General features: G+C 70.8%; 52 protein-coding genes (1 of these 52 cut by a window edge). 33 read left to right on the top strand and 19 right to left on the bottom strand.

What is annotated here, in order from left to right:
• Together ACIRON_RS12040 and ACIRON_RS12035 are read left to right on the top strand one after the other, a co-directional pair.
• Nucleotides 1–724, top strand: partial view of an MOSC domain-containing protein gene (locus ACIRON_RS12040; RefSeq protein ID WP_402992531.1) — the 3' portion only. It extends 38 nt beyond the left edge of the window; only the last 724 of its 762 coding nucleotides appear in the window; its start codon lies beyond the left edge, outside the window; its stop codon occupies nt 722–724.
• An 85-nt stretch (nt 725–809) separates the two neighbouring features.
• Nucleotides 810–1,784, top strand: a complete 975-nt coding sequence (locus ACIRON_RS12035) for a lipid kinase (protein ID WP_402992558.1) — start codon at nt 810–812, stop codon at nt 1,782–1,784.
• Nucleotides 1,785–1,792: 8 nt separating this feature from the next.
• Here ACIRON_RS12035 and ACIRON_RS12030 read toward each other — a convergent pair whose 3' ends face one another.
• The 8 genes from ACIRON_RS12030 to ACIRON_RS11995 all read right to left on the bottom strand — a co-directional run bounded on the left by ACIRON_RS12030 (nt 1,793) and on the right by ACIRON_RS11995 (nt 10,777).
• Nucleotides 1,793–2,686, bottom strand: a complete 894-nt coding sequence (locus ACIRON_RS12030; RefSeq protein ID WP_402992530.1) for an SMP-30/gluconolactonase/LRE family protein — start codon at nt 2,684–2,686, stop codon at nt 1,793–1,795.
• 152 nt (nt 2,687–2,838) lie between these two features.
• Nucleotides 2,839–4,014 (bottom strand): ABC transporter permease, encoded by a 1,176-nt coding sequence (locus ACIRON_RS12025; RefSeq protein WP_402992529.1) that lies wholly within the window; start codon nt 4,012–4,014, stop codon nt 2,839–2,841.
• A complete protein-coding gene (locus ACIRON_RS12020; protein ID WP_402992528.1) occupies nt 4,011–4,892 on the bottom strand; it encodes an ABC transporter ATP-binding protein in 882 nt (293 codons plus the stop codon). Before ACIRON_RS12020 ends, ACIRON_RS12025 begins: the two co-directional genes overlap by 4 nt.
• 86 nt (nt 4,893–4,978) lie before the next feature.
• Nucleotides 4,979–5,650 carry a response regulator gene (locus ACIRON_RS12015; protein ID WP_402992527.1) on the bottom strand — a complete coding sequence of 224 codons (672 nt, stop codon included), beginning with the start codon at nt 5,648–5,650 and terminating at the stop codon, nt 4,979–4,981.
• Nucleotides 5,647–7,002 (bottom strand): sensor histidine kinase, encoded by a 1,356-nt coding sequence (locus ACIRON_RS12010; protein WP_402992526.1) that lies wholly within the window; start codon nt 7,000–7,002, stop codon nt 5,647–5,649. Before ACIRON_RS12010 ends, ACIRON_RS12015 begins: the two co-directional genes overlap by 4 nt.
• A 138-nt stretch (nt 7,003–7,140) precedes the next feature.
• Nucleotides 7,141–8,439, bottom strand: coding sequence for a DEAD/DEAH box helicase (locus ACIRON_RS12005; RefSeq protein ID WP_402992525.1), 1,299 nt, complete (start codon nt 8,437–8,439; stop codon nt 7,141–7,143).
• A 95-nt stretch (nt 8,440–8,534) separates the two neighbouring features.
• Nucleotides 8,535–9,542 carry a hypothetical protein gene (locus ACIRON_RS12000; protein ID WP_402992524.1) on the bottom strand — a complete coding sequence of 336 codons (1,008 nt, stop codon included), beginning with the start codon at nt 9,540–9,542 and terminating at the stop codon, nt 8,535–8,537.
• Between the two features lie 80 nt (nt 9,543–9,622).
• On the bottom strand, nt 9,623–10,777 hold the full coding sequence (locus ACIRON_RS11995; protein ID WP_402992523.1) for a zinc-binding dehydrogenase: 1,155 nt from the start codon (nt 10,775–10,777) through the stop codon (nt 9,623–9,625).
• A gap of 117 nt (nt 10,778–10,894) precedes the next feature.
• Here ACIRON_RS11995 and thrS point away from each other — a divergent pair, with 117 nt between their 5' ends.
• The 5 genes from thrS to ACIRON_RS11970 all read left to right on the top strand — a co-directional run bounded on the left by thrS (nt 10,895) and on the right by ACIRON_RS11970 (nt 17,736).
• Nucleotides 10,895–12,883, top strand: coding sequence for a threonine--tRNA ligase (gene thrS / locus ACIRON_RS11990; protein WP_402992522.1), 1,989 nt, complete (start codon nt 10,895–10,897; stop codon nt 12,881–12,883).
• A gap of 280 nt (nt 12,884–13,163) precedes the next feature.
• Nucleotides 13,164–14,159, top strand: a complete 996-nt coding sequence (locus ACIRON_RS11985) for a diiron oxygenase (RefSeq protein WP_402992521.1) — start codon at nt 13,164–13,166, stop codon at nt 14,157–14,159.
• A 35-nt stretch (nt 14,160–14,194) separates the two neighbouring features.
• On the top strand, nt 14,195–15,877 hold the full coding sequence (locus tag ACIRON_RS11980; RefSeq protein WP_402992520.1) for an FAD-dependent oxidoreductase: 1,683 nt from the start codon (nt 14,195–14,197) through the stop codon (nt 15,875–15,877).
• 41 nt (nt 15,878–15,918) lie between these two features.
• Nucleotides 15,919–16,626, top strand: coding sequence for a TetR/AcrR family transcriptional regulator (locus ACIRON_RS11975; RefSeq protein WP_402992519.1), 708 nt, complete (start codon nt 15,919–15,921; stop codon nt 16,624–16,626).
• Nucleotides 16,627–16,683: 57 nt separating this feature from the next.
• Nucleotides 16,684–17,736, top strand: a complete 1,053-nt coding sequence (locus ACIRON_RS11970) for a M36 family metallopeptidase (protein WP_402992518.1) — start codon at nt 16,684–16,686, stop codon at nt 17,734–17,736.
• Between the two features lie 17 nt (nt 17,737–17,753).
• Here the strand turns inward: ACIRON_RS11970 and ACIRON_RS11965 are convergent, their stop codons facing one another.
• From ACIRON_RS11965 to ACIRON_RS11950, 4 genes are all read right to left on the bottom strand, one after another.
• Nucleotides 17,754–19,196, bottom strand: a complete 1,443-nt coding sequence (locus ACIRON_RS11965) for a hypothetical protein (protein ID WP_402992517.1) — start codon at nt 19,194–19,196, stop codon at nt 17,754–17,756.
• A 223-nt stretch (nt 19,197–19,419) separates the two neighbouring features.
• The gene (locus tag ACIRON_RS11960) at nt 19,420–19,815 is read right to left on the bottom strand and encodes a hypothetical protein (RefSeq protein ID WP_402992516.1); all 396 of its coding nucleotides are present in this window, start codon (nt 19,813–19,815) and stop codon (nt 19,420–19,422) included.
• 48 nt (nt 19,816–19,863) lie between these two features.
• The gene (locus tag ACIRON_RS11955) at nt 19,864–20,529 is read right to left on the bottom strand and encodes a response regulator (protein ID WP_402992515.1); all 666 of its coding nucleotides are present in this window, start codon (nt 20,527–20,529) and stop codon (nt 19,864–19,866) included.
• Nucleotides 20,508–21,782 carry a sensor histidine kinase gene (locus ACIRON_RS11950; RefSeq protein ID WP_402992514.1) on the bottom strand — a complete coding sequence of 425 codons (1,275 nt, stop codon included), beginning with the start codon at nt 21,780–21,782 and terminating at the stop codon, nt 20,508–20,510. The genes ACIRON_RS11955 and ACIRON_RS11950 overlap by 22 nt, the downstream gene beginning before the upstream one ends.
• A gap of 109 nt (nt 21,783–21,891) precedes the next feature.
• Between ACIRON_RS11950 and ACIRON_RS11945 the strand changes: the two genes are divergently transcribed.
• The 3 genes from ACIRON_RS11945 to ACIRON_RS11935 are packed head-to-tail and all read left to right on the top strand — an operon-like array spanning nt 21,892 to nt 25,139.
• A complete protein-coding gene (locus tag ACIRON_RS11945; protein ID WP_402992513.1) occupies nt 21,892–22,662 on the top strand; it encodes an ABC transporter ATP-binding protein in 771 nt (256 codons plus the stop codon).
• Complete coding sequence (locus ACIRON_RS11940) at nt 22,659–24,542, top strand: FtsX-like permease family protein (RefSeq protein WP_402992512.1); 1,884 nt, start codon at nt 22,659–22,661, stop codon at nt 24,540–24,542. Before ACIRON_RS11945 ends, ACIRON_RS11940 begins: the two co-directional genes overlap by 4 nt.
• Before the next feature lie 54 nt (nt 24,543–24,596).
• Nucleotides 24,597–25,139, top strand: coding sequence for an HIT domain-containing protein (locus tag ACIRON_RS11935; protein WP_091041199.1), 543 nt, complete (start codon nt 24,597–24,599; stop codon nt 25,137–25,139).
• Between the two features lie 16 nt (nt 25,140–25,155).
• On the opposite strand, the gene ACIRON_RS11930 is transcribed toward ACIRON_RS11935, so the two are convergent.
• Genes ACIRON_RS11930 through ACIRON_RS11915 form a run of 4 tightly spaced genes read right to left on the bottom strand, consistent with a single transcriptional unit; the run spans nt 25,156 to nt 30,182 of the window.
• Entirely contained in the window at nt 25,156–26,550 is a 1,395-nt protein-coding gene (locus ACIRON_RS11930; protein ID WP_402992511.1) for a GntP family permease, read from the bottom strand.
• Nucleotides 26,551–26,584: 34 nt separating this feature from the next.
• The gene (locus ACIRON_RS11925) at nt 26,585–27,223 is read right to left on the bottom strand and encodes a bifunctional 4-hydroxy-2-oxoglutarate aldolase/2-dehydro-3-deoxy-phosphogluconate aldolase (RefSeq protein WP_402992510.1); all 639 of its coding nucleotides are present in this window, start codon (nt 27,221–27,223) and stop codon (nt 26,585–26,587) included.
• A complete protein-coding gene (locus tag ACIRON_RS11920) occupies nt 27,220–28,830 on the bottom strand; it encodes an amidohydrolase family protein (RefSeq protein WP_402992509.1) in 1,611 nt (536 codons plus the stop codon). Before ACIRON_RS11920 ends, ACIRON_RS11925 begins: the two co-directional genes overlap by 4 nt.
• Nucleotides 28,831–28,850: 20 nt before the next feature.
• Nucleotides 28,851–30,182 carry an amino acid deaminase gene (locus tag ACIRON_RS11915; RefSeq protein WP_402992508.1) on the bottom strand — a complete coding sequence of 444 codons (1,332 nt, stop codon included), beginning with the start codon at nt 30,180–30,182 and terminating at the stop codon, nt 28,851–28,853.
• Between the two features lie 125 nt (nt 30,183–30,307).
• Here ACIRON_RS11915 and ACIRON_RS11910 point away from each other — a divergent pair, with 125 nt between their 5' ends.
• Genes ACIRON_RS11910 through ACIRON_RS11900 form a run of 3 tightly spaced genes read left to right on the top strand, consistent with a single transcriptional unit; the run spans nt 30,308 to nt 32,504 of the window.
• Nucleotides 30,308–31,333 (top strand): sugar kinase, encoded by a 1,026-nt coding sequence (locus ACIRON_RS11910; RefSeq protein WP_402992507.1) that lies wholly within the window; start codon nt 30,308–30,310, stop codon nt 31,331–31,333.
• Nucleotides 31,330–32,079 carry an IclR family transcriptional regulator gene (locus tag ACIRON_RS11905; RefSeq protein WP_402992506.1) on the top strand — a complete coding sequence of 250 codons (750 nt, stop codon included), beginning with the start codon at nt 31,330–31,332 and terminating at the stop codon, nt 32,077–32,079. The genes ACIRON_RS11910 and ACIRON_RS11905 overlap by 4 nt, the downstream gene beginning before the upstream one ends.
• Before the next feature lie 20 nt (nt 32,080–32,099).
• Complete coding sequence (locus ACIRON_RS11900) at nt 32,100–32,504, top strand: RidA family protein (protein ID WP_402992505.1); 405 nt, start codon at nt 32,100–32,102, stop codon at nt 32,502–32,504.
• Here the strand turns inward: ACIRON_RS11900 and ACIRON_RS11895 are convergent.
• Nucleotides 32,501–34,675, bottom strand: coding sequence for an acyltransferase family protein (locus ACIRON_RS11895; RefSeq protein ID WP_402992504.1), 2,175 nt, complete (start codon nt 34,673–34,675; stop codon nt 32,501–32,503). The genes ACIRON_RS11900 and ACIRON_RS11895 overlap by 4 nt on opposite strands.
• A gap of 191 nt (nt 34,676–34,866) precedes the next feature.
• Here ACIRON_RS11895 and ACIRON_RS11890 point away from each other — a divergent pair, with 191 nt between their 5' ends.
• From ACIRON_RS11890 to ACIRON_RS11880, 3 genes are read left to right on the top strand one after another with little or no spacing between them, the layout of a single operon-like run.
• Nucleotides 34,867–35,985, top strand: a complete 1,119-nt coding sequence (locus ACIRON_RS11890; RefSeq protein WP_402992503.1) for a sugar ABC transporter substrate-binding protein — start codon at nt 34,867–34,869, stop codon at nt 35,983–35,985.
• Nucleotides 35,982–36,731 (top strand): ATP-binding cassette domain-containing protein, encoded by a 750-nt coding sequence (locus tag ACIRON_RS11885; protein ID WP_091041212.1) that lies wholly within the window; start codon nt 35,982–35,984, stop codon nt 36,729–36,731. Before ACIRON_RS11890 ends, ACIRON_RS11885 begins: the two co-directional genes overlap by 4 nt.
• Nucleotides 36,728–37,996, top strand: coding sequence for a sugar ABC transporter permease (locus tag ACIRON_RS11880; protein WP_402992502.1), 1,269 nt, complete (start codon nt 36,728–36,730; stop codon nt 37,994–37,996). Before ACIRON_RS11885 ends, ACIRON_RS11880 begins: the two co-directional genes overlap by 4 nt.
• 122 nt (nt 37,997–38,118) lie before the next feature.
• Here ACIRON_RS11880 and ACIRON_RS11875 read toward each other — a convergent pair whose 3' ends face one another.
• On the bottom strand, nt 38,119–39,147 hold the full coding sequence (locus tag ACIRON_RS11875; protein ID WP_402992501.1) for a LacI family DNA-binding transcriptional regulator: 1,029 nt from the start codon (nt 39,145–39,147) through the stop codon (nt 38,119–38,121).
• Between the two features lie 162 nt (nt 39,148–39,309).
• Here ACIRON_RS11875 and ACIRON_RS11870 point away from each other — a divergent pair, with 162 nt between their 5' ends.
• From ACIRON_RS11870 to ACIRON_RS11855, 4 genes are read left to right on the top strand one after another with little or no spacing between them, the layout of a single operon-like run.
• Nucleotides 39,310–40,602 (top strand): ABC transporter substrate-binding protein, encoded by a 1,293-nt coding sequence (locus ACIRON_RS11870; RefSeq protein WP_402992500.1) that lies wholly within the window; start codon nt 39,310–39,312, stop codon nt 40,600–40,602.
• 9 nt (nt 40,603–40,611) lie between these two features.
• On the top strand, nt 40,612–41,652 hold the full coding sequence (locus ACIRON_RS11865) for a carbohydrate ABC transporter permease (protein ID WP_402992499.1): 1,041 nt from the start codon (nt 40,612–40,614) through the stop codon (nt 41,650–41,652).
• Nucleotides 41,652–42,476: a carbohydrate ABC transporter permease gene (locus tag ACIRON_RS11860; protein ID WP_402992498.1), complete on the top strand. Its 825-nt coding sequence runs from the start codon at nt 41,652–41,654 to the stop codon at nt 42,474–42,476. Before ACIRON_RS11865 ends, ACIRON_RS11860 begins: the two co-directional genes overlap by 1 nt.
• A 14-nt stretch (nt 42,477–42,490) precedes the next feature.
• Nucleotides 42,491–44,884 carry a glycoside hydrolase family 3 N-terminal domain-containing protein gene (locus tag ACIRON_RS11855; protein ID WP_402992497.1) on the top strand — a complete coding sequence of 798 codons (2,394 nt, stop codon included), beginning with the start codon at nt 42,491–42,493 and terminating at the stop codon, nt 44,882–44,884.
• Between the two features lie 126 nt (nt 44,885–45,010).
• Here ACIRON_RS11855 and ACIRON_RS11850 read toward each other — a convergent pair whose 3' ends face one another.
• Nucleotides 45,011–46,213: an ROK family protein gene (locus ACIRON_RS11850; RefSeq protein ID WP_402992496.1), complete on the bottom strand. Its 1,203-nt coding sequence runs from the start codon at nt 46,211–46,213 to the stop codon at nt 45,011–45,013.
• A 133-nt stretch (nt 46,214–46,346) separates the two neighbouring features.
• On the opposite strand from ACIRON_RS11850, the gene xylA reads away from it, so the two are divergent.
• The 13 genes from xylA (at nt 46,347) to ACIRON_RS11785 (ending at nt 56,915) form a co-directional block, all read left to right on the top strand.
• Nucleotides 46,347–47,501, top strand: coding sequence for a xylose isomerase (gene xylA, locus ACIRON_RS11845; RefSeq protein WP_402992495.1), 1,155 nt, complete (start codon nt 46,347–46,349; stop codon nt 47,499–47,501).
• Nucleotides 47,502–47,503: 2 nt separating this feature from the next.
• Nucleotides 47,504–48,910, top strand: a complete 1,407-nt coding sequence (gene xylB, locus ACIRON_RS11840; RefSeq protein ID WP_402992494.1) for a xylulokinase — start codon at nt 47,504–47,506, stop codon at nt 48,908–48,910.
• 26 nt (nt 48,911–48,936) lie between these two features.
• Nucleotides 48,937–49,203 (top strand): hypothetical protein, encoded by a 267-nt coding sequence (locus ACIRON_RS11835; protein WP_402992493.1) that lies wholly within the window; start codon nt 48,937–48,939, stop codon nt 49,201–49,203.
• A gap of 54 nt (nt 49,204–49,257) precedes the next feature.
• On the top strand, nt 49,258–49,878 hold the full coding sequence (pgsA, locus tag ACIRON_RS11830; RefSeq protein WP_378868125.1) for a phosphatidylinositol phosphate synthase: 621 nt from the start codon (nt 49,258–49,260) through the stop codon (nt 49,876–49,878).
• Nucleotides 49,875–50,648, top strand: coding sequence for an inositol monophosphatase family protein (locus ACIRON_RS11825; protein ID WP_402992492.1), 774 nt, complete (start codon nt 49,875–49,877; stop codon nt 50,646–50,648). The genes pgsA and ACIRON_RS11825 overlap by 4 nt, the downstream gene beginning before the upstream one ends.
• Before the next feature lie 92 nt (nt 50,649–50,740).
• On the top strand, nt 50,741–51,637 hold the full coding sequence (gene pdxS, locus ACIRON_RS11820) for a pyridoxal 5'-phosphate synthase lyase subunit PdxS (RefSeq protein ID WP_091041231.1): 897 nt from the start codon (nt 50,741–50,743) through the stop codon (nt 51,635–51,637).
• Nucleotides 51,638–51,864: 227 nt separating this feature from the next.
• The gene (locus ACIRON_RS11815) at nt 51,865–52,419 is read left to right on the top strand and encodes an alternate-type signal peptide domain-containing protein (protein WP_402992491.1); all 555 of its coding nucleotides are present in this window, start codon (nt 51,865–51,867) and stop codon (nt 52,417–52,419) included.
• 34 nt (nt 52,420–52,453) lie between these two features.
• Nucleotides 52,454–53,074 (top strand): signal peptidase I, encoded by a 621-nt coding sequence (locus ACIRON_RS11810; RefSeq protein WP_402992490.1) that lies wholly within the window; start codon nt 52,454–52,456, stop codon nt 53,072–53,074.
• Nucleotides 53,071–53,724 (top strand): hypothetical protein, encoded by a 654-nt coding sequence (locus tag ACIRON_RS11805; RefSeq protein WP_402992489.1) that lies wholly within the window; start codon nt 53,071–53,073, stop codon nt 53,722–53,724. The genes ACIRON_RS11810 and ACIRON_RS11805 overlap by 4 nt, the downstream gene beginning before the upstream one ends.
• Before the next feature lie 41 nt (nt 53,725–53,765).
• Nucleotides 53,766–54,314, top strand: coding sequence for a SipW-dependent-type signal peptide-containing protein (locus tag ACIRON_RS11800; protein WP_402992488.1), 549 nt, complete (start codon nt 53,766–53,768; stop codon nt 54,312–54,314).
• On the top strand, nt 54,311–55,423 hold the full coding sequence (locus ACIRON_RS11795; protein WP_402992487.1) for a signal peptidase I: 1,113 nt from the start codon (nt 54,311–54,313) through the stop codon (nt 55,421–55,423). The genes ACIRON_RS11800 and ACIRON_RS11795 overlap by 4 nt, the downstream gene beginning before the upstream one ends.
• Before the next feature lie 42 nt (nt 55,424–55,465).
• Nucleotides 55,466–56,044: a pyridoxal 5'-phosphate synthase glutaminase subunit PdxT gene (gene pdxT, locus ACIRON_RS11790; protein ID WP_402992486.1), complete on the top strand. Its 579-nt coding sequence runs from the start codon at nt 55,466–55,468 to the stop codon at nt 56,042–56,044.
• Between the two features lie 103 nt (nt 56,045–56,147).
• Complete coding sequence (locus ACIRON_RS11785) at nt 56,148–56,915, top strand: YebC/PmpR family DNA-binding transcriptional regulator (protein ID WP_091041241.1); 768 nt, start codon at nt 56,148–56,150, stop codon at nt 56,913–56,915.
• Nucleotides 56,916–57,085: the final 170 nt, after the last annotated feature.

Raw genomic sequence — 57,085 nt, 5'->3', positions numbered from 1 at the left:
GCCGATCAAGGGGACCAGGCACCTGCCCCACGACCGAGTGGTGCTCGACGCCCAGGGGGCCGTGGGGGACCGGGGCTTCGCGCTGGTGTCGGTCGAGGAGACCGACCCTGCTCGCGGACGGGTGCTGCGGACCGTCCAGAACCCGTCGCTGGTCGCGGTGCGCGCCGAGTTGGTCGAGGACCGGCTCGAGGTCGAGCTGCCCGACGGGGAGTCCGTGTCCGCCGAGCCGGTCGTGACAGGGGAGAGCCTCACCTGCGACTACTGGGGCCGCGACGTCGATCTGGAGCTGGTCGACGGCCCCTACACCGCGCTGTTCTCGCGGTGGCTCGACCGGCCGGTGCGCCTGGCCCGTGCTCGGCGAGGCGACGTCATCTTCGCGGGTGCGGTCACGGTCGTCACCACGGCGTCGCTGCGCGACCTCGCTGGGCAGGCCGGCGACGAGCCCGTGGACGCCGCGCGGTTCCGGCCGACGCTCGTGGTCGAGACCGACGAGCCCTATGTGGAGGAGTCCTGGCTCGGGCGCGAGGTCCGGGTCGGCGGGGCGACGCTGCGGATCGGCGTGCCCATCCCGCGCTGCGCCGTGATCGACGTCCATCCGGAGACGGGGGAGCGGGACGTACGGCTGCTGAAGACCCTCGCCTCGCACCGCCCGCTCAACCGGGCCGGCGAGCCGGCGTTCGGGGTCTTCGCCGAGGTGGTCACACCCGGCGCCGTCGGCCGGTAGCCGGCCGGTCGCGGGCCGCACAGGCGATGCACAGGAACACGCCAGCGCGGACTCAGGTCGAGTGCGTACCCTCCTGAGGGTGGATATGCAATCGCTGTTGTCGCGCGACTCCGTGAAGGTCGCCCTCGTCGTCAACGCCGGCTCCCGCCGGGGAGAGGACGCACTGGATTCCTTGGAGGAGAAGGTTCGGTCCGCCGGGATCGAGGACGTCCGCTCCTACGCAGTCCACTCGGGGGAGGAGCTGGAGGCCGCGCTGGACGAGGTGGCCGCCGAGAAGCCGGACCTGTTGGTCATCGGCGGTGGCGACGGGTCGGTGAGCGCTGCCGCTGGCCGCGTCGCCAACACCGACGTCGTGCTCGCCGTCGTCCCGCTCGGCACAGCCAACGACTTCGCCCGCACGCTGGAGCTGGAGCTCGAGCCAGAGGCCGCGATCCAGCAGCTGCTCGAGGGCAAGGTCATCAACGTCGATGTCGGCAGGGCCAACGGCCACGCCTATCTCAACGTGGCCTCCTTCGGTCTGTCCGTCGCGGTGACCGAGGCGCTGAGCCCGGGGATGAAGAAGCTGATCGGGCCCGCGGCCTACCCGGTGGCGACGCTGAAGGCCTACCGCGATCACACACCCTTCACCGCACGGCTGGAGTTCCCGGAGGGCGACCACGAGACGGTCGAGTTCGAGGACCTTCTCCAGGTCGCCGTGGGCAACGGCCGCCACTACGGCGGCGGCAACACCGTCTCGCCCAACGCCTCGGTCGACGACGATCTCCTCGACGTCTACGCGATCGTGCGAGGCAAGCTGAGCGACCACGTCTCCATCGCCCGGCTGCTGAAGAGCGGCCATTTCGTCGAGCACGAGCAGGTGCACCACACCACCACCCGCGCCGTACGGATCACCACCGAGGAGCCGATGCCGGTCAACCTCGACGGCGAGATCGTCACCAAGACGCCGGCCGACTTCGCGCTCGAGAGCAACGCCCTCCACGTCGCCGTGCCGATGCGCAGTCGCGCCGGCCGTCTCGACGGCCCGCCGCCGGACGCCAGTGATGAGCGGACCGAGGCGTAGACCAGACCCTAGGGGCGCCCGGCCCTCGGCACGTCGACCCGGATGGCCAGCAGCCGGGCCTCGGTGTTGGCCTTGCGGGGCTCCTCGAAGAAGTCGGGCGCGGCGCAGACGTACAGCGTCCTGCCGTCGCTCCCGCCCAGCATGCACGCGAAGACGCCGCCGCCCGGCTCGATCTGCTCAAGGATCTCGCCGCCCTCGGCGACCCTGACCACCCGGCCGAAGACCGCGTCGGCCGTCCACACGGCGCCCTCGGCGTCCAGGCAGCAGCCGTCGGGCGCGAGCACGGCATCGCCCATCGCCTCCGCGAAGGCGGTGTGCGTGCTGAGCTCACCGAACTTCGCCCACGTACGCCGGTTGCTCAGCGACCCGTCCTCCGCGATGTCGAAGGCGCTGATCCGGTTGCCGCAGGTCTCGTCGACGATGAGGGTGCCGTCCGCGGTGATCACGCTGCCGTTGGGGAACCACATGTCGTCGGCGACCTCGGTCACCGTCCCGTCCGGGTCGACGCGCAGCAACACCGTCGGCGCCACGTCGGCGCCGGCCATGATGTCGAAGCCGAAGTTCCCGACGTACGCCCTGCCCTGCTCGTCCACCACCATGTCGTTGAGGTGGTGGACGACGTGGCCGCTGAGGTCGGCATGGGTCACCAGTGATCCGTCCGTCTCGCGTCGCAGGATCCGGCGATCGCGCATCGAGACGACCAGGAGGTGGCCGTCGGGGAGCCAGCCCAGTCCCGACGGCTGCCCCGGCACCTCCGCCTCGACCCGGAGATCGGACCCGTCCTCCTGGGCCGAGTAGACCTTGTGGGAGTAGAAGTCCACGAACCAGATCCGGTCCTCGTGCCACCGCGGGCACTCCAGATAGTGCAGGTCCTCCACAACGGTGGTGATCTCTCGGGCCATGTCTGTGCTCCTCGGGTCGCCGTCGACTGCCCCCATCATGCCGAGAAGTCAGGTACGTCGGGCGAGAAGTCACTGAGGCGGATCGAGATGGCACCGAGGTGCCATCTCGACCGACCGGAGTGACGTCTCGGCCGACGCGGGTGACGGCTCGGCTACTCCTCGAGGCGCCAGGCAGCCTTGAGGGAGAGCTGGCCGCCGGTCTGGAGGAGGGCACGGCTGTAGAGACGCTCGGCGAGGCGTACGAGGGCGACGCCGAAGGCGAGGAGCAGGACCACGGCGATGATCGGCTCCCACCAGGCCGCGGTGCCTTCGACCAGACGCATCGGCATGAGGACCGCGGAGAGCGGTGGGACGTACGAGCCGATGACCTCGCCGATGCCGTCGAGGTAGAGGGCGCCGAAGAACATCACCATGAGCAGCATCGTGATCGGGGTGGAGGAGGACTGCAGGTCCTCGGTGCGGGAGGCGAGCGCGCCCGCGACCGCCCACAGGGTCGAGAGCACCACGAAACCGATCAGGAAGAAGACCACGAACCAGCCGATCGCGCCGGACAGTGCCGGTAGGGCGAAGCTGAAGTCGGTCAGGCTCAGGCCGACGAGCCCGACGGCCACATAGATGAGCATCTGTCCGACGGCGATCACGGCGTTGCCGATGATCTTGCCGGCGAGCAGCTGCCGCAGCGGTACGGCGGCGGCGATCATCTCCACGATCCGAGACTGCTTCTCCTCCACGACGCTGTTGGCCAGCGTCATCCCGAACATGATCGAGGCGAAGTAGAAGACGATCGCGAGGGCGTACCCGACGATCCAACGGATGGCGCTCAGCTCGCTGTCGCCCTCGATCTGGTCGAACGCGACCTGCGATCCTTCGGTGAGCACGGCCGCCGAGGTGCCCGCCTCCTGGGCGTTGCCGGCGAGGACGATCTCCTGGATCGCCTGATCGACCACGTCGCGAAGGTCGGAGTCGGCCTCCTTCAGGCTGACCAGGGTCCACCCGTCAGAGGTCGCCCGCAGGTACGCGTCGGCCTGCTCCTCCTCGAGCGCCTGCCGGGCGGCGTCCCCGTCGGCGACCTCGACCGGCTCGATGCTCACCTTCTCGTCGATGTCGGAGGCGCGCTCGGCGATGCCCTCGACCATCGCCTGCGAGGCCGTGGCGGAGTAGGCGAGGTCGTAGGTCTTCTCGCGGCTCTCGCTCCACGCGGTGAAGCCGAGCACGCCCACGATGACCGCGAGCATGACCGCGGTGCCGATCAGGGTCGACTTGTCGGTGGCCCGGACCGCGATCTCGCGGCGGGCGACGATCTGCCACACGGGCTGGTTGCGAGTCATGCGGTGACCTCCCGGTAGATCTCGGACAGGCGGGGTACGACGCGGTGGAAGTCGAGCACGTTCCCGCGGCTGGTGGCCTCGGTGAGCAGCTTCTGCTCGGCGCCGGGGGAGACGACCTCGATCTCGGCCTCGGGACCGGAGACGTCGCGGACGTGGAGGCCCGGCAGGTCGCGTACCCAACCGGCGTCGCCGTCGAGGACGAGCCGGTAGCGGAGCGCGCTGTCGGCGCGCAGCTCCTCGCCCGTCCCCTGGGTGACCACCCGGCCGCGGGCCATCACCACCAGCCGGTCGCACAGCCGGTCGACGAGGTCGAGCTGGTGGGAGGAGAAGACGACGGGTACGCCGTCGCGAGCATGCTCGCGCAGCAGGTCGGCCATCGCGTCGATGGCATCGGGATCGAGCCCGGAGAAGGGCTCGTCGAGGATCAGCGCCATCGGCGCGGGGACGAGGGCGGCGATGATCTGGACCCGCTGCTGGTTGCCCAGGGACAGCTTCTCCAGCGGATCCTTCATGCGGCCGCCGAGGCCGAACCGCTCCAGCAGCGCGGAGATCTCCCGGCGCGCGTCGGCGGTGGACATGCCGCGCAGCCGCGCCAGGTAGACCAGCTGGTCCAGGATCGGCTGCTTCGGGTAGAGGCCGCGCTCCTCGGGCATGTAGCCGAACCGGCGACGGTCCTCACGGGTGACCTCGTGGCCCTGCCAGGACACCGTCCCGGCGTGCGCGGCCAGCACCCCCATGATCATCCGCATGGTGGTGGTCTTCCCGGCACCGTTGCCGCCCACGAACCCGGTGAGCCCACCGGACGGGACCGGGAAGGACACGTCGTCGACGGCGACCATCTCGCCGAACCGACGGGTCAACCCGCTGACCTCGAGCATCGAATCTCCTCTGCGTTGGGAACGAACGGGACCCACGCTATTTCAGCGCCGCGCCCGGCGGATCCGTCGCGAGGATGAACTCGCCCTCACCCGTTGGGCGGGCCGGCCGGAAGGAGGCCGTGGCGGTGGATGAAGACCACCGTCTGCACCCGGTCGCGCAGCTGCAGCTTGGCCAGGCAGGCCGAGACGTGGGTCTTCACGGTCGCCTCGGTGAGGAACAGCCGACGGGCGATCTCGTTGTTGCTCAGCCCCTCGCCGATGAGCAGCAGCACCTCGCGCTCGCGGGCGGTGAGCAGGTCGAGCTCCTTGGGCGGCTTCGGGCCGGGGGCCGAGGGGGCGTTGTCGCCGGTCACCCGGCCGATCACGCGCATCGTGACCTCCGGGGCGAGCAGCGCGTGGCCGTCGGCGGCGGCCCGCACCGCCTCGGCCAGCGAGTCGGGGTCGGCGTTCTTGAGCAGGAAGCCGCTCGCGCCCGCGGCGAGCGCGTCGAAGAGGTAGTCGTCGCGGTCGAAGGTGGTCAGGATGATCACCTTCGCGTGCCCCTCGGCCACCACCGTACGCGTCGCCTCGATGCCGTCGGTGCCGGGCATCTGCACGTCCATCAGCACCACGTCGGGCCGCAGCTCGCGCGCCTTGGTGATCGCGTCGGCGCCGTCGGAGGCCTCACCGACCACCGAGATGTCGTCCTCCAACGAGAGGATGAGTCGGAATCCCGAGCGCACCAGCTGCTGGTCGTCGGCGAGCAGCACCCGGATCACGCCGGCACCTCCGTCTCGATCGGGAACCGCACCCGCACCCGGAACCCCTGCACCGCCCTGGGTCCTATGTCGACCTCCGCCTTCCGGATGGCCGCCCGCTCGCGTACGCCGAGCAGACCCAGTCCGCTGCCGGAGGTGCCGTGCCGGGGCCGGCCGTTGTCGGTGATCTCGACCTCGGCGTACGGTGCGGCGTTCGCCCTGTCGACGCGGAGGACGACCTGGGCGCGGTCGGCGGTGGAGTGGCGGCGTACGTTGGCCAGCGCCTCCTGGACGATCCGGTAGACCGAGTGCGCCAGCGGCACCGGGAGGTCCTCGACCGGCCCGACTGCCTGGTAGTCGACCCACAGCCCGCTCTCGCGTGCCCCGTCCAGAAGCGCGGGCAGGTCCTCGAGCCGCGGCTCCGGGCGGCGTACGCGTTCGGCCCCTGCCTCCGCGTCGCCGGCAGGGTCGCGCAGGGTGCCGAGCAGCGAGCGCATCTGGGTGACGCCCTCGCGCGCGGAGGCCTCGACGTTGCCGAGCGCCTCGGCGGCGCCCTCGATGTCACCGGGACGGCCGCGTTCGAGCAGCTTGCGCCCGGCGGCGGCCTGGACGCCGACGACCGCGACGTGATGGGCGACCACGTCGTGCAGCTCGCGGGCGATGCGCAGGCGCTCGTCGATCACCGCGCGCCGCTGGAGCTGCCCGGACTGGGCGGCGATGGTCGCGGCCTGCTCGGCCAGCTCGGCCTTCTGCCGGGCGCCCCGCCAGGCGACCTGGCCGCCGACGATCGCCCCGGCGAAGTAGAGCAGGTTCATCATGGTGGTGAGCAGCACGTAGGCGGTCACCGGGCCGATGAGCGAGGAGCCTTCCGCGTCGGCGGTCGCCTCGCGGATCTCGTCGATACCGCTGCCGACCGCGAACTGCCAGGAGAGCCAGGCGAACATGAACAGGGTGATCAGCCCCATCACGACCACCATGTCCCGCCGGCGACGTGCCCAGGCGGCTCCGGCGAAGAAGGCCACGAAGTAGATGATCTGCATCGGCAGCAGCCCCATCACGGTCGGGAGCCACACGCCGGTGACGAACATGTGCAGCCCGGCCAGGAGCGCGATCGTGAGCGGGAAGCGCCGCCTGAAGACCAGCAGCGCCGCGCCGACGACCACGGCCGACCACTCGACCCAGGTCGGTGCGTCGCTGGAGTCGAGCGTCCCGACTCCCCGGATCAGCTCCAGGGTCGCCAGGCTCGCGACCAGCACGATCGCACCGACCAGCCAGTCGCCGAGCGTGATCGAGCCTTCCCGCTCCCAGTCGTCGTCGGTCGCGAAGAACGTCGCCAGCCGGCCCGGGGAGCCGGAGGTGTCATGCACAGTCACCCGGCCACCCTAGTTCGGCAGAGGGGTGGGGTCCTCAGTCTCGAGTCGGAGTCTGGCGGGTGGTTGGCGGGGTAGTCCGGTAGCGAACTGCCTAAATACTGGCCGGTAATAGGCAGTTCGCTACCGGACTACCCGATTTCAGCGCGAGCCAGCAGCCCGCTGGCGCTTGCGGGCACGCGAGCCGGGGCGGCTCTTTCGGTTGCCGGTGCCTTCGCCGGCGGGGCGGCGCGGGGGCTGGGTGACGACCGGGACGAACGGGCCCGGGCGGCTGCGCTCGCCCGGAGCCAGCTCGACCAGGATGGGGTGCGAGGGTCCGTCGAGGCGGGTGGTGGTCGGCTTGATCCCGGCGGCCCGGGTCAGGGTGCGGACGTCCTTGACCTGGTCGGGGAGCATCAGGGTGACCACGGTGCCGGAGGCACCGGCGCGGGCCGTACGTCCGGAGCGGTGCAGGTAGGCCTTGTGCTCGGCGGGCGGGTCGGCGTGGACGACGAGGGTGACGTCGTCGACGTGGATCCCGCGGGCCGCGATGTCGGTGGCCACCAGGGTGGTCGCCCGACCGGAGTGGAACGCCTCCAGGTTGCGCACGCGGGCGTTCTGGGAGAGGTCGCCGTGGAGCTCGACGGCCGGGATGCCGGCGCGGCCGAGTTGGCGGGCGACGCCCTTGGCGCCGTGCTTGGTGCGGGTGAAGACGACGGTGCGGCCCGGAGCGGCGGCGAGGTCGGCGAGCACAGGGATGCGGTGCTCGCGGGCGGAGAGGTGGAGCACGTGGTGCTCCATCTCGGCCACCGGCGACTGCGCCGAGTCGGCCTCGTGGACGACCGGCTGCTGCAGGAACTGCTTGACCAGCACGTTGACGCCCTTGTCGAGCGTGGCGCTGAACAGGAGGCGCTGGCTGCCCTTCGGCGTCATCGCCAGCAGGCGCCGCACGGCGGGCAGGAAGCCGAGGTCGGCCATGTGGTCGGCCTCGTCCAAGACGGTGACCTCGATCGAGGACAGGTCGGCGTGACGCTGCGAGATCAGGTCCTCGAGGCGGCCGGGGCAGGCGAGCACGACGTCGGCGCCCTTGCGCAGGCCGATGACCTGCGGGTTCTGCCCGACACCACCGAAGACGGTCTGCACGCTCAGGCCGGCCTCGGCTGCGAGCGGCCGCAGCGACTCCTCGATCTGGCGGACCAGCTCACGGGTCGGAGCGAGCACGAGCGCCCGCGGCTTGCCGGACTTGGCCCGGGCGCCACCCGCGAGGCGGGCGACGAGCGGAAGCAGGAAGGCGTACGTCTTGCCCGAACCGGTCCGCCCGCGACCGAGCACGTCGCGGCCGGCGAGGGAGTCCGGCAGGGTCGCGGCCTGGATCGGGGTGGGGGAGGTGATGCCGTGGTGGTCGAGGACGGCGGTGAGGTCTGCGGGCACGCCGAGCGCGCTGAAGCTCTGCTGAGACAAGGAGTCAACTTTTCAAGCGATGTGTCTCGCCATAATGAGTTGATACCGAGAGCGGCCGGGGGCAAGACCGGAACGGGCCGCTGATGGGTCAGATACTACCGGTAGGTGACCCGTCCACCAGAATCCTCGGCTCCCGCCCGGCGCAGATGTGCGGCCAGGCTGTGCTGGTGCTCGACCTGAGGCAGCTGCAGCGGGCGGCCGGTGACGAGGTGCAGGGTGATGTCGACGCGCGGGTTGGGCTTGCGTGAGTCGGCGACACCGGTGTCGATCCTGACGACGTCCTCCCACAGCACGACATCGGTGTGCCGGGGATACTCCAGGACCAGACCGCCTTCGTACAGTCCCAGGTCGACCGCCAGCGGCCGCCTCAGCCCGAGCCAGGTGAGCCGGAAGCCGAGCCCCAGCCCGGCCAGTGCGACCGCCGCGCCGGCCAGCACGATCACGATCGGCAGCTGCGGGCGGGTCGCGATCCAGGCGCCGAGCCCGACCAGCGCCGGGCCGCCGAGCAGCCCGACCGGAACCATCCAGGCCCGCCCGTGCGCCGGGTGGGTGCTCAGCCGGATGACGAGATCCTCGGAGAGCGACTCCTCGCTCGGCGTACGCAGCCACGCCCGCCGTGTCGGAAGCACCACCAGACCGAGCACGACGAGCCCGAGGCCGCCCCAGAGCACCGGATCGCGGCCCATGCCGAGGATGCGGACCGGCCACGGGTTGATCGCATGCTCGCCGTAGGCGTCGGTGCCGACCACCCACATCCGGAAGGTCGCCTTGGACGGGTCCGGGTCGCGGCCGATGTCGCGCAGGGTGCCATGGATCTGCCCGGTCACCTGCTCGCCGCCGACCTTCCACCGGCCGGTGCAGGCGAGGATGTCGCCGGTGCCGGCGTCGAACTCGCAGCGTTCCACCACCTTCACCGCCGCCCATCGACCGCTGTTCCAGCGGTCCGCGACCTGTTGGGCGACCGCGGCGACGGGGAGCAGCATCGCCAGCGCTCCGAGGCCGAGAGCGAGCAGCACGACCGCGGCGGTGGTGCGCCGCTGCAGCAGCAGGATCCGCCGAGACGGGAGGATGAGACGGGACTTGGGGCCGGTGGTGGGGGTCACGAGCTCTTTCGGAGGCGGTGGGCGATCGAAATCCGAAGCCTATCGGGGTATGCCAGGCATCCGCCCATCGGAACCGAGGATCACGCCCAGGGGTCGACCAGGATCTTCGCGTGCGTCTCCGGGTCGGCCAGGTCCGTGAAGGCCTGGGCGACCCCGTCGAGCCCGACGGTCCCGGTGTGCAGCGGCGAGGGGTCGACCTTCCCGCCGGCGATCAGCTCGAGCGTGCGCGCGAACTCCGCCGGGTCGTAGCCGAAGACGAACCGCAGGTCGATCTCCTTGTGGATCGCGATCGCCGGCCGGATCGTGTCGGGCTCCATGCACACCCCGACCACCACGACCCGCGTGTGCAGCGGCGCGGCGGTGAGGATCTGCTCGAGCATCCCGGGCACGCCGACGCACTCGAAGACCACCGGGCCGCTCGGCGACTGCCCGAGCCGGTCGGCGTTGAGGAGCACGGTCTCCCAGGGAAGCAGCGGGATGCGGCGTACGACCTGCATCGCGTCGATCCCGAAGCCGAGGTAGTCGGTCAGCGAGCTCACCGGGCCGCGCTGCTTGTAGGCGTCCCACGGCGAGGACTCGCGCGGGTCGACGACCACGTCGGCGCCGCACTTCACCGCTAGCGCTCGGCGCGCGGGGGAGAGGTCGGAGGCGACCACCGTCTTCACTCCCTGCGCCTTGAGCATGAGGATGACGGCCAGTCCGATCGGGCCGCAGCCGATGACCACGGCCGGGCGCCGGGCGGAGACGGCGCCGCGGCGTACGGCGTGGAAGGCGACGGCCAGCGGCTCGGTGAAGACCGCCTGGTCGGGTGAGACGCCGTCGGGGACCGGGAAGGTGAACGCTTCCTGGACGACGCAGTACTCCGCGAAGCCGCCGGGGGAGTCGACGTCGAAGCCGACCATGTGGACCGCGCCATCGGTACGCAGCACCGGCAGCGCCGCCACCGAGGTGCCCGGCTCCCAGCGACCGCGGGTCTCCGAGCCGTAGGCGACGACCTCGCCGAGGATCTCGTGGCCCAGCACGATCTCCTGGTCCGGGGTCATCGCAGTGGTGTAGCCGATCTCGGTGACCACCTTGTTGAGCTCGTCCGCGTGCTCGCGGACGTGCAGGTCTGAGCCGCAGATCCCGGTGCGCAGCACCTTGATCAGCAGCTGACCCGGCCCGGGCTCGGGACGCGGGACCGACCGCACCGAGAGCTCGCCTTGGTGGACCACGGTTGCGCGCATCTGTGTCATCCCGACTGACGCTACCGTGCCGGCGGCCGCGCCGATGAGCACCGGGGCCAACACGATGGATACGATCAAAGAGCCGCTGAGCGAAGGGCGGCCCACCACCACAGCACAGGAGAGATCGTGTCCGAGATCAAGATCGCCGTACTCACCCCCGACGGGCGCGAGGAGCGGACGGTCACTACGGGCACGAAGGCGTGGGAGCTCTTCGCGGACACCCCCGACGTGATCGCTGCGCGGGTCGGGGCGGACCTCAAGGACCTCGCCTACGAGCTCGCCGACGGTGACGAGGTCGAGGGTGTCCTGATCGACTCCAAGGACGGCCACGACATCCTGCGCCACTCCACCGCGCACGTGATGGCGCAGGCGGTGCAGGAGCTCTTCCCGGAGGCCAAGCTCGGCATCGGCCCGCCGGTGACCGACGGTTTCTACTACGACTTCGACGTCGAGACCCCGTTCAACCCTGCGGACCTGGACAAGATCGAGTCCCGGATGAAGAAGATCATCAAGGCGAACCAGAAGTTCTCCCGCCGGGTCACCACCGACGACGACGCCCGCGTCGAGCTGGCGAACGAGCCCTACAAGCTCGAGCTGATCGGCCTCAAGGGCAACAGCGCCGAGGCCGCCGAGGGCGCCAGCGCCGAGGTCGGCGCCGGCGAGCTGACCATCTACGACAACCTCGACCGCAACGGCGAGATCGCCTGGAAGGACCTCTGCCGCGGCCCGCACCTGCCCACCACCAAGCGGATCCCGGCCTTCAAGCTGATGCGCAGTGCCGCGGCGTACTGGCGAGGCGATGAGAAGAACAAGCAGCTCCAGCGCATCTACGGCACCGCCTGGGAGTCCAAGGAGGCGCTCGAGGCCCACCTGACCCGGATCGAGGAGGCCGAGCGCCGCGACCACCGCAAGCTCGGCCGCGAGCTCGACCTGTTCTCCTTCCCGGACGAGATCGGTTCCGGCCTCCCGGTCTTCCACCCCAAGGGCGGGATCATCAAGCGGGAGATGGAGGACTATGTACGCGCCAAGCACATCGAGCACGGCTTCGAGTACGTCGGCACCCCTCACATCGCGCGTGAGCAGCTCTTCCACACCTCGGGCCACCTGCCCTACTACGGCGACGGCATGTTCCCGGCGCTGGACGTGGACGGTCAGGACTACCGCCTCAAGGCGATGAACTGCCCGATGCACAACCTGATCTTCCGTTCGCGCGGACGTTCCTACCGCGAGCTGCCGCTGCGCCTGTTCGAGTTCGGCTCGGTCTACCGCAACGAGAAGTCGGGCGTCATCCACGGGCTCACGCGTGTGCGCGGCTTCGCCCAGGACGACTCCCACTCCTACTGCACCAAGGAGCAGGCACCGGCCGAGGTCAAGCACCTGCTCGACTTCATGCTGACCGTCCTCAAGGACTTCGGTCTCGACGACTTCTACCTGGAGATGTCGACCCGCGACGACTCCAACAAGGACAAGTTCGTCGGCAGTGACGAGGACTGGGCCGAGGCCACCAAGATCCTCGAGGATGTCGCCTCCGAGACCGGTCTCGACCTCGTGCCCGACCCGGGCGGCGCGGCGTTCTACGGACCGAAGATCTCCGTGCAGGCCAAGGACGCGATCGGCCGGACCTGGCAGATGGGCACGGTGCAGTACGACTTCAACCAGCCGGCCGCGGACCGGTTCAACCTGGAGTACCAGGCCGCCGACGGCACCCGCCAGCAGCCGGTGATGATCCACTCGGCGAAGTTCGGTTCGATCGAGCGGTTCCTGGGTGTGCTGGTCGAGCACTACGCCGGCGCCATGCCGCCGTGGCTCGCCCCGGTCCAGGTGGAGATGATCCCGGTCGCGGATGCGTTCAACGACTACGTCTACGACATCGCCGGCAAGCTGAAGAAGGCAGGCGTACGCGTCGAGGTGGACGAGTCGAGCGACCGCTTCCAGAAGAAGATCCGCAACGCCCAGCTCCAGAAGATCCCGTTCATGCTGATCGCCGGAGGCGAGGACGCCGAGGCAGGCGCGGTCAGCTTCCGTTACCGCGACGGCCACCAGGAGAACGGCATCCCGGTCGAGGAGGCCATCGAGCGGATCGTCGCCGCCGTGGAGTCGCACGAGCAGGTCTGAGCCTGTGACCCTGCGAGGAACGAGCAGGGTCACAACGCGATGAGATCGAGCGAGCCCCGCTTCCGCGAGCTTGCGAGCGGGAGCGACGGGCGGGTCGAGATCCGGCCTCCGTGATCGTCCAGCGCCCCGTCCCCAATAAGGGACGGGGCGCTTTCGTATGCCCCGAAGATACACGCGACACGAAGTCGCGCGTACTCTTGTTATCGGGACGCGTGTCCGGGTAACGTGGGTCACGTCGTCAGCTCAACGTAGAACTCAGCGATGCAAAGGAGCGATCGTCATGACCGCTGTTCAGGATGAGAAGTCCGCTGGATACGTCCGCCAGGGCAAGCAGGCCTACCTCGACACGCTTCGTACGCTGTCCGAGGCCTCGGTCGAGGTGCACTTCCAGCCGTTCCGTGACATCGCCTGGGACTCCCCGGAGCTGGCGGTCACGCCGGACGATGAGCGCTGGATCCTCAACGATGCCGACGAGATCGGCGCCCACCCCTGGTACAAGGCGCTGCCGAAGCAGCGCCAGATCGAGATCGGGATGTATCGCTGGGCCCAGGTCGCCAAGGTCGGCCTGCAGTTCGAGCAGCTGCTCATCGGCGGCGTCATGAACCACCTGGTCTGGGCCAAGAACAACAACCCGGAGTTCCGCTACGCGACCCACGAGGTCACCGAGGAGACCCACCACACCCAGATGTTCCAGGAGCTGGTCAATCGGGTGAACCCGGACGTGGCCGGTGCGCCGACCTACTTCAAGGTCCTGGTGCCGCTCCTGGCCTCCGCTGGGGCGTTCTTCCCGGAGGCGTTCTTCACCGGCATCCTCGCCGGCGAGGAGCCGATCGACCACCTGCAGAAGGGCGCGATGCGCGCCGGCGGCAGCCACCCCATGGCCAACCGGGTGATGCAGATCCACATCGCCGAGGAGGCCCGCCACATCGGCTTCGCCCACCAGTACCTCGAGCAGCACGTGCCCGAGCTCGGCCGTGTGAAGAAGACGCTGTTGGCCTATCTCTTCCCGATCATCATGCGCCTGCTCTGCGACGTGATCATGGTCCCGAGCAAGCAGGCCCGCTACGACATGGGCATCCCGGACGAGGTCGCCCGCGAGATCTGGTGGAAGTCGGAGGAGTCCGAGAAGCTGCTGCGCGACCTCTTCGGGGACGTACGCCTCCTGGCCGACAACCTCGGCATCCGCAAGGGTCCGGCCAAGCTGCTGTGGCGGCTGACCGGCATCGACGGTCGCGCCTCGCGCTACCGCGCCGAGCCGCGCGCGGCGTCGTACTGATCCCCGAGCCCGACGCCCCAGAACGGTAGTCACAAGTGCCTCACGTCGTCACCCAGTCGTGCTGTGCGGACGCCTCGTGCGTGGTCGCCTGCCCGGTCAACTGCATCCACCCCGCCCCGGGCGAGCCCGGCTTCGGCGAGGCCGAGATGCTCTACGTCGACGCCAAGAGCTGCGTCGACTGCGGAGCCTGCGTCACGGCCTGCCCGGCCGACGCCATCGTCCCGCACACGACCCTGAGCGCCGCGCAGGCGCCGTTCCTGGCGATCAACGCGGAGTACTTCGAGGTCTTCCCGCACTCCGACCGCACCCCGCTCGCCCTGGTCCACCCCCAGCGCCGGCTGACCCGCACCGGACCGTTCCGGGTCGCGGTGGTCGGCGCCGGGCCGGCAGGGATGTATTCAGCCGACGAACTGCTCAAGCACCCCGAGATCTCCGTCGACGTCTTCGACCGGCTGCCGACGCCGTACGGCCTGGTCCGGGCCGGTGTCGCGCCGGACCACCAGAACACCAAGCAGGTCGAGAAGCTCTTCGCGCAGATCGAGTCGCAGCCGGGGTTCCGCTACTTCCTGGGCGTCGAGGTCGGCAAGGACGTCTCCCACGCCGAGCTGACCGCCCGCTACGACGCGGTCGTCTACACCGTCGGCGCGGCGAGCGACCGGGCCCTCGGGATCGACGGCGACGACCTGCCCGGCTCGCTCAGCGCGACCGACTTCGTCGGCTGGTACAACGGCCACCCGGACAAGCAGGACCTGCCCGTCCACCTCGACCAGGAGTCCCTGCCGTCGGGGCGGGCCGTCCTGGTCGGCAACGGCAACGTGGCGCTCGACTGTGCCCGGATCCTCGCCGAGGACCCCGAGCGGCTGGCCGGCACCGACATCGCCGAGGGACCGCTGGCGGTCCTGCGCGACAGCGCGGTGCGGGAGGTCGTCGTCCTCGGGCGCAGGGGGCCCGAGGAGGCGGCCTTCACCGTGCCCGAGCTGGTGGGGCTGATGGGGCACACCGGGATCAACGTCGTGGTCGACACCGGCGACCTTCCGCTCGAGGAAGCGCTGGCCGGTGGCGAGACGACCACGCGACTGCTGCGCGAGCTCGCCGGGCGCGAGGTGCGTCCGGAGCTGCGTACGATCGTGCTCCGCTTCCTCAGCTCACCGGTGCGCGTGCTGGGCGAGGGCCGGGTCACCGGGGTCGAGGTCGGTCGCAACCGCCTCGAGCGTGACGAGAACGGCGTCGTCCGGGCCGTCCCCACCGGCGAGACCGAGGTCCTCGAGACCGGGATGCTGCTGCGCGCGGTCGGCTACAAGGGTCTGCCGGTGGCCGATCTTCCCTACGACGCCGCGACCGGCACCGTCCCCAACGAGCGCGGCCGGGTGCTCCCGGGCGTCTACGTCGCGGGCTGGGTCAAGCGCGGCCCCAACGGCTTCATCGGCACCAACAAGTCCGACGCCGAGGAGACGGTCGAGCAGGTGCTCGACGACCTCGACACGGACCGGATCCCGGCCCCGGTGGGTGACGCCGGCGAGATCGCCGCGGTCGTACGCGGCCGCCAGCCCGCCATGGTCGACCTGGCCGGCTGGCAGGCGATCGACCGCGAGGAGAAGCGGCGCGGCGCCGAGTCCGGCCGTCCGCGGGTGAAGATCACCGATGTCGAGGAGATGCGGGCCATCGCCGCGAAGTCGCGGAAACCCCGATACGCTCTTGGACGTCGCAAGGAGCGCTGAGACGCTCTCGACAACGTCACGGGGAGCAGGGGGAGAAGCGGGTGGCCGGGGAGAAGCGCGACGGTCGGCAGGACCGGTGGAGCAAGCACAACGAGCAGCGCCGCCAGCAGATCATCGATGCCGCCATCGCGGTGATCGAGGCCGGTGAGCCGGGCGCCGACGTGCAGGTGCAGCAGATCGCCGTCAAGGCGGGGCTGTCCCGCACGGTCATCTACCGCCACTTCGAGGACCGCGCCGACCTCGACCGGGCCGTGCAGCAGGCGATCCTCGACGGGCTCTGGTCCGACCTGATGCCCGGGATCACCCTGGACGGCACGGTGCCGGAGATCATCGAGCGGATCATCGGCACCTACGTCCGCTGGGCCCGGGCCCATCCGGCCCTCCACCTCGCCGCCGACCACGACATCGACGGCGGTGACGACGGCCCCTTCCAGCAGGGGATGGAGCAGCTCGCGGGACGGATCTCGGCGATCGTCGGCACTGCCGTCATCGCTCTCGGGGGCAACCCCACCGAGGAGGAGGCCGAGGCGCTCGACCCGCTGATCTACGGCCTGGTCGGAGCGGTCTTCGGTGCCGTACGCCGCTGGCTGACCCGCACCGGCGAGCGCCTGCCCGCCGAGACGCTGGAGCGGCTCACCGCCCAGTCGATCTGGTTCGTCATCGACGGTCACGCCCGCGGGTTCGGGATCGAGCTCGACCCCGACCTTCCTCTGGAAGAACTCCTGTCCAAAGACATCCTCGCGGTATAGCCTCCCGGTATCACCTGGCCACGCGGCCGTTCATCCCAGGAGAAGACCATGCCCCACATGCGCAGACTCTCGATCGCCGTCACCGCCGGCCTGGCGGCCACCGCCGGGCTCGCCGTCCCGCTCAGCCAGGCCACCGCGGCCCCGGGCAGCGGCTCCTCCGAGGGCACCGCCCGCGTCTTCATGGTGAACCCGGTCCAGTCCAGCAACGACCAGGGCCTGACCGACCAGAAGGACGCCGCGAGCGCCGTCCCGGACAGCGCCTATGCCCAGGTTCCGCTCACCCACCTGGACGGCTCGGGCTACCTCCGCGGCGACTACGCGGTCGTCGAGTCGAGCACCGGCACCCCCGCGCGCTCGACCACCAACAGCTTCTCCTACGACCGCCACCAGGACCAGTTCGAGCAGGTCATGGGCTACTTCTGGGTCACCCGGGCGCAGACCTACCTGCACACCCTCGGCTTCGGAGAGACGCTCCCCGGTGTCCTGAACGAGCCGTTCTCGGTCAAGATCAACCAGTACGGCGGCGACAACTCCTACCAGACCGACAAGCCCTACCGGATCCGGCTGGGCAAGGGCGGTGTCGACGACGCCGAGGACGCCGAGGTGATCGTCCACGAGTACGGCCACGCCGTCCACGCCAGCCAGGTGCCCGGCTATGGCAGCAGCCTGGACGCGGGTGCGATCGGGGAGTCGTTCGGCGACTATCTCGCCGTCACCGTCGGGCTCGACGCCGCCTCGGAGTTCGGCTGGCCGGTCGCCGCCGACCCTTCCTGCCCGATGGACTGGGACTCGACCTCCTACACCGACGCCCCGCACTGCATCCGCAGCTTCCACCTCGACCTGACCCTCGAGGACCGCCGCAACCAGGTGCACTACGACGGCCAGATCTGGAGCCAGGCGCTGTGGGAGATCCGCGAGGGCTACCAGGCCCTGGGCCTCTCCACCCGCGACTGGGACACCACGCTGATCTACTCCCAGTTCTCCTACGCCCCCGACACCAGCTTCCAGGCCGCGGCCGCCGAGACGTACGCCGCGGCGGCTGCTCGCGACGGCCAGGCGGCCGCCGACCTGGTCCGCGACCGGTTCGCCGCGCGGGGGATCACCTTCTGATCCTCGTCGCCTGATCTTCATCGCCCCGACCGCTCGGGGTCCCGGCGCTGCCAGACGTGCCAGTTGTCGTACCTCGCCCGCTCCACGTAGTGGCGCAGGAGGTACTGCTGGGCGTCCTCGGCCTCGAGCCCCCAGGAGTCGAGACTGTCGCCATCGACGACGATCCACTGCGGTGCCGAACCCCCGGACATGACACTGCGCAAGCCGGCCAGGTGCGGGTCGCGGACCCGCACCGGGAGGCTCCACAGGTTCTCGTAAGGGCTGGTCAGACCGCTGGCGGCGATGATCTGGGGATCGCCGAAACCGACGACGAGCCCGTCGGACGGGTGCGCGTGCTCGCGCACGTAAGCCGAAACCTCGACCTCGGGTGAGACCGGGGGAGGGATGACGACGTGGAACGCCCACACGGCGACCGCGGATGCGACCGCGTAGACCACGGCACATCTCAGCGCCCACCCGGCTCGCGGACCGGGCCGGGCGATGGCCACCAGCAGCACCAGGCCGGGGACGAGGCCGATCAGGTAGTGCAGCCAATAGCTGCCACCCATGCCGATAGCGAAAACCTCCCACCCGGTCACGGCGATCGCCGGCCAGGTCAGGGGCGTCCTGCGGACCAGGACCACGGCGGCGGCCGTCACGAGCACGACGGCTGCACCGCTTCCCAAGAACGCCGCGGCGAGCAGGGCGCCCCGTTCGGCCGTCGCGGCGGAGGCGGAGGAGTCGATCATCTCCGAGGCGTGGGCCCGGAAAGTGACGACAGCGCCCCACAGCCCCGGTGCCGACGTGCCCCGCGCCCACGCCGCGGCGAGGGCCGTACCGAGCAGCAGCACGGCGCCCGCCACGACCGCCCCGATCCGTCCCCACGACCGCGGCACCTGCCGGTGGGAGACCGCCACGAGGACGAGCGTGAACACGAAGACGTCGATGACGTTCTGCTTCACCAGCGCGGCAGCCATGCCGCAGGCGCCCGCGCCGCCGGCGAGCGCGACGGTCCGCCATCCCCAGGTGCCGCGCATCGCCGTGACCGCGCACACCAGGCCGAGGAGGACGAAGGGCAGCGCGAGCAGTTCACCGTCGACCCCGGGCATCCCGAGGAGCGGGCTCGACAGCAACGCCGCGGCCACCAGGACGGTCGCAACTCTCGCCGTGCGGTGGCCCGGGGACACCAGGGCGGCCAGGAGCCCTGCCAGCGCCACCGACGTCCCGCTGGCCACGGCGCCGATCAGCTTGAGCCCGGGGGCGGTGGCGGCTCCCGCGGCGGTGACGTGGACGGCCCCGAGGTGGTCGGCGAGGGCGAACAGCCAGATCAGCAGCGGCGGCCGGTCGACCCAGTAGTCGCCGTACAACGAGTGGCCGGGCCTCCACTGCTGGGCGACCAGCAGGAACCCGCTCTCGTCGGCGGTGAGCGGTCGGTGGAGAAAGGGCAGCCACGCCGCCGTCGCCATCAGGGCGGCGAGCACGACGGCGAGGTTCGCCCACCCTCCCCGGGAGTCGCGTGCGCCGTTGCCGCCGGGCCTCGTGGGAGCCGACGCAGAGGTTCGGTCACTGACGGAAGTAGTCACAAAGCCACGCTGGGAACGTCTCGATGAAGCCACGGCGGAGCCGCGTGCGCGCAGTGTTGTGGGGTGTTGTCACTCTATGACCGCTGTTCAAGCACTGCCTCGGATCCCGGACCGATCCAGATCAGGGCGCCAGCTTGATCGAGTTGAACGGCGTGATCGAGCCTTCCCAGGTGAAATGAACGTAGATCGGCACCGTGCAGTTCGTGCCGTTGTAGCCGTAGCAGAGGTAGGCCATCGCGTTGCCGGTCTGGCAGTTGACGATCCTGCGCGTGCCGTACTCGTTCGAGAAGTTGTAGTAGCCGTAGTTGTAGAACTTGTGGTGGTCACGCCAAGCCTGCCGCTGGCTGTCCCACTTCTGCTCGCGCACCCAGCCGTCAAGGGTCGGGCACGAGGCGGTGTCGACGTACATGGCGTTCGCGGGGGCGGGGGTGAGCGAGATCGACGTTGCGATGGCCATCACTGTTCCGGCCAACGCGACGCCGATCCGCGTCGATCTGACGTGTCGTTTGATCCTCATGCCCCTCATCGTGATGCGCGAGGCTTACAGACTGCTGTCAGATTCATTTCACAAGGTCTCGCGCAGGTAGGCGAGGACGGCGGAGACCCGGCGGTCGGTGGTCGGGTCGAGCCGGAGCTTGGCGAAGATGTTGCCGACATGCTTGCGCACGGCGGCCTCGGAGACGAAGAGGGTGGTGGCGATGCTGCCGTTGGTGCGGCCCTCGGCCATCAGGCCCAGGACCTCGCGCTCGCGCTCCGAGAGCACGTCGAGCGGACCGTCCGGTTGGTGCCGGCTGAGGAGGCCGCGTACGACCTGGGGGTCGACGACCGTTTCGCCGCCGGCGACCCGGTCCAGGCTGTCGAGGAAGTCCCGGACGTGGCCGACCCGGTCCTTGAGCAGGTAGCCGATGCCGCCGCCACCGGTGGTGTCGAGGAGCTCGGCGAGGTAGGCGTCGGCGACGTAGGCCGAGAGCACCAGGACGGCAAGGTCGCGGTGCCGCCGGCGGAGCTCGGCGGCGGCACGCAGCCCTTCGTCGGTGTGGGTCGGCGGCATCCGGATGTCGGTGATGACGACGTCGGGGCGGGTGTGGTCGGTGAAGGCGAGCAGGGCGTCCGCGTCGCCGACCGCGGCGATGACCTCGTGGCCGGCCCGCTCGAGGATGGCGAGGAGGCCCTCGCGCAGCAGCGCGGCGTCCTCGGCCAGGACGATCCTCAGGGGAGCACGGTCGGGCACGTCATCCTCACTTCCGTCGGTCCGCCAGGTGGGCTGGTGACCTCGAGGTGGCCGTCCAGGGCGGCCAGCCGGGTGGCCAGGCCGGCCAGCCCGCCTCCGGGACGCACGGCGGCGCCACCGGCGCCATCATCGCGTACGCCGACCTCCAGCCGGTCACCGGCGACGTGCCCCTCGACGCGGGCGGAACGGGCACCGGCATGGCGGACCGCGTTGGTGAGTGCCTCGGCGACAAGGAAGTACGCCGCGGCCTCGACCGGCGCCGGCAGCCGGCGCTCGACCCGCAGGTCGACCGAGACCGGGATCCCGGAGGCGTCGGCGAGCTCGCGGACGGCAGCGGTGAGCCCGTGGTCGACCAGCACCCGCGGATGGATCCCGCGGACGGTGGCGCGAAGCTCGGCCAGCGCCGTCTCGGCCTGGGCGTGGGCCTGCCGGACGAGGTCGAGCCCGGCACCCTCGGGCACCTCCAGCTCGGCGAGGCCGAGGGTCATGGTCAGCGCGACCAGCCGCTGCTGCGCACCGTCGTGGAGGTCGCGCTCGATCCGGCTGCGCTCGGTCTCGAAGGCGTCGACGAGGTCGACGCGCGAGCGGCGCAGCTCGGCGACGGCCGCGGCCGTCCGGGTCTGGGCCGGTTCGAGCAGGAGCCGGGCCAGGCTGGCCTGGGCTGCGGCGAGGAGGGTGGCGGCGTAGAGGCCGGCGATCAGCAGCACCAGCCCCGGGACCACGGCGATCCAGGCCTCCGTGGGAGTGGTGAGCTGCCAGGGACCGAACGCGACGGGAGCATCGAGCCGGACCAGGACCGGGGCGAGCACCAGGACACCAGGGATGGTGATGATCAGGTTGATCGCGACGGCGTCGACCACCCACAGCACCGTGCCGACCAGCACGGTGTAGCCGACCTCGGGCCCGGAGATCCGCAGCCGGCGCAGAGCCCGGAGCCGGTCGTTCCAGGCGATCGGCTCCGGCCGCTCGGCCGGCCCCGGTCGTGCCTCGGGGAGAACCAGCCGGAGGCGTACCCGCTCCATGTCGGCGACGAACGCCGCCAGCAGCGGGATCCCGGCGAGGACCAGCACCCCGACCAGGAGGACCAGGGTGAGCAGCCCGACGCCGACCAGCACGAACAGCAGGAAGGCGACGACGAGACCGATCAGAGCGCCCGAGGCCAGGTAGGCCAGAGCGCGCCAGGGCCAGCTGGAGGCGAGCAGCCGCCAGGGGGAGGAGCGCAGCGCGGCCCAGACGTCGGGTGGTGGTCTCATGACTCTCGAGCCTAGGCACTCGGCGCCCGATGGCGGGGTAGCGCACGCGCTACCCCACAGTGGCGTCCGCGCCCGGGTGTACGCCGCGGAGGACGCGTTTGCTGGAACCATGACCGCCACCACCCCGCCCGCCGTCGTCCTCGACGACGTCACCCGCACCTACCGGTCCCGCTCCGGCAAGGTCGACGCCCTGCGGGGCGTGAGTCACGCCTTCGCCTCCGGTACGTTCACCGCGATCATGGGGCCGTCGGGATCGGGCAAGTCCACGCTGATGCAGATCGCGGCCGGCCTCGACCGGCCCACCCGGGGCCGCGTCCGGGTCGCCGGCGCCGACCTCGCCGGCCTGAACCGGACGACCCTGACGAGGCTGCGACGCGAGATGATGGGCTTCGTGTTCCAGCAGTACAACCTGCTCGACGCTCTCACCGCCTACGACAACGTCGCCCTCCCCGCCCGTCTCGCCGGCCGGCGTCCGGATCGCGCCGAGGTGATCGGGGCGCTCGATCAGGTCGGTCTGCACGGGCTCGCCAGGAGGCGGCCGCCGGAGCTCTCCGGTGGCCAGCAGCAGCGCGTGGCCATCGCGCGTGCGCTGCACGCCCGGCCCGCGGTGCTCTTCGCCGACGAGCCCACCGGTGCCCTGGACCGCCACGCTGGGCGCGACGTGCTCGAGCTGCTGCGGAACCTCGTCGACGCGCCGGTGACCCACGGGGTGGCACAGACGGTCGTGATGGTCACCCACGACCCGCTCGCCGCCTCGTACGCCGACAGCGTGCTGTTCCTCGCCGACGGCCGGGTCGTGGGGCAGATGGAGCGCAGCGACCCGGCCCGGATCGGCGCCCGCATGGCCGAGCTGGAGCCCGTGCTGGAGCCCGTGCTGTGAGCATCGTCGCGTTGACGGTGCACAGCCTGAAGAGCCTGCGCCAGTCCTGGCCTCCGTACGCCGGCGCCGCTGTCGCCCTCGCCGGCGGCATCGCCCTGATCACCCTCGCCACCAACATGCTGGGAGCGCTCGGCACCGCCACCGACGGGCTGGACCAGCAGACCCGGACGCAGATCGACGACCTCGGGTCGCTGTTCGGCATCATGGCCGGCATCTCGCTCTTCCTGGCGCTCTTCGTGGTCTCCTCGACCTTCGGGTTCGTGGTGGCCACCCGGCGCCGCGAGCTCGGCCTGCTCCGTCTGCTGGGGGCCACCCCGCGCCAGGTGCGGACCCTGCTCCTCGGCGAGGCGCTCGCCGTCGCGGCCCTCGGCACGGTCGCCGGCTGCCTGCTCGGCACCGCGGTGACGGTGCCGGTGCTGCGCATCCTGCATCAGGCCGGTGTCACTCCGGTCCTGCTCGCGATGCCGAGCCAGGGCACCGGGTGGGCGATCGCCGCCTGTTGCGGTGTCGGCGTCGCCCTGGTCGGGGCCTGGCGTGCGGGCGCCCGGGCGGGACGTACGCAGCCGGTCGAGGCGCTCCGCGAGGCGGTCCTCGAGCGCCGACGGCCCACGGTGATCCAGGGGCTGGTCGCGCTCACCGCGGGCGGTGCGCTGGTCGCGACCGCGGTGCTCGCTCCCGAGATGCCGCTGCTGTTCGCCCTGCTCGTGGGCATGTTCCTGCCGATCGTCGCTGTGATCGGCGCCAACGCGGTGGGCGGTCTGCTCTACACCGAGCTCGCGGCCTACGCCGGTGCCACGGTGGCGCGTCGGGACCCGGCGGCCCACCTGGCCCGCGATCTCGCCCGCACCAGCAGTCGGATGACCGCCGCGGTGGCGGCGCCGGTGGTGGCCATCATGGCGGTGGCCGGCTCGATGGTGCTCGCGGTCGGCGCGACCGCGGACTGGAGCGAGGGTGCCGACCGGGCCGCGCTCAGGTCGGAGCTGGTCGTCGAGCCGGCGGAGCGGCCCGAGCGGATCCAGGACGTGCCAGGGGTGCGAGTCGGCGACGTACGCCGCACGGCGCAGGTCGGGTTCGGGGGCGGGCCGGAGGATGTCGAGGTGGTCGACGTCGCCGACGCGGCCGCCACGCGGAGCCTGCAGGCGACGCAGGGGAGCCTGGCCGACCTGCACGGACGGGCGATGGCGGTCACCGCCTCCTACGTCACCGACCTCGGTGGCCGCGTCGGCCAGACCCGCCGGATGCGCGTCGACGGCCGGACCGTCAAGGTGCGCCTGGTCGCCGTCGTCCCCGACGCCCCGAACCTGTGGAGCGACGTCATCGTGCCCGAGGACCTGCCGCGGATCGGCCGGGTCGCCCGCGACACCGGAACGGTCTTCGTACGCACCGACGCCGGCGCGGACCTCGCCGGGACCGCACGGTCGATCCGGGACACCGGGGCCGAGGTGAGCACCGGCGAGGAGTGGATCGGCGCGGTCTCGGCCGAGGCGCGCGAGATGAACACGGTCGTGCTGTGGGTGATGCTGGGCCCGGCCGGGGTCTACGCCGCGATCGCCGCCGTCAACGCGGTCCTGATCGGGGCGAGCCAGCGACGCCGCCAGACCGCCACCGCCCGGCTCGTCGGTGCCACCCCGGCACAGGTGCGCCGCACCGCGCTCTGGGAGACGGCGTTCACCGGCGCCGGCGCTCTGCTGGTCGGCGGCGCGGTCACCGGATTCACCGGCTGGCTGATGCGGCAGGCGGTGGTGCGCGACGTGCCCGAGGCGCCGCTGACGTTCCCCTGGCAGGCCCTGTCCGGGATCACCGCAGCCTGCCTGGTGGTGCTGCTCGCCGCCGCCGTCGCCGGGGCGTACGCGCTGCGGGGCGGGGAAGCGGCCGAATGAGCCTGTCCTGAATGGGTCTGTGAGGAGTTAAGTAGTGTTTGCCGCGTGACGGAGATGGACGGCGTACTCACCCAGGACGGCATCGGCGAGGGCGACGGTCTGGAGCGGCTGTGGACCCCCTACCGGATGGCCTACATCCGCGGCGAGAACAAGCCCACCGACCCCTCGGAGACGAAGTGCCCCTTCTGCCGGGTGCCGACGCTGGAGGACGCCGAGGGGCTGGTCGTCCACCGCGGTGAGACCTGCTTCGTGGTGCTCAACCTCTATCCGTACGCCCCGGGCCACATGATGGTGTGCCCCTACCGTCACATCGCCGGCTACGTCGAGACCACCGACGAGGAGGCCGCCGAGATGGCGGTGCTGACCAAGCAGGCCGTACGCACCCTCGCCGACGTCTCTCGGGCCGAGGGCTTCAACATCGGGATGAACCAGGGCACCGCCGGTGGTGCCGGCATCGCCGCCCACCTCCACCAGCACATCGTGCCCCGCTGGGTCGGCGACCAGAACTTCATGCCGATCATCGGCCGCACCAAGACCCTGCCGCAGCTGCTGACCGACACCCGCGCCCTGCTCGCACAGGCGTGGGCGTCGGCCTAGCAGCAGGCCGGCTGCCTCAGACGATCGCCCAGGCGACGGCCGCGGCCGCGAACCCGACGATCGAGAGCACCGTCTCCAGGACGGTCCAGGTCGCCAGCGTCTGCTTCACGCTCATGTTGAAGTAGCGCGACACGATCCAGAAGCCGCCGTCGTTGACGTGGCTGAGGATGATCGAGCCGGCGGCGATCGCGACGGCGATCACGGCGAGCTCGGGCTGCGAGTAGCCGGTGCCGAGGGTCGGCGCGATGATCCCGCCGGTGGTCACGATCGCCACGGTCGCGGATCCCTGGGCGATCCGCAGCGCGCAGGAGATGACGTAGGCCAGCAGCAGGATCGGCAGGCCGGCGTCGGAGAGCACCTCGGCGAGCGCGGCGCCCACGCCGGTCGCGGAGATCACCGCGCCGAAGAAGGCGCCGGCGCCGACGACGAGCAGGATCATGCCCACCGGCCGCAGCGAGGCGCCGGTGAACTCGGAGATCTCCTCGAGGCTCATCCCGCGCCGCAGGCCGAGCAGCCAGAAGGCCAGGAGCACGGCGATCGTGAGCGCGATCGCCGGGTTGCCGAGGAAGGTGAGCACATTCAGCAGCCGGCCCGGGTCGAGCAGCATCGTGCCGAAGGTCGCGCCGAGGATCAGGACCAGCGGCACCGCGATGACCCCGAGGACGAGAGCGAGCGAGACCGGAGCCGCGTGCGTCCTGGCCTGGTCCTGCTCCGCCTCGGTCTCGGCGACCAGGAACTCGTCGGGCACCGAGACCTGGACGCGCGGTGCGATCCACATCGGGAAGAGGATCCCGGCGGCGGCGAACGCGGGCAGGCCGCACAGCAGGCCCATGATGATCAGCCAGCCGAGGTCGACGCCGAGAAGACCGCCCAGGGCCGTCGGGCCGGGGTGAGGCGGCAGGAACGCATGGGTCATCGACAGACCCGCCAGGACGGGGAGGGCGTAGAGGACGAGGGAGCGACCACCACGGTGCGCGGCGACGTAGACCAGCGGCGCGAGCACGAAGATGCCGATGTCGAAGAAGACCGGGATGCCGAAGATCAGGCCGACCAGGCCCATGGCGACCGGGGTGCCGCGCTCGCCGAAGAGGCCGATCAGCTTCGAGGCGAGCACGTCGGCGCCGCCGGAGCGCTCGAGCAGCGACCCCAGCACGGTGCCGAGACCGATGATGAGCGCGATGTGGCCGAGTACGCCGCCGAAGCCGGTCTCGATGAGCGACTCCTTCGCGGAGAGAGCGGAGCCCACCATCTGCTCGACGGACAGGCCCGCGGCGACGGCGAGCCCGATGCCGCTGATGAAGAGCGCGATGAAGGGTTCGAGCTTGACCTTGATGATCAAGAGGAGGAGCACGGCGATCGCCGCGGCGCAGAGCAGCAGCAGGCCGGTCGTGCTTGTCTGGAGCCAATGCATGGTTGGTTCTCCCGTGTCAGGGTGGGGGATGGTCTCAGCGCAGAGCTGCGCGGAACCGGGCGGCGTTGGTGGTGATCTGCTCCCACCTGGCCTCGTCGACGTCGGCTGGCTGGACCACCGACGTCCCGGCGGTCACGGCGATGGCGCCGGCCCGCAGGAACTCCGCGGCGTTGTCGTCGTCGACTCCGCCGGAAGGGATCAGGGCGACCTCGGGGAACGGTCCACGCAGGTCGGAGAAGTAGCGGGGGCCGACGGCCCGCGCCGGGAAGATCTTGACCGCGTCGGCGCCGAGCGCGGTCGCGGCGAGCACCTCGGTCGGGGTGAGCGCGCCGAGGACGACGGCAGCACCGGCGGCGTGACCCGCGGCGACGATCTCCGCGGCCTCGGGCGGCAGTCCCGGTGTCACCAGGAACCGGGCGCCGGCCGCGAGGGCGGAGCGGGCCTGGTCGGCGGTGACCACCGTCCCGGCGCCGACGACGATGTCGTCGTCAGCGCGAGCAGCGACGTCGGCGAGCAGGTCGGTCAGACCCGGTGTCGTGTAGGTCAGCTCGACCGTCCGGATGCCCCCGGCGGCCAGCGCGTGGCACAGCGCGACGGGATCCTCGATCCGCGAGGCGCGTACGACGACGAGCGCCTGGTCGGCCCGGAGCGTCTCGATCACGGGAGTGGTCATCGGGGTCGGGTCCCTTCGTCGGTGCGGCGCAGCGCCCGTCCGGGCAGTGCGTCGGTGCGGTGGCCGTCCTCGATGACGGCGGTGCCGTTGACCAGCACCCAGTCGATGCCGCGAGCCTGCTGGCGCGGCTGCTCGAACGTGGCGGTGTCCTGGACGGTGTCGGGGTCGAGGAGCACCAGGTCGGCGGCGTACCCCTCCCGGACCAGGCCACGCTCGTGCAGCCCGAGCCTGGCCGCCGGGCGGCCGGTGAGGTGGTGGACGCAGTCGACCAGGTCGAGGACCCCGAGGTCGCGTACGTAGCGGGCGAGGTAGCGGGGGAAGGTGCCCCACGCGCGCGGGTGCGGGCGATCGCCGACGAGGATCGCGTCGCTGCCGCCGCAGTGGGTGCGGTGCCGCATGATCGTCTGCACGTTCTCCTCGTGGCCGACGTGCTGGAGGATCGTGGTGGCCAGCCGGTCGCGGACCAGCAGGTCGAAGAAGACGTCCGTGGCGACCTGTCCGGTCTCCTCGGCGATCTCGGCGACGGTGCGGCCGACGTGGCCGGACAGCTCCGGGTTGCGTACGCCGCTGATCTGGATCGTGCGCCAGTCGGTCACGCAGCCGTGGCAGCCGTCGGTGCCGACGTGGTCGAGCTCGTGCGCGATCCGGGCGCTGTCGCCGGGGTCCGCGATCCGCGCGAGCAGGGCATCGGGGCCGCCCGACGTCGACCAGCTGGGCAGCACGGCGCTGAGCGTGGTGGCGCCGGGGAGGTAGGGGTAGGTGTCGAGGGTGATGTCGACGCCGTCGGCCAGGGCCGCGTCGATGATCTCGACGAGCTCGCCGGCCCGCCCGCGGTTGGGCTCGAAGTTCATCGTCGCGTGGGTGAGGTGGAGGGCGCACCCGGAGGCCCGGGACACGGCGATCATCTCGGCGTACGCCTCCAGCGCACCGGCCCCGTAGGACCGGTGGTGCGGGCTGTAGTAGCCGCCCGCCTCGGCGACGACCCGGCACAGGGTGGCCAGCTCCTCGTCGTCGGCGAACATGCTCGGCGGGTAGGTCAGGCCGCTGCTCATCCCCACCGCACCCTCCTCGAGACCGACCCGGAGCAGCCGCGCCATCTCGGTGATCTCGGCGGCGGTCGCCGGCCGGTTGTCCGGACCGACGACCATGAGCCGCAGGGTTCCCTGCGGAACGAGGTACGCCGCGTTGCACGCGATCCCGCGGTCGAGCCGGTCCAGGTAGCCGGCGACGGTGTCCCAGTCGAAGTCGAAGTCGTCGGGCTCGCCGTTCCACCCCGCGATCTGGCGGCGCAGGTGGGCGCGCGTGGCCGGGTCGGCGGGTGCGAAGGAGAGGCCGTCCTGGCCGACGACCTCGAGGGTGACGCCCTGGCTCACCTTGGCGGTGTGGTCGGGGTTGACCAGGATCTGCAGGTCCGAGTGCGCGTGCATGTCGATGAACCCCGGGGTCAGCGCCCGCCCGGCGGCATCGACGGTGCGCCGCGCGGCCGGTGCCTGAGCATCGGTGTGGATGCCCGTGATGCGCCCGGCGTCGATGCTGACGTGGGCGTGGAACGCCGGGGCCCCGCTGCCGTCGATGACGGTCGCGTCGCGGATGAGCAGGTCGGTCATGGTGACTCCTCGTGGGTCTCTCAGAACCAGGTCCGCACGAGGTCGACGACGAGCGGGTCGTCGGCGTCGGCGTCGTCGAGGACCGGGACGAGGCTCCACTTGTCGAAGGCGGTGCACGGGTGCGAGAGCCCGAGACGGAGCTCGTCGCCGATCAGGACGGGTGCCTCGGTGGCGGGGTCCCAGCGGAGGAAGCCGTGCTGGTCGTTGAGTGCGGTCACCGTGACCCCGGTGAGCGGGGTCGCGGGGGAGCCGGTCGTCCGCGCCCGCAGCAGCTGGGCCTCGGGCAGGCCCTCGTCGAAGGGCAGGTCACGCTTGCCCGCGTCGAACAGCGCGAGACCCGGCTCCGGCTGTGAGGAGATCCGCACCCAGCCGTGGAGCGCGCTGCGCAGGCCGGGGCCGGTGGTGCGCGGGGCGCGGCCGAGGGGCGAGATGTCGCGGTAGAAGCCGTCGTCGTGGGTGATGTAGGCGCCGCTGCGCAGCACCACGCGGGCCTCGTCGTCGGCCACCAGCGGCGCGAGCGCGTCGGCCACCTGCTCGAAGTAGGCGCTGCCACCGGCGCTGACCACCGGCGTCCGGCCGGCGGGCAGCAGGCCGGAGATCCGCCGGTGCAGGGAGACGAGGCTGTCGACGTACGCATGGACGACGCCGAGCGCGGCCGCGTCGGTGGTGTGGGCGAGGGCGCCCTCGTAGCCGGTGACGCCGGCGAGCTCGAGGTGGGGTGAGGCGGCGATCGCCTCGGCGACGGCGACGGCGGTCGCCTCGTCCCGGGCGCCGGTGCGGCCGCCCGCGGCTCCGCGCTCGACCAGGACGGCCAGCGGACGTCGGGGCCCGACCTCGGCGGCATGGGCCGCGAGCGCGTCGTGCATCAGGGCCACCGTGCGTGGCGAGTCGGCCCACACCAGCACCTCCAGACCGGGGTCCTCGGTGATCTGGTCGGAGATCCAGCGCAGCGTGAGCGGCGAGACGATCGCGTTGGCCACGATCACCCGGGAGAGCCCGAAGGCGCGGGCGACGGCGAGCTGGGGGAGGTTCGCCACGGTGATCGCCCAGGCGCCGGCGGCGAGCTGCTCGGCCCACAGCTGCGGAGCCATCGTCGTCTTGCCGTGCGGAGCCAGGGCGATGCCGCGCTCCGCGCACCAGGCGGCCAGCACGTCACGGTTGTGACTCATCGCGACCCGCGAGAGGGAGAGCACCGGCGTGGGCAGCTGCGAGAGCCGCGGCGCCTCCGCGAGCACCTCGGCGACCGTACGTCCCCACAGCGCGGGTGGGATCGCCTTGTGACGCCAGTCGACCCGCTCCCCGCGCAGTGCCGCGACGGCCGTCGTGTCGATGTGGGCTGCCGGGTGATCCATGGCCCGTCCTTCCTTCGTTGCACATTATGCAACGGTGATTGCGTAATTCGATTCGTTAGTTGTAGCATCGGCCACACCGGGCGTCAACGGCTCGGCGGAGAACCAACAGGGGAGGAGCTTCATCCGTGGGCAGTAGCGGAGACGTGCGAGTGGTCTGTCTCGGCGAGGCGATGGTCGTGCTGCGTCCGGAGGGCGACCAGTCGCTCGCCGCGGCGACGACCCTGCGACGTTCGGTCGGTGGCGCCGAGGCCAACGTGGCCGGAGCTCTGGCCGCGCTCGGTGTGCGGACCGCCTGGGTCTCTCGGCTCGGCCAGGACCCGTTCGGCGACGTCGTGACCGAGGACCTGATCGCCCGCGACGTGGACGTCGAGGCAGAGCGCGATCCCGAGCGACCCACGGGGCTCTACCTGAAGGAGCCCGCCCCCGGCGGCAGCCGCATGCACTACTACCGGGCAGGCTCCGCGGCGGCCGCGATGGACGCCGACCTGCTCGATCGCCCCGAGGTCGCGCGGGTGCTGGCCACGGCCGAGGTCGTGCACACCTCCGGCATCACCTTGGGAATCCTCGAGGAGGGTTCGGCGCTGGTCGCCCGCCTGCTGGCGTTGCGTGACGAGCTCGGCTTCCGGCTCAGCGTCGACCTCAACTGGCGACCGGCCCTGTGGGCCGGGCGCGGCATCGCGCCGCTGCTCGACCTGCTCCGCGCGGCCGACGTCGTCCTGCTCGGCGCCGACGAGGCACGCGCCGCGCTCGGCGTGCACACCCCCGAGGACCTCCGCGAGCTCCTGGGCGAGCGTCCGCGGCTGGTGCTCAAGGCCGACTCGCACGCCGCCGGAGAGCACGACCCGGACGGACGCACGACCCAGGTGTCCGCCCTCCGCGTCGACGTGGTCGAGCCGGTCGGCGCCGGTGACGGCTTCGCGGCCGGCTACCTGGCCGCGCTCGTCGACGGCGCCGGTCCGGTGGGTCGGCTGCGCCAGGGTCACCTGGTCGCCGCGGGCGTGCTGGCCGTGGCCGGTGACCATGCGACACCGCCGCCCGAGGACGTACGTTCGCGGCTGCTCGAGTGCTCCGAGGACGACTGGGCCGCGACCCGGGTCAGCGCCGCCGGCATCGACTCCCCGGCGCTCGCGAACCGCGAGGTGGCCCGATGAGCCAGAGTCTCTCCCGCGCGCTGCAGATCCTCATCGAGCTCGGTGAGGGCGAGCGGTCGCTCGACCAGGTGGCCGCCAGCCTCGAGGTCCACAAGACCACCGCGATGCGGCTGCTGCACACCCTGGAGGCCGACCGGTTCGTACGCCGCGACGACCGCCAGCGCTACCACCTCGGCTCCCGGCTGTTCGCGCTCGGCGGCGCCGCGCTCGCCCAGCACGCGATCCGCGACGTGGCCCAGCCCCATCTGACCCGGCTCGCGGCCGAGACGGGCGGCCAGGCCGTTCACCTGGCTGCCTACGAGAACGGCACGGCCATCTATCTGGCCAAGGTGGAGAGCACCCACGCCGTGCGGATGTACTCCCGCGTCGGCCTGCCCGCCGCGCTGCACGCGACAGCGGTCGGCAAGGTGCTGGTCGCCGACCTGCCGCCGGGGGAGCGCGACGCCGTGATCGCGGGCATCGACTTCCGGCCCTTCACCAGCCGCACCATCGCCGACGCGGCGGGCTACCGCGAGGTGCTCGCCCGCACGCGCGAGCAGGGCTGGGCCGAGGACGCCGCCGAGCACGAGGACTTCATCAACTGCGTCGGGGCGCCCGTACGCGACGAGGCCGGGCGCGTGGTCGCCGCGGTCTCCGTCTCCGTGCCCGACGTCATCCTGCCCCGCGAGGGAGTGCGCGCCCTGGTGCCGCAGCTCCTCGCCGGCACCGAAGCGATCTCCGCCGACTGGGCCGGCCGGAGCTCATGACACCACCCGAGAGGAACCACATGTCCGACATCCGCATCTCCACCGACCAGGCCCCTGCCCCCGCGCACACCTTCTCCCAGGGGGTCGTTCGCGGCGGCCTGATCCAGGTCTCCGGCCAGGGCCCGGTCGACCCCGCCACGAACGAGTACCTGTTCCCCGGCGACGTGAAGGCCCAGACCGTACGCACCTTGGCGAACGTCGAGGCCATCCTGGCCGCCGCCGGCGCGGGCTTCGAGGACGTACTCATGCTCCGGGTCTACCTGACGACCCGGGACGACTTCGCCGCGATGAACGAGGCCTACGGCGAGTTCATCGGCTCGCGGGTCGCCGAGGGCGGCATCCTCCCGTGCCGCACCACCGTGATGACCGGCCTGCCGCGTGAAGAGATGCTCGTCGAGATCGACGCGCTCGCGGTCGCCCGTTAGTCGATGACCCGGGCGAGCTCCCGGCTGAGGTAGGGCGCCAGCGTGCGGGCGTAGCGCGAGGTGATGTGGTTGCCGTCGCGGTAGACGATGACGTTGCCGATCACCGCCGGGCAGACCTCGTCCCCGCAGAACAGGCGGGTCAGGTCGACCAGGTGCGCGTTGGGATCGCGAGGGACCGCGTCACGGTGCGGGTCCTTGACGAGCACGTCGGTGCGCGGCCGCCCGCACGCCTCGCCCGCGGTCTCGGGGGAGTGCCGCTGGATGCAGCCCAGCGTGGTGCGTAGATAGGCGGCGTTGTCGGGCTCGAACATCGGGTTGTCGACCAGCGCGATCACCGGGACCCGCTTCGAGGGCCGGTGGCTCCAGGCCTCGACCAGACCGTCGACCGTGGACTCGTACGGCGTCTCGCCGCCCAGCGGCTGCGTCGTCTTGCGGGCCGAGTGGGTCACGATGATCGCGTCGAGGTCCTGCTGCTCGGGAGCACGCAGGTAGGCCTCGAGTTGCCGGTTCCACTCCGCGCAGGCGGGGCGGTTGTCGGCGATGTCCTTCCCGAGCGGCCGCGAGTTCCAGTGGCACGCGGCCCGGGCGGCGACGTCGATGCGCCAGTTGCGCTGCTTGCCGATCAGGTCGAGCGCGCCGACCGGGGCGACGGCATGGGAGTCGCCGACCATCAGCAGCCGCTTCTGGTAGCCCTCGACCGTCCCGTTCGGGCAGGCGGTGAAGCGCACCGGCCGCTCCTCGAAGGACCAGCACTCGCCTCGGTTCTCGTCGTCCGCGCCGATCGCGGCCACCGCCGGGATCAGCTCGCCGCGCAGGTCGGGGTTGCGGCACGAGCCTCCCGCGGAGCTCGCCGCCAGCGCGGACGCACCGAGGCAATCGGTCGTGAACGGGTCGGCGGTGGCGAGCCGGGCCGCCGCCGCGATCGCCCTGTCCTCGGAGTGGTCGATCGCGGCAAGCCCGCTCCAGCCGGCCCCGACCGCGACCACGAGGGCGGCCAGGGTGGCGACCAGCGCCCGCGGGCCGCCGGGCCTGATGACGTACGTCTGGACCTGGCGGGTGATGAGGCGGTTGGTCGCCCAGGCGAGCAGGGTCGAGACGACCAGCACGCCGGCGGCCGAGGCGACGGTCAGCCGCTCGTCACCGCTGTAGTAGAGCCAGGCGATCAGCAGCGGCCAGTGCCACAGGTAGAGCTCGTAGGAGATGTCGGCGACGAACCGTAGCGGAGGTGTCTCCAGCAGGCGCCGCGGCCCACGCGGCGACGGGGTCGAGCCGGCCATCACCAGCAGCGCCCCGGCGACCGGCCACAGGGCCAGCGGCCCGGGGAAGTGGTCCGCGCCGTCCATCACGAAACCACAGGTCACGACCAGGGCTAGCCCGGTCCACGCGGCGTACGGCTTGATCTTCTCGGGCAGGCTCAGGCGGCGCAGGGCCAGCGCCGTGAGGGCACCGGCGGCGATCTCCCAGAAGCGGGTGACGGAGTTGAAGTACGCAGCCGCCTGGTCGGCCCCGGAGACCTTGATCGCGTAGGCGAAGGAGACCGTGAACGCCACCGCGGTCAGCACGAACAGCACCCGCGCGAGGCTGAGCCTCCCGCGCAGCCGGCCGCGGGCCACCAGGCGGAGGGCCAGGGCGAGCCCGACGACCACCAGCGGCCACAGCAGGAAGAACTGCCCCTGCACCGCGAGCGACCAGAAGTGTTGCACCGGCGTCGAGGACGGCCCGGCGGCGCCGTAGGAGAGCTGGCTGGCGATGAGCTCCCAGTTGAGCGTGTAGGTCGCGGCCGCGACGATCTCGCGCGTGGTCTGCGCCCACAGCGTCTGCGGCATGAAGGCCACCATCAGCGCCGCCGTCGCGGCCAGCACGATCAGCGCCGGCGCGGCGAGCCGCGCGAACGTACGTCCGTAGTGCTCGCCCAGCCTCACCTGGTTGCGTTCGGCCCTGCCGACCAGTGACCGGGTGGCGAGGAAGCCGGAGACCACCAGGAAGACGTCGATCCCGCCGGAGACCCGGCCGTTGCCGAAGAGATGGAAGGCGACGACGAGCGCCAGGGCGATACCGCGCAGGCCGTGGATCTCGCTGATGTGTCCGGAGGTGTGCCCAGATTTGGGGCTGTTGGGCTCGCTGCCGGCCCGGCTGGTCGTGGTCGTGCGGAAATCCGAGGTGACGGTCACGTGATCGCTGTTCTAGTGGACGTTGACGGGCGGGAGCCGTCGCACCGTAACGAGCAGTGGTGACGTGAAGGCGTACGGCCGTTATCAATCCGCCGTCGAGATCTCCTCAGAACCGCTTCATATCGCCGCTGAAGGAGATAGGTTGCACCCCGACGTGACATAGATCACACCCAGGACTGAGGAGTTCGACGATGAACACGCACAAGATCGGCCGCCTGATGGCGGTCGCAGCGGTGGCGACCCTGTCGACCGCATCGCTCGTGGCATGTGGAGGCTCGGATGACGGTGGCGACTCGGGAGACTCGGGCGGCACCGACGTCGGGGTGATCCTGCCCGACGCGACCACGTCTCCCCGATGGGAGTCCCAGGACCGGCCCAACCTCGAGAAGGCGTTCGCCGATGCCGGCCTCGAGGCCACGATCCAGAACGCCCAGGGCGACACCGCGAAGTTCGGTCAGCTGTGCGACAGCATGATCAACGAGAACGTCAAGGTCATCATCATCACCAACCTCGACTCCGAGTCGGGCGCGGCCTGCCTGAAGAAGGCGGCGGACGCGGGCGTGACGAGCATCGACTACGACCGGCTGACGCTCAACGGCGGCGCCTCCTACTACGTCTCCTTCGACAACGTGAAGGTCGGCGAGCTGATGGGCACCGGGCTGGACGAGTGCATCACCGCGATGGGCAAGAAGGGCGGCAACATCGTCTACGTCAACGGCGCGGCCACCGACAACAACGCGGCCCTGTTCAAGTCGGGCTACGAGAAGGCGCTCGAGCCGAAGATCGCCGACGGCACCTACAAGCTCGTCGGTGACCAGTCGGGCGAGTGGGACGCCACCAAGGCCGGCGAGGTCTTCGACCAGATGTACACCGCCAACAACGGAAAGATCGACGGTGTGGTCTCCGCCAACGACACCATGGCCGGCGGCATCATCGCCCGGCTGAAGGCCAACAACGCGCAGGGCAAGATCCCGGTGACCGGCCAGGACGCCTCGGTCGAGGGTCTGCAGAACATCCTGCAGGGCTTCCAGTGCGGCACCGTCTACAAGAACACCGAGCTCGAGGCCAAGGCTGCCTCCGACCTGGCGATCGCGCTGATCGAGGGCGACGAGGACGCCGCCTCGGCGCTGGCCACCGGAACCGTCAAGGACACCGAGGCCGACAAGGACGTGCCGTCGGTGCTGGCCGAGCCCGTCTGGGTCACCAAGGAGAGCGTCAAGACGGTCATCGAGGACGGTCAGGCCGACGCCGCGGAGGTGTGCGCCGGCGCGATCGCCGACCTGTGCACCGAGAACGGCGTCCCTCAGTGAGTTCGCTGCTGGAGCTGCACGGCGTCGAGAAGTCCTTCGGCGCCGTGCAGGTCCTGCGCGGAGTGGACCTCTCGGTCCAGGCGGGCCGGGTCACCGCGCTCGTCGGCGACAACGGCGCCGGCAAGAGCACCCTGGTCAAGGGAATGGCCGGGATCCATCTCTTCGACGCCGGTGACTACCTCTTCGAGGGAGAGCCGGTGAAGGTGACCAACCCCAAGGACGCCGCCGCGCTCGGGATCGAGGTCGTCTACCAGGACCTCGCGTTGTGCGACAACCTCGACGTCGTCCACAACATGTTCCTCGGCCGGGAGATGAAACGTCTCCGGCTGGTCGACGAGGACAGCATGGAGCAGCGCGCTCGAGAGACCCTCGACGGCCTCTCGGTGCGTACGCTGAAATCGGTGCGTACGCCGGTGGCCTCGCTCTCCGGTGGCCAGCGCCAGACCGTGGCGATCGCCCGCGCCGTGCTGTGGAACTCGAAGCTGGTCATCCTCGACGAGCCGACAGCGGCTCTCGGCGTGGCGCAGACCGAGCAGGTGCTGCGGCTCGTTCGGCGCCTGGCCGACCGGGGTCTCGGCGTCCTGCTGATCAGCCACAACCTCAACGACGTCTTCGAGGTCGCCGACGACATCGCGGTCCTGTACCTGGGCGGCATGGTCGGGCAGATCGAGGCCGCCTCCACCACGCGCGAGCGGGTGGTGCAGGCGATCACCACTGGCGTCGTTCCCGAGGGAGGTGCGGCATGAGCACGGACACCGATGACCCGACGATCGCTGCGGCACCGGACCCGGAGCCCGACAACTCGCTTGCCGGGATCTTCCGGGCCTACATGGCCAAGCTCAGGGGAGGCGAGGTCGGTTCGCTGCCGGCGGTGCTGGGTCTGATCGCGCTGGTCGTGGTCTTCTCCGCGCTGCGTCCCGAGCAGTTCACCAACTCCTTCAACTTCGCCAACCTGATCGGCCAGTCGGCAGGCGTGACAGTGCTCGCGATGGGTCTGGTCTTCGTGCTGCTGCTGGGCGAGATCGACCTCTCGGCCGGGTTCGCGGGCGGGACGTGCGCCGGGGTGCTCGGGGTGTGCCTGACCCGGCAGGAGTGGCCACTGGTCCCGGCGCTGCTGGCAGCTCTCCTCACCGGGGCGCTGATCGGCCTGCTCATCGGGCTGCTGGTGGCCAGGCTCGGGATCCCGTCGTTCGTGGTCACGCTGGCCGCGTTCCTTGGGCTGCAGGGCGTACTCCTGACGATGATCGGCGAGGGTGGGACGATCCCCATCCGCAACGACTTCATCAACGGCCTCAACAACTCCAACCTGCCGGTCTGGCTCGGCTGGGTGCTCGGTGTCGTCTGCATCGTGGGCTATGCGGGCTCGACGTACATCACCGATGCGCGCCGCCGCGCCAAGAACCTCACCGTGCAGCCGATCCTGCTGTGGGCGCTGAAGACCGGGCTGCTGACGGTCGTGGTGCTCGCCGTGGTCGGCTACCTCTCCGTCGAGCGCAGCCGCAACCCGGCGCTGACCTCGCTCAAAGGGGTGCCGGTCTCGCTGGTGGTCATCGTCGGCCTGCTGATCATGCTCACCTTCATGCTGACCCGCACCGGCTGGGGTCGGCACGTCTACGCGGTCGGCGGCAACGCCGAGGCGGCTCGCAGGGCCGGGATCAACGTGTTCCGGGTGCGCCTGTCGTGCTTCATCCTCTGCTCCACCATGGCGGCGGTCGCCGGCATCATGATCGCCAGCCGGACCAACTCGGTGAACCCGAACACGGGCGGCGAGACGACCCTGCTGTACGCCGTGGGCGCCGCCGTCATCGGCGGCACCTCGCTCTTCGGCGGCAAGGGCCGGGTCATCGACGCCGTCATCGGTGGCACCGTCGTGGCCGTCATCGACAACGGGATGGGCCTGCTCGACCAGCCTCAGGGCACCGTGTGGATGGTCACCGGCCTGGTCCTCCTGGTCGCTGCGAGCGTCGACGCGCTCTCCCGGCGCCGGGCGTCGGCTACCGGGCACGTGTAGCTGCCTGTTCCTTCAGCAAGGTATGCAGGCGAAGGCGCACATCCCCAGCGGAGCTCCGCGCGGGATGTGCGCCTTTCGCTGCATACCCTTCGACAAGCTCAGGACACCGCCTTGCTGAAGGTTCAGGCCGGCGGCGCTGTGCTGCTGCGCACGACCAGCTCGGCCGGCAGGCGCAGGTGGCGCTCGGTCTGCTTGCCCTCCAGCAGCTCGAGCAGGAGCCCGAGGGCGGCCCGGCCCATCTCGTGGAGCGGCTGGGCGACGGTGGTGAGCGGGGGAGTGGCGTCGCGGGCCTCGGGTACGTTGTCGAAGCCGATCACCGAGAGGTCCTCGGGCACGCGCAGGCCGAGCGAGCCGGCGACCTCGATGACCTTGATCGCGGAGATGTCGTTGGCGGCGAAGATGGCGGTGGGCCGCTCGCCGACCGGGAGCGAGAGCAGCTCGCGGGCCGGTGCCTCGGCGAGCTCGGGGTGGTAGCCGCCCACTCGGATCAGGTCGGGTGAGACGCTCAGGCCGGCGTCGTAGAGGGCCTCGCGGTAGCCCTGCTCACGCAGGCCGGCGGAGCGGAGGTCGGGGCGCCCGCCGAGGAAGCCGATGCGCCGGTGGCCGAGCCCGACCAGATGGTCGACGGCGAGCCGGGCGCCGGTGACGTTGTCGGCGTCGACGGTCATCGGGCCGTCCGGTCCGGTGTGGGGGTCGATCGCGACGACCGGGATGGTGGTCTCGTCGGTGATGATCATCGATGGCGTGACCACGATCGCGCCGTCGATCAGGGTGTGACCGAGGCGGGAGAGCGAGCGGCGCTCCCAGCCGGTGTGGTTGTGGGCGCCGGTGCGCCCCGCGTGGGCCAACAGCTCATAGCCGGTGCCGTCCAGTGCTGCCGAGATCCCCTTGAGGAGCTCGGCGGAGTAGGGCTCGAACTCGGCCACGAGCACGCCGATGACGCCGGTGGACTTGCGGCGCAGGCTCGAGGCGATCAGCGACGACTGGTAGCCGAGCTCGTCGATCACCGCGAGGACCTTCTCGCTGGTCGCCTCGCTGACTCCGTAGCGCTCGTTGATCACCTTCGAGACCGTGGCCACCGAGACCCCCGCTTCGCGGGCGACGTCGGTGATCGTCACCCGGCGGGGGCGGGGCTGATCGATCGTGCTCATGGCCTGACAGTAGCCCACTTGGGGCATGTCCGATAACCATCTACGAAAACGTTATCGACAACGATTGACACGACCGTCGAGCAGCCGCCATGCTCGACCCCAACAATGTGGCGGCAGTCACATAACCCACACACCCAGAGCTTGCAACGAAGAGGTTTCACGATGTCGAGGAAGACACAAGCACTCGCCGCGCTCTGCGCCGGTCTCATGATTGCCGCCACCGGTTGTGGCGGCTCGGGCGACTCCGGTGGCAGCGACGACAACACCATCATCTGGTGGCACAACTCCAACAACGACCCCGGGAAGGGCTACTACGAGCAGGTCGCCAAGGACTTCGAGAAGGACAACCCCGGCGTCGACGTCAAGGTGCAGGCCTTCGCCCACGAGGACATGCTCACCAAGCTCGACGCCGCGTTCCAGAGCGGCGATCCCGAGCAGGTCCCCGACGTCTACATGGAGCGGGGCGGCGGCGAGCTCGCCGACCACGTCGAGGCGGGCCTGACCAAGGACCTGACCGAGGACGCGGCCGACGAGATCGAGATGATCGGCGGGTCCGTGGCCGGTTGGCAGGTCGACGAGAAGACGTACGCTCTGCCGTTCTCGATCGGCGTGGTCGGGTTCTGGTACAACAAGGACCTCTTCGCCGAGGCCGGCATCGCCGCCGCGCCGACGACGATGGAGGACTTCTACGCCGCCGTCGCGAAGCTCAAGGCCGCGAACATCCAGCCGGTCTCGGTCGGCGCCAAGGACGCCTGGCCCGCGGCGCACTACTACTACTGGACCGCGGTCCGGGAGTGCTCCCAGGACGTCTTGACCGACGCGGTCAAGAGCCTCGACTTCTCCGACCCCTGCTTCGCCAAGGCCGGCGACGACCTCGCCGACATCGTCGCCGAGAAGCCGTTCAACAGCGGTTTCCTCTCCACCGGCGCCCAGGAGGGTCCGACCTCGGCCTCCGGCCTCCTCGCCACCGGCAAGGTCGCCATGGAGCTCGCCGGCCACTGGGAGCCCGGCGTGATGCAGGGCATCACGGAGGACAAGTTGGGGCTGGGTGACAAGACCGGCTGGTTCGCCTTCCCGCAGATCGAGGGCGGCCAGGGTGACCCGGCCGCGCAGATGGGCGGCGGCGACGCCTGGGCGGTCTCCGAGGGTGCGCCGGACGCCTCGGTCGACTTCGTCAAGTACCTGCTCTCCACCGACGTCCAGACGGGCTTCGCCGAGAACGGGATGGGTCTGCCGACCAACCCCGACGCGACCGGCGCACTGACCGACCCGGCGCTCGCTGACCTGATCAAGGTGCGAGACAGCGCTCCGTACGTCCAGCTCTACTTCGACACCGCGTTCGGCCAGTCCGTCGGCGGCGCGATGAACGACGCCATCGTCAACGTCTTCGCAGGCAAGGGGACGGGTGCCGACATCGTCACGGCCACCCAGGCCGCCGCGGACAAGGAAAAGTGAGCCGAACCTGTGACACACGACGTGACCGAGGCCGCTCCCGCGGTGCCAGGGCACGCCACATCGGATGCCCGGCGTACACAGCCTGTACGCCGGGCCCCCGGCGGTACCAGGGGTGCCGGACATCGTGGTGACGCCTGGCGCAAGCGCCTGGAGATCCTGGTCTTCGTAACCCCCGCACTCGCGCTCATCGCGCTCTTCGTCGCCTGGCCGATCGTCACCGCGGTGCGCTTCTCGGTCTACGACTGGAAGGGTTTCGGCGACCTGACCGACTTCGTCGGCCTGGAGAACTACGCCGAGGTCCTCGGTGACGAGGTCTTCCGCAGCGCGGTCGGCCACAACATGGTCATCGTGGTGGGCTCGATCCTGCTCCAGCTCCCGCTGGGTGTGGCCATCGCCCTCCTGCTCAACCGCAAGATGCGGGGCCAGGGCCTGCTGCGCACGATCATCTTCGTGCCGTACGTGCTGGCCGAGGTCATCGCCGCGGTGGTCTGGCTGCAGCTGCTGCAGCCGCGCTACGGCTTCATCGATGCGCTGACCGTGCAGGTCGGGCTGACCCCGCCCGAGCAGGGCTGGCTCGGCACCCCGGAGTACGCCCTGTGGATCGTGCTCCTGGTGCTGACCTGGAAGTACCTCGGGCTGGCCGTGCTGCTCTTCCTGGCTGGCATGCAGGGCATCTCCGAGGAGCTCTACGAGGCCGCCCAGCTCGACGGCGCCTCCTGGTGGCAGACGCAGTGGCGGATCACGATCCCCCTGCTCGGCCCCACCATGCGTACCTGGGCCTTCTTGTCGATGATCGGCTCGATCCAGTGCTTCGACATGATCTGGGTCCTCACCCAGGGCGGTCCGGCGGACGCGACGGCGACCATGGCGACGTACCTCATCGACGAGGGCACCAAGCGGCACAACTACGGCATCGCCGGCGCCGCCTCGGTGATCCTCTTCGTGGTCGCCTTCGCGATGGCCCTCGCCTACCAGGTCCTCGTCCTGCGTCGCGACGTCACCGACGACGCACCGGCCAAGCAGCACCGTACGAAGCGAAAGGCGGCGTGATGACCAGAGCCATCCGCAGCAACCTCTGGGTCTACCTGCTCGCGCTCGTCGTGGTCGCGATCACCATCGGCCCGGTCCTCTACGGCGCGATGGGCGGCTTCCGCACCAACGCCCAGCTCGCCGACAAGCCGGCCGGGCTGCCCGACCCGTGGGTGTGGACGAACTACGCCGGCGTGCTGAGCAACCCCTCGTTCTGGCAGTACGCACTCAACTCGACGATGATCGCGATGATCACCACGGTGGTGACCGTCGTGTTCGGGCTGATGGCGGCGTACCCGTTGGCTCGCTACCAGTTCCGGGGGCGCGAGGCGCTGTTCATGGTCTTCGTGCTCGGCCTGCTCTTCCCGGCGGCCGTGGCGATCATCCCGCTGTTCATCATCATCACCCGCAACCTGCAGATGGCGAACACCTGGTGGGGCGTGGCCCTGCCGCAGGCGGCGTTCGCGCTGCCGATGACGGTGGTCATCCTGCGGCCGTTCCTGATGGCGCTGCCCAAGGAGCTGGAGGAGGCGGCGCTGATGGACGGCGCCAGCCGGATCGGCATCTTCTGGCGGGTCCTGATGCCGCTCTCGGTGCCGGGCATGATCACCGTCGGCGTGCTGGCGTTCGTGACCTCCTGGAACGCCTACCTGCTGCCGCTGCTGCTCCTTCAGGACAAGATGCGCACCCTCCCGCTCGGCGTCGCCGACTTCTCGACCGAGCACTCCGCCGACACCGCCGGTGTCCTCGCGTTCACCACGCTCGCGATGATCCCTGCCCTCGTGCTCTTCCTCGCCTTCCAGCGCCGGCTCGTCAGCGGCCTGCAGGGTGCGGTCAAGGGCTAGAACGGAACCTTCCTGTGACTCACTCAGCATCCCTTCCAGCCTGGCCGCGGGTCTCCGAGCGCGTGCGCGATCTGCACGCGCGGATGAGCCTGGAGGAGAAGCTCGCCCAGATCGTGGGCTACTGGCTCGACCGCGGCGGCGACGTCGTCGCGCCGATGGCCAACGAGATGGACGCGGGCGACGGCCGGCGACTCCCCGAGATCACCGCCCACGGGCTCGGCCACTACAGCCGGGTGTACGGCACCCGGCCCGTCGACCCCGCCGAACGCGCCGCGTGGTTGTGGGCCGAGCAGAGGCGCCTGGTCTCGCAGACCCGACTCGGGATCCCGGCGCTGGTCCACGAGGAGTGCCTCACCGGACTCGCGACCTGGCAGGCGGCGACCTTCCCCGCGCCGCTGGCCTGGGGTGCGTCCTTCGACCCCGAGGGCGTCGAGGAGATGGCCCGGACGATCGGCGCCGACATGCGCGCGCTCGGCGTGCACCAGGGGCTCGCCCCGGTGCTCGACGTGATCCGCGACGCGCGTTGGGGCCGCTGCGAGGAGGCCATCGGCGAGGATCCCTATCTCGTCGGGACGGTCGCCACCGCGTACGTCCGGGGGCTTCAGTCCGCCGGTGTGCACGCCACGCTGAAGCACTTCGTCGGCTACTCGGGTTCGCGCGCCGGCCGCAACCACGCGCCCGTCTCCGCGGGTCCGCGCGAGATCGCCGACATCTATCTGCCGCCCTTCGAGATGGCGCTGCTCGACGGTGGTGCGAAGTCGGTGATGGCGGCGTACAACGACATCGACGGGGTGCCGCAGCACTCCTCGGTCGAGCACCTCACCACGCTGCTGCGCGAGACCTGGGGCTTCGACGGGGTCGTGGTCGCCGACTACTTCGGGGTCGCGTTCCTGGCGGTGATGCACACGATCGCCGCCGACCGTGGGCGGGCCGCCGCGGTCGCCCTCGAGGCCGGTGTCGACATCGAGCTTCCGACCGGCGACGCCTATCTCGAACCGCTCGCGGCGCTGATCCGCTCCGGTGAGGTCTCCGAGTCGATCGTCGATCGGGCGGTGTTGCGGGCGTTGACGCAGAAGGAGGAGCTCGGTCTGCTCGAGGAGTCCTTCGCAGCCACGCTGGAGGAGGGGGCTCCGGAATCTGTCGACCTGGACTCGCAGGCACACCGCTCGTTGGCTCGGAGGTTGGCCGAGGAGTCGGTCGTGCTGCTCGGCAACGACGGCGTGCTCCCGCTCGAGGGCGGCCTCGGCAAGGTGGCGATCATCGGCCCGAACGCCGACCGCCCCGAGGCGCTGATGGGCTGCTACTCCTTCGTCAACCACGTGATGGCGAGCTATCCCGACCAGCCGCTGGGTATCGAGCTGCCGACGATCGCGGAGGCGATCCGGGCCGAGCTCGGCGCCTCCTCGTACCAGGTCGTGGCCGGGTGCGAGGTCGAGGGCACGGACCGCTCGGGTTTCCCGGCGGCGGTCTCGGCGGCCGAGGGCGCTGAGGTGGCGATCGTCGTCGTAGGCGACCAGGCCGGGCTCTTCGGCCGTGGCACGGTCGGGGAGGGCAACGACTCCGAGTCGCTCGACCTTCCCGGGGTCCAGCGCGAGCTGGTCGACGCGGTCGTCGCGACGGGGACGCCGGTCGTGCTCGTGGTCGTCACCGGCAGGCCGTACGCCCTGGGGTGGGCGCTCGACGACGCGACCCGTCCGGCCGCGGTGCTGCAGGCGTTCTTCCCCGGCGAGGAGGGCGGACCGGCCCTGGCGCGCGTCATCTCCGGCGCGGTCAACCCCTCGGGTCGGCTCCCGGTCTCGCTGCCGCGGGTCTCCGGCACCCAGCCCTACAGCTACCTCCAGCCGCTGCTGGGTGGTCCCTCCGAGGTCACCAGCACCGACCCGACGCCGGCGCGCCCGTTCGGCTTCGGGCTCTCCTACACCACCTTCGGCTACAGCGGGCTCTCGGCGGATCGCTCCGTCGCGGCCGGTGGCACCTTCGGGGTCGAGGTGACCGTCACCAACCTCGGTGATGTCGCGGGTGTGGACGTGGTTCAGCTCTACGGCCGCGACCTGCTGGCCTCGGTCGTGAGGCCGGTCTCGCAGCTGCTCGGCTATCAGCGGGTCGCGTTGGGGCCCGGCGAGTCGGCGACGGTGCGCTTCGAGGTGCCCACGACGCGGCTGGCCTTCACCGACCGCCGTCTCACCCGCATCGTCGAGCCCGGCGATGTCGAGGTCTGGGTGGCAGCCTCGGCCGGGGAGAAGGTCGCCACCGCGGTCGCCGAGGGCATCGCCGAGCTCTCCGGCGTCGAGGCCGCCTCGGCCGCTGGTGAGTCGGGCAGCGACAAGGCGTTGGTCACCATCACCGGCGAGGTCCACCGCGTCAGCACCGCCGACCCTCGGATCACGACGGCGACGGTCACACGCTAGGCCGCGCTCGGGAAGTCCCGTCGAGTCGGCCCGTTCTGACCGAGATTCCTGCCGAGTCGGCCCGTTCTGACCGAGATTCCCGTCGAGTCGGCTCGTCATGACGAGCCGACTCGGCAGGGTCGACGGTCAGGATGAGCCGACTCGACGGGCGGTGTTCTGGGCGAGGTAGGCCGCGGGGTCGCCGATGACGCGGCGTACGACCGTCCCGGCAGCTCCGCGCACGGCCGCGTCGCTGCCGAGTCCGGAGACCAGCAGCGGCGGCGGCTCGGTGGCGCCGGTGTGATGGCTGATCGAGGCCGAGGTGGCCGCGGAGAGCCACGGCGCGAGCGTCGCGAACGCGCCCCCGAGCACGACAGCGGCCGGGTCGAGGAGGGTGAGGACCGAGGCGAGCGCGATCCCGAGGTAACGGCCCGCGTCGGCGACGGCGTCGAGCGCGGCCCGGTCGCCCGCCTCGCAGGCCCGGGTGAGGTCGGTCATGGTCTCCACCCCCGCCCGGGCGAGGATCTCCTGCTGTCCGGCCATCCGTTCCAGGCAGCCGTGGCCACCGCAGGCGCACGGGGGGCCGTCGGGGGCGACCACGACGTGGCCGAGCTCACCGGCGCCGGCGTGCGCGCCGCGGAAGACCTGGCCGTCGATCACGATGCCGCCGCCGATGCCGATCTCGCCGGAGACGTGCACGAAGTCGCGCAGAGGGGTGCCGTCCTGTTCGTGGCCGCCGAACCACATCTCGCCGAGCGCGGCGAGGTTGGCCTCGTTCTCGAGCTCGACCTCGAGCCCGGTGCCCTCCCGGATCGCGGCGGCGAGCTCGACCTGGGTCCAGCCCAGGTTGGGAGTGCGTACGACGGTGCCGTCGACGGTCAGGCCGGGCACCGCCACGCAGGCCGCGGCCAGGGGGAGACCCTGGGAGGCCGCGCTGCGGGTGGCCGTGCGGGCGACCTCCAAGACATCGGCGACCACCTCGGTGACCTCGCGGCCGCGGTTGTCGCGGCGTACGACATGGTGGTAGCGCGGCGCACCGGACAGGTCGGTCACCACGGCGGCCAGGTAGTCGACGTTGATCTCCAGGCCGAGCCCGGCCGCACCGTCGGGGGCGAGGGTGAGTGCCGTGGCCGGGCGGCCACGCTCGACCGCTGCCGGGGCGCTCTCCTCGAGCAGGCCGGCGTGGATCAGGTCGGTCACCAGACCGGAGACCGACGACTTGGTCAGGCCGGTGTGGGCGGCGACCCGGGCGCGGGAGGCGGGGCCGGTGCGAGCGACCTCACCGAGCACGAGCGAGAGGTTGCTCGCCCGCATCCCGGCATGTTGCGCAGGCTCTGAGCGAGGGTTCATGCAGGGATTAGACCAAGTCATGAACTTGAGGTCAAGGAGGCGTTCCTTCGCGTCATCTGGTTGACAATGTGACGTAGGTCGCGTTGGATGATGCGAGATAGTCCAAGTCGTGAACTAAGTAAGGAATCAGGCTATGACGGAGTACACCCCCACCCCGGAAGACAAGTTCACCTTCGGCCTGTGGACCGTCGGCTGGCAGGGCGTCGACGTCTTCGGTGGCCCGACCCGCCCGCAGATGGACATAGCTCACTCGGTGGAGAAGCTCGCCGAGATCGGCGCGTACGGCATCACCTTCCACGACAACGACGTCTTCGAGTTCGATGCGACCGACGCCGAGCGTCAGGCCCAGATCGACAAGCTCAAGGGTGCGCTCGAGGAGACCGGCCTCAAGGTGCCGATGGCGACCACCAACCTGTTCAGCCACTCCGTCTTCAAGGACGGCGGCTTCACCTCCAACGACCGCGACATCCGTCGCTTCGCGATCGCCAAGACCGCCAGGAACATCGACCTGGCCGCCGAGCTCGGCGCGACGACGTACGTCATGTGGGGTGGCCGCGAAGGCGCCGAGTCGCATGCCGCCAAGGACATCGCGCACGCGCTCGACCGCTACCGCGAGGCTGTCAACCTGCTGGGCGACTACGTGACCGATAAGGGCTATGACATCCGCTTCGCCATCGAGCCGAAGCCGAACGAGCCCCGTGGTGACATCTTGCTGCCGACCATCGGCCACGCCATCGCCTTCATCAACTCGCTCGACAGGCCCGAGCTGGTCGGTCTCAACCCCGAGGTCGGCCACGAGGAGATGGCCGGCGTCAACTTCGCCGCGGGCATCGCGCAGGCGTTGTGGCACGGCAAGCTCTTCCACATCGACCTCAACGGCCAGCACGGCCCGCGCTTCGACCAGGACCTGCGCTTCGGTGCCGGCAACCTGCGCGGTGCGTTCAACGTCGTCGACCTGCTCGAGAGCAAGGGCTACGACGGCCCGCGCCACTTCGACTTCAAGCCGCCGCGCACCGAGGACGAGGCCGGCGTGTGGGCCTCGGCCGCCGGCTGCATGAAGAACTACCTCGTGCTCAAGGAGCGGGCGCTCGCCTTCCGGGCCGACCCGGAGGTGCAGGCCGCCCTCGCCGCGTCCCAGCTCGACGAGCTCGCCCAGCCCACGCTCGCCGCGGGCGAGACCCTCGACGACCTGCGCGACGCGTCCTACGACATCGACAAGCTCGACCACGGCTTCGGCTTCGAGCACCTCGACCAGCTCGCGATGGACCACCTCCTCGGTCTCCGTTGAGCATGGCGCTCGTAGCAGGGGTCGACTCCTCGACCCAGTCCTGCAAGGTCGTCATCCGCGACGCCTCGACCGGAGAGCTCGTCCGCTCGGGTTCGGCCAAGCACCCCGAGGGCACCGAGGTCCACCCCGACCACTGGTGGACCGCGCTCGGTGAGGCGGTCGCGGCGGCGGGAGGTCTCGCCGACGTCGAGGCCATCGCCGTCGGCGGCCAGCAGCACGGGATGGTCACGCTCGACGCGTCCGGAGAGGTCGTACGTCCCGCGCTGCTGTGGAACGACACCCGCTCCGCGCCCGCGGCCGTCGCCCTCAACGCCGAGCTCGGTGCGGAGCGGTGGGCGGCCCAGACGGGTTCGGTGCTGGTGGCCTCCTTCACCATCACCAAGCTGCGCTGGCTGGCCGAGAACGAGCCCGAGCTGGCCGCGAAGGTGGCCGGCGTCTGCCTGCCGCACGACTGGCTGACCTGGAAGCTCTCCGGGGCCGCCGGCCTGGACACGCTCACCACCGACCGGTCCGACGCCTCGGGCACGGGCTACTGGGCGACGCCGTCCGGGGACTACCGGCGCGACCTGCTCGAGCGAGCCTTCGGCCGTGGCGACCTCGCCCTTCCGCGGGTGCTCGGACCGGCCGAGTCGGCGGGCCGTACGTCCTCGGCTCTCTCCACCGGTGCGCTGCTGGGTGCCGGTGCCGGAGACAATGCCGCCTCGGCCCTCGGCCTGGGCGCCGTGCCCGGCGACGTGGTGGTCTCGATCGGCACCTCGGGCGTGGCCTGTGCGGTCGCGGAGGCGCCGACGGCGGAGACGACGGGCACGGTGGCGGGCTTCGCCGACGCGACCGGCCGCTACCTGCCGCTGGTCTGCACCCTCAACGCCGCCCGCGTCCTCTCCTCCACGGCCTCGCTGCTGGGGGTGTCCCTCGAGGAGCTCTCCGACCTCGCGCTCTCGGCGCCCTCGGGCTCCGACGGCCTCGTGCTGGTGCCCTACCTGGAGGGCGAGCGCACCCCCAACCGACCCGACGCGAAGGGCGCCGTGCACGGCCTCACCCTCGCCACCGCCACCCCGGCCCACCTGGCCCGCGCCGCGGTCGAGGGTCTGCTGTGCGGCCTCGCCGACGCCATCGACGCGCTCGTCGAGCAGGGCGCCGAGGTACGCCGCGTACTGCTCGTCGGCGGCGGCGCCAGGTCCGAGGCCGTCCGCCGGATCGCGCCCGTCGTCCTCGGCCGACCGGTGGTCGTACCCGAGCCGGGGGAGTACGTCGCCGACGGCGCCGCCCGCCAGGCCGCCTGGGTCCTCACCGGCGGCGAGGAGCCGCCCGCCTGGGAGCTCGCCGGCACCGAGACCTACGAGGCCGACCCCGATCCCGCCGTCCGCTCCCGCTATGCCGAGGTCCGCGACCTGACCGAAGGGACCTAGCCGAGGCGTCAGCTACGTCGGCCGAGATGTCACCTGCGTCCGTCGAGATGTCAGGTACGTCGGCCGAGATGTCACGTACGTCGGCCGAGGCGTCGCTCCGGTCGGTCGAGATGTCACCTGCGTCGGTCGAGGCGTGGGCTACGTCGGCCGAGGCGTCAGGTACGTCGGCCGAGATGTCACGTACGTCGGCCGAGGCGTCACCCGCTGACGTCTCGGCCGACCACAGCGACGCTTGGGCCGACGGGACCGACGCTTCGGCCGACGGGAGTGACGCCTCGGCAGAATGTGGGTGACGTTTCGGCACGCGGGAGTGACGCCTCGGCGGTATCCGATAGCGTGGCCGCGCCATGTTGGATCACATCAAAGGCTTCGTCCAGGGAGTCGTCCTCGCGCCCATCGTCCGGTTGTTCGTGGCGCTGAAGATCAGCCCCGACGTCGTGACGCTCGTCGGCACCATCGGAGTAGCGGTCGGAGCGCTGGCGTTCTACCCGCGCGGCGAGCTGCTGGCCGGCACGATCTTCATCACCTGCTTCGTCTTCAGCGACCTCATCGACGGGGCGATGGCGCGTGCCGTCGGGCGTACGAGCAAGTTCGGCGCCTTCTGGGACTCGACCCTCGACCGGATCGGCGACGGTGCGGTCTTCGGCGGCCTGGCGCTCTACTTCGCCGGCCCGGGCGACTCCGACCTCTATCTCGCGCTGACCCTGTGGTGCGTGGTGATGGGCGCGGTCACCTCCTACGCCCGCGCCCGCGCCGAGTCGCTGGGCTTCACCGCCAACGTCGGCATCGCCGAGCGCGCCGACCGCCTCGTCCTGGTGCTGGTCCTGACCGGCTTCGCCGGCATCTTCGACCTCGACCTGCTGATCTACATCGCGCTGTGGATCCTCGCCGTCGCCTCGACCGTCACCGTCGGTCAGCGCGTCTGGACCGTCCGCAAGCAGGCCATCGCCGAGGAGGCGTCGGCGTGACCGCGCCGACCGAGGCCGACGTACGCCTGGCGACAGAGCTCGTCCGCGGCGCCGGCTCGCTCGCCGCGAAGATGCGCAGTGAGGGCATCAGCGACTCGATCGAGACCAAGACCTCTGTCTCCGACCTGGTCACCGCCGCCGACAAGGCCGCCGAGACGGCGATCGTGGAGCGCCTCACCGCCGAGCACCCCGGCGACGGCATCCTCGGTGAGGAGGGCTCGGCCCGCGAGTCGACCACCGGCCGGGTGTGGACCATCGACCCGGTCGACGGCACCTACAACTTCGTACGCGGCCTCGACTGGTGGTGCTCCGCCCTGGCCCTGACCGACAGCACCGGCATCGTCCTGGGTGCCGTCTACTCGCCCGCCGAGGACGCCGTCTACATCGGCGGCCCCGAGCTGCCTACCACCCGCAACGGCGTCCGGCTCGACGCGATGCCCGACACCCCGCTCGCCCACGCCTGCCTGACCACCTACCTGCACCCCTCGAAGCTGAAGCACCCGGTCGGCGAGGCCTACGTCCGCGTCGCCAGCCAGGCCGCCTCGATCCGGATCCTCGGCTCCGGGTCGATGGACCTCACCGCGATCGCCCAGGGCAGGCTCCACCTCTTCTGCCAGCACTCCGTCCCCGACTGGGACCGGCTACCCGGCGCCGGGCTCGTCCTCGGTGCCGGTGGCACCACGGCGCAGGTCGAGGCCGGGGGAGTCCTCTGGTCCCTGGCCGGCGCCCCGACCGCGGTGGCCGAGGCGGTCGACGCACTGGCCTCCTAGCACTGGCCTCCTAGCAGTCCACTTCGGGAACAGTGGCCTGAGCAGGGCTTTCCGAGGGTGGCGTACGTCCTGACCCGACTTACGATCGCCCCATGGCAACAAGCACGAATGAGACGGGAACCTCGCGGGTCAAGCGCGGGATGGCGGAGATGCTCAAGGGCGGCGTGATCATGGACGTGGTCACCCCCGAGCAGGCGAAGATCGCCGAGGACGCCGGGGCGGTGGCGGTGATGGCGCTCGAGCGCGTCCCGGCCGACATCCGCGCCCAGGGTGGCGTGAGCCGCATGTCCGACCCCGACATGATCGACGGCATCATCGAGGCCGTCTCCATCCCCGTCATGGCCAAGGCCCGCATCGGCCACTTCGCCGAGGCGCAGGTGCTGCAGTCCCTGGGGGTCGACTACATCGACGAGTCCGAGGTGCTGACCCCGGCCGACTACGAGAACCACATCGACAAGTGGGCCTTCACGGTGCCGTTCGTGTGCGGCGCGACCAACCTCGGCGAGGCTCTGCGCCGTATCACCGAGGGCGCGGCGATGATCCGCTCCAAGGGCGAGGCCGGCACCGGCGACGTGTCCAACGCGGTCACCCACATGCGTACGATCCGCCGCGAGATCCGTCGCCTCGGCGCCCTCGCCGACGACGAGCTCTACGTGGCGGCCAAGGAGCTCCAGGCCCCCTACGAGCTGGTCAAGGAGGTCGCCACCAACGGCAAGCTCCCGGTCGTCCTGTTCACCGCCGGCGGCATCGCGACCCCGGCCGACGCGGCGATGATGATGCAGCTCGGCGCCGAGGGCGTCTTCGTCGGCTCCGGCATCTTCAAGTCCGGCAACCCGGCCCAGCGCGCCGAGGCGATCGTGAAGGCGACGACCTTCCACGACGACCCCGACGTCGTCGCCAAGGTCTCCCGCGGCCTGGGCGAGGCGATGGTCGGCATCAACGTCGACGAGCCGGCCCGTTCGATCCAGTTCGCGGAGCGTGGCTGGTAGGTCGCGACCGACGTCGTACAGAAGCGGCTGCGCATCCCTCGGTGGGGTGCGCAGCCGCTTCGCATGTGAGAGGAAATAGGTCCGAAGTGCACTGAACAGCGGAAACACCGACAAACGGATTGAAATAAAGCAGTTATGGGTTTCCTATGTGAAAACGTCTCCAAGTGATGGATCTTGGATCCATACATACGGGGGCACCGAGTCCCTGTGGAGATGGGGACGAAGTCATGAAGAAGTCGACGAAGGGTGCGGTCGCCACCGCAGCCGCTGCGGTCCTGCTGCTCGGCGGCGCCGGGACGCTCGCCTACTGGACCGATGAGGGCACCGCCTCCGGCGGAACGCTCACCACCGGCAACATGGCGCTGAGCGACGGCACGTGCGAGGCGGGGTGGACCTACCCGGACGGCTCCGCGGTCGCGACGATCGTGCCGGGCGACTCGATCACCAAGTCCTGCTCGTTCGAGGTGACCGGAGCCGGTGACCACCTCACCGCCACCGTGTCGGCCCCGGGCGAGGTCACCTACACCACCGACCGGGCCACGACCACCATGCAGCTCACCGCAACCGCGGACTACGAGCTCGGCGGCGAGCCCGTGGGCGACGGCGACTCGTTCGCGATCGACGGCCCGACCACGCTGGTCGCCCAGGTCGAGGTGGTCTTCCCGTACGGGGACGCGACCACGATCAACGCCAACGACACCCAGGACATCACCGCGACCCTGGACGCGATCACGATCACGCTGACCCAGGACCAGAGCTCGGGCCAGAACCCGAACCCCTGATCCGCGTGTCAGCCACAACCGTGAGCCGGCGTTCATGACGGGCGCAGGCACGGTGTCGACCCGGCGGTCCTCGCCACCGGGTGAGCGACGCCTGCCCGTCCCCGGGCCCCGAGCCGTGCTCGGGTTCGTCGGGCAGTTCGTGGTCTGGTTCGTGATCATCGCCGCCGGAGCCGTGATCGTCCTCGGTGTCGCCGCGCCGCGGATCGTCGGAGGAGAGGCGTTCACGGTGCTCAGCGGCTCGATGCGGCCCGGGATGCCACCGGGATCCTTGGTGGTCGTACGTCCGGTGGACCCGACCACCCTCCGGATCGGCGACGTGATCACCTTCCAGCTGAGGTCGGGGGAGCCGGCGGTCGCGACGCACCGCATCACCGGCATCGGCACCGACACCACGGGCGAACGCGTCTTCACCACCCGCGGCGACGCCAACGACGCCGACGACGTGAAGCCGGTGCGGATGGTGCAGGTGCGCGGCGAGCGCTGGTACTGGCTGCCCTACGTCGGCCATCTCAACTCGCTGCTGACCGGTGAGCAGCGCGCCATCACCAGGCTGGTCGGCGCCGGCCTGCTCATCGGCTACGCGCTGGTCATGTTCGGTGGGTCCATCCGCGACCGCCGCCGGGAGCGGGCCGGGGAAGCGGCGGCGAAGCCATGACGGCCGTACGCCTCCTGCTCGCGCTCCTGGTGATCTCGACCCTTGCCGCGGCCGCGCCGTCGGCGGCCGCGACCGAGCCGGTGCAGCTGAGCAACGACGGCCGCACCTGGGCCGCTGACCTGCCCGAGCCGCTGTTCGATCCGGAGACGCGCTGGGTGCCCGGCGACTCACGGGCGGCGACGTTCTGGGTGCGCGACGCCGGGGAGAGTCGCGGTGCGCTCTCGGTGAGCGCCGACATCCGCGACACCGACCGTTTGGTCGCCGAGGGTGCGATGAACCTGCGGCTGCGCCGTGGATCGGGCGAATGGCACGAGATCCGGCCCGGCACCAGCATCTCGCTGGGCCGGCTCGAGCGGGGCGGCCGGGAACGGATCGGTGTGGTCGCGACGTACGCGCCGGGCTCGGGCAACGCCACGATGGACTCCGCGTTCACCTTCAGTCTCGACGTACGTCTGACCGGGGATGACGCCACCGGGGGCGACGGGACCGGGCCCGTCGACGACGTGCCCGAGGGCCAGGCCCCGGGCGACGGTGGCCTGCTGCCCGACACCGGCAGCCTGGTGAGGTGGTGGCTGATCGCCCTGGCCTCACTCTCGATCGGCGGGGGCACGGCCCTCGTCCTGCGCAGCAAGCGAAAGGGAAGACTATGACCAGTCCGCGACGGCGCCTGGGCGCCGCGTTCAGGAGGGGGATGAGGTCCGCGCGGGTGCGCGCGCTGCTCGCTCTCGGAGCGGTCGTCTCGATCGGCGCGACCGGGACGCTGGCCTACTGGACCGACACGGTCGAGGTCAGCGGCGCAACCCTGACCACGGGCACGCTCGACCTCCAGGTCAACGGTGCCGACCCCTACACCGGTTTCACGGCGCTGAGCCTGACAGGGATGTACCCGGGCACGTCCTCGGCCGGCATCCTGACCGTGCAGAACGTCGGGTCCATCCCGCTGAGCTACACGATGACGAGCGGCTCCTCGACCACCACGCTGTCCCCGCTGACCCTCAAGGTCACCGCCGACACCAGCGTGACCAACGACGGCACGCTGAACCAGACCTGTCCGGGCACGGCGCTCGCCGGCACCGGCGGCCCGCTGCCGTCCTCCGGCATCGCGACCGCGCGTACGCTCCAGCCCGGCACGTCACAGACCCTCTGCCTGCAGGTGACGCTCGGCACCGACTCTCCCGACACCGCACAGGGCCGCTCGAGCAACATCACCTTCACGCTCACCGGGACCCAGCTCCCGTGACCGATCTTCGGCGCCTCGTCACCGTCACGACCCGGCGGGCGGGCGATCTCGCGCTCACCCTGGCCGCGGTGGCCGGCGTCGTGTGCCTCCTGACGCTGCTCGCGGGGGTGGCGTTCGACGTACGGCCGCTCGTCTTCCGGTCAGGATCGATGTCACCGGCGATCCCCACCGGCTCGCTGGCGCTGGCGGTGCCGGTCGACCACCGCGAGATCGCGGTGGGCGATGTGATCTCGGTGCCGTACGAACGTACGCGGGTCACACACCGAGTCGTCTCGATCGACCACACCGAGGCGAGCTCGCTGCTGCGGATGCAGGGCGACGCCAACGACGCCGCCGACCTGCGTCCGTACCAGGTGACCGCCGCCGACCGGGTCGTCTACTCGGTGCCCCACCTCGGCGCGGTGATCGCCTGGCTCTCGCATCCGCCGGGCATCTTCGTGCTCGCCGGCTACGCGGCGCTGCTGCTCACGATCCTGATGCGCCGCCGGGCGAACCCGTCCGCTCCGAGTGCCCCCGCCGCCCCCGAGCCGCCGGAACCACCGCGACCCCGCCGGCGAGGACGGCTCGCGTTCGCTGTCCTCGTGCTCGCGTTCCTGATCGGCGCGGCGGTGCCGCCGACCTGGGCGGCCTGGGGGGACCCGGTGGTGGTCACAGGTGGCACGCTCGGCACGACCAGCCTGGTCTCGCCGACCGCGACGCCGTCCTCCGGCGGAGGCAACGGCACCGGGACCGGCAACTGCCAGGCGCAGAACCAGGCGCTCGGCAGTGTGATCACGCTGCGCTGGGAGGGAGTCGTACCGGCCTCGGCGCCGCCGCTGGCGAGCTACAACTACCAGCTGCAGTTCTTCAACCGGGACACCAATCAGAACCAGGGCGCCGCCCTGACCCTCGCCCATTCCGGGGCCGCCGGTTCGAGGCAGGCCTACCAGCAGAACGCGACGACGCTGGGCAACCTGCTCGGCCTCAACCTGCTCTCCAACACCCGGCTGCAGATGCGGGTGCGCTCCCACCTCGCCGGGACCAGCTGGTACGGCGCGACGACCATCCAGGTGAACTTCTCCAGCAGCGCCGTGCTCGCCTTCGCCTCCTTCGAGTGCAACACCGCCTGAGCCGAGTTCCGCGCGGCAGCCGCTGCGAACTACGCTTCCGAGGTGACTGCACCGACCATCGGCGTACTCGCTCTCCAAGGCGATGTCCGCGAGCACCTGGCCACGTTGACCCGGCTGGGGGTCAAGACCCTTCCCGTACGCCGCCAGGCCGAGCTGGACACCTGTGACGGGCTCGTCCTTCCCGGTGGGGAGTCGACCACGATGTGGCGTCTGGCCAGGACCTTCGAGCTGCTCGAGCCGCTGCGGGCACGGGTCGAGGACAAGATGCCGGTCTTCGGTACGTGTGCCGGGATGGTGCTGCTCGCCGAGCGCCTGCTCGACGGTGCCGAGGGCCAGGAGACGATCGGCGGCCTGGACATCACGGTGCGGCGCAACGCGTTCGGGCGCCAGACGGAGTCCTTCGAGACCGACCTGAGCGTGGCCGGGGTGGAGGACACGGTCCGGGCGGTCTTCATCCGGGCGCCCTGGGTCGAGGCGACCGGGCCCGATGTGGAGGTGCTGGCGAGCGTGGCGGGGCACCCCGTCGCCGTACGCCACGGGCATCTGCTGGCGACCTCCTTCCACCCCGAGGTCAACGGAGAGGACCGGCTGCACCGGCTCTTCCTCGACACCTGCTGGTGACCGTGACCGGGGCCACGTAGTTAGAATGGACGCCTGCTGCCCTGTGACCACTCCGGAGGCGGCTCGACAAGCACAGCGACGCGGGGCAAAGGACGGTTTTCAGATGAGCGGCCACTCCAAGTGGGCAACGACCAAGCACAAGAAGGCGGCGATCGACGCCAAGCGCGGCAAGCTCTTCGCCAAGCTCATCAAGACGATCGAGATCGCGGCCAAGACCGGCGGTCCCGATCCGTCGGGCAACCCGACGCTCTACGACGCGATCCAGAAGGCCAAGAAGCAGTCGGTCCCCAACGACAACATCGACCGCGCGGTCAAGCGCGGCGGCGGGCTCGACGGCGGCGGCGTCAGCTACGACACGATCATGTACGAGGTCTACGGCCCCCAGGGCGTCGCGCTCCTCATCGAGTGTCTGACCGACAACCGCAACCGGGCGGCCATGGAGGTCCGCACCGCGGTCACCCGCAACGGCGGCACCATGGCCGACCCGGGCTCGGTCTCGCGCCTCTTCGACCGCAAGGGCGTCGTCGTCGTGGCCAAGGCGCAGGAGGGCAAGGAGGTCTCCGAGGACGACCTGCTCGAGGCCACCCTCGACGCCGGCGCCGAGGACGTCAACGACCTCGGTGAGACCTTCGAGGTCGTCTCCGACCCCTCCGACGTCGTCGCGGTCCGCACCGCGCTGCAGGAGGCCGGCATCGACTACGACTCCGCCGAGGTCCAGTTCGTCGCGAGCATGGACATCCCGGTCGCCGACGCACCGTCGGCCGAGAAGGTCTTCAGGCTCATCGACGCCGTCGACGACCTCGACGACGTGCAGAACGTCTTCTCCAACGCCGACATCCCCGACGAGGTCATGGAGACCGTCGACGCCTGACCTCCCGCACCCGCCGAATCGGTAGAAATGGCGGGCCGAATCGTGAGTTGTGGGGGGGGGGGGGGGGGGGGGGGGGGGCCCGCCCGCCCCCCCCCGGGGCCCCCCCCCCCCCGGACGAGGGCGGGGGGTGGGGGGGGTGGAACCCAAACAGGAGGGGGGGTGGGTGGTGG

The organism is Nocardioides sp. NPDC101246, assembly GCF_044767415.1.
Taxonomy (GTDB): Bacteria; Actinomycetota; Actinomycetes; order Propionibacteriales; family Nocardioidaceae; genus Nocardioides.
This window is presented reverse-complemented; position numbering and strand designations above follow the sequence as displayed.

Coding starts and splice junctions, on each gene's coding strand:
- ACIRON_RS12035 (WP_402992558.1), top strand. CDS start 810: ATGCAATCGCTGTTGTCGCGCGACTCCGTGAAGGTCGCCCTCGTCGTC.
- ACIRON_RS12030 (WP_402992530.1), bottom strand. CDS start 2,686: ATGGCCCGAGAGATCACCACCGTTGTGGAGGACCTGCACTATCTGGAG.
- ACIRON_RS12025 (WP_402992529.1), bottom strand. CDS start 4,014: ATGACTCGCAACCAGCCCGTGTGGCAGATCGTCGCCCGCCGCGAGATC.
- ACIRON_RS12020 (WP_402992528.1), bottom strand. CDS start 4,892: ATGCTCGAGGTCAGCGGGTTGACCCGTCGGTTCGGCGAGATGGTCGCC.
- ACIRON_RS11995 (WP_402992523.1), bottom strand. CDS start 10,777: ATGACACAGATGCGCGCAACCGTGGTCCACCAAGGCGAGCTCTCGGTG.
- ACIRON_RS11985 (WP_402992521.1), top strand. CDS start 13,164: ATGACCGCTGTTCAGGATGAGAAGTCCGCTGGATACGTCCGCCAGGGC.
- ACIRON_RS11970 (WP_402992518.1), top strand. CDS start 16,684: ATGCGCAGACTCTCGATCGCCGTCACCGCCGGCCTGGCGGCCACCGCC.
- ACIRON_RS11960 (WP_402992516.1), bottom strand. CDS start 19,815: ATGAGGATCAAACGACACGTCAGATCGACGCGGATCGGCGTCGCGTTG.
- ACIRON_RS11950 (WP_402992514.1), bottom strand. CDS start 21,782: ATGAGACCACCACCCGACGTCTGGGCCGCGCTGCGCTCCTCCCCCTGG.
- ACIRON_RS11945 (WP_402992513.1), top strand. CDS start 21,892: ATGACCGCCACCACCCCGCCCGCCGTCGTCCTCGACGACGTCACCCGC.
- ACIRON_RS11935 (WP_091041199.1), top strand. CDS start 24,597: ATGGACGGCGTACTCACCCAGGACGGCATCGGCGAGGGCGACGGTCTG.
- ACIRON_RS11930 (WP_402992511.1), bottom strand. CDS start 26,550: ATGCATTGGCTCCAGACAAGCACGACCGGCCTGCTGCTGCTCTGCGCC.
- ACIRON_RS11925 (WP_402992510.1), bottom strand. CDS start 27,223: ATGACCACTCCCGTGATCGAGACGCTCCGGGCCGACCAGGCGCTCGTC.
- ACIRON_RS11920 (WP_402992509.1), bottom strand. CDS start 28,830: ATGACCGACCTGCTCATCCGCGACGCGACCGTCATCGACGGCAGCGGG.
- ACIRON_RS11915 (WP_402992508.1), bottom strand. CDS start 30,182: ATGGATCACCCGGCAGCCCACATCGACACGACGGCCGTCGCGGCACTG.
- ACIRON_RS11905 (WP_402992506.1), top strand. CDS start 31,330: ATGAGCCAGAGTCTCTCCCGCGCGCTGCAGATCCTCATCGAGCTCGGT.
- ACIRON_RS11900 (WP_402992505.1), top strand. CDS start 32,100: ATGTCCGACATCCGCATCTCCACCGACCAGGCCCCTGCCCCCGCGCAC.
- ACIRON_RS11890 (WP_402992503.1), top strand. CDS start 34,867: ATGAACACGCACAAGATCGGCCGCCTGATGGCGGTCGCAGCGGTGGCG.
- ACIRON_RS11880 (WP_402992502.1), top strand. CDS start 36,728: ATGAGCACGGACACCGATGACCCGACGATCGCTGCGGCACCGGACCCG.
- ACIRON_RS11875 (WP_402992501.1), bottom strand. CDS start 39,147: ATGAGCACGATCGATCAGCCCCGCCCCCGCCGGGTGACGATCACCGAC.
- ACIRON_RS11870 (WP_402992500.1), top strand. CDS start 39,310: ATGTCGAGGAAGACACAAGCACTCGCCGCGCTCTGCGCCGGTCTCATG.
- ACIRON_RS11860 (WP_402992498.1), top strand. CDS start 41,652: ATGACCAGAGCCATCCGCAGCAACCTCTGGGTCTACCTGCTCGCGCTC.
- ACIRON_RS11850 (WP_402992496.1), bottom strand. CDS start 46,213: ATGAACCCTCGCTCAGAGCCTGCGCAACATGCCGGGATGCGGGCGAGC.
- xylA (WP_402992495.1), top strand. CDS start 46,347: ATGACGGAGTACACCCCCACCCCGGAAGACAAGTTCACCTTCGGCCTG.
- xylB (WP_402992494.1), top strand. CDS start 47,504: ATGGCGCTCGTAGCAGGGGTCGACTCCTCGACCCAGTCCTGCAAGGTC.
- ACIRON_RS11835 (WP_402992493.1), top strand. CDS start 48,937: ATGTCACCTGCGTCCGTCGAGATGTCAGGTACGTCGGCCGAGATGTCA.
- pgsA (WP_378868125.1), top strand. CDS start 49,258: ATGTTGGATCACATCAAAGGCTTCGTCCAGGGAGTCGTCCTCGCGCCC.
- pdxS (WP_091041231.1), top strand. CDS start 50,741: ATGGCAACAAGCACGAATGAGACGGGAACCTCGCGGGTCAAGCGCGGG.
- ACIRON_RS11815 (WP_402992491.1), top strand. CDS start 51,865: ATGAAGAAGTCGACGAAGGGTGCGGTCGCCACCGCAGCCGCTGCGGTC.
- ACIRON_RS11810 (WP_402992490.1), top strand. CDS start 52,454: ATGACGGGCGCAGGCACGGTGTCGACCCGGCGGTCCTCGCCACCGGGT.
- ACIRON_RS11805 (WP_402992489.1), top strand. CDS start 53,071: ATGACGGCCGTACGCCTCCTGCTCGCGCTCCTGGTGATCTCGACCCTT.
- ACIRON_RS11800 (WP_402992488.1), top strand. CDS start 53,766: ATGAGGTCCGCGCGGGTGCGCGCGCTGCTCGCTCTCGGAGCGGTCGTC.
- ACIRON_RS11785 (WP_091041241.1), top strand. CDS start 56,148: ATGAGCGGCCACTCCAAGTGGGCAACGACCAAGCACAAGAAGGCGGCG.